This is a genomic window from Pseudomethylobacillus aquaticus, assembly GCF_003730115.1.
GTDB classification, from domain to species: domain Bacteria; phylum Pseudomonadota; class Gammaproteobacteria; order Burkholderiales; family Methylophilaceae; genus Pseudomethylobacillus; species Pseudomethylobacillus aquaticus.
Map to the genome: position 1 here is coordinate 168,434 of NZ_RJVP01000004.1, position 55,602 is coordinate 224,035.

The 55,602-nt window shown below is 59.0% G+C and carries 59 protein-coding genes (1 of these 59 running past the window's edge); 36 read left to right on the forward strand and 23 right to left on the reverse strand.

The genetic code is table 11. From position 1 onward, the window contains the following. Window positions 1-170: the 3' portion of a thiosulfate oxidation carrier complex protein SoxZ gene (gene soxZ / locus ED236_RS08865; protein ID WP_123237613.1), read on the forward strand. It extends 148 nt beyond the left edge of the window; the window shows 170 of its 318 coding nt (coding positions 149-318); the start codon falls outside the window, past its left edge; it ends in the stop codon at window positions 168-170. A 20-nt stretch (window positions 171-190) separates the two neighbouring features. Here soxZ and ED236_RS08870 read toward each other — a convergent pair whose 3' ends face one another. From ED236_RS08870 to ED236_RS08880, 3 genes are read right to left on the reverse strand one after another with little or no spacing between them, the layout of a single operon-like run. Then, entirely contained in the window at window positions 191-1,849 is a 1,659-nt protein-coding gene (locus ED236_RS08870; protein WP_123237614.1) for an NAD(P)/FAD-dependent oxidoreductase, read from the reverse strand. 9 nt (window positions 1,850-1,858) lie between these two features. After that, window positions 1,859-2,482 carry an HdaA/DnaA family protein gene (locus tag ED236_RS08875; RefSeq protein WP_123237615.1) on the reverse strand — a complete coding sequence of 208 codons (624 nt, stop codon included), beginning with the start codon at window positions 2,480-2,482 and terminating at the stop codon, window positions 1,859-1,861. A 34-nt stretch (window positions 2,483-2,516) separates the two neighbouring features. Next, window positions 2,517-3,602, reverse strand: a complete 1,086-nt coding sequence (locus ED236_RS08880; protein ID WP_123237616.1) for an AI-2E family transporter — start codon at window positions 3,600-3,602, stop codon at window positions 2,517-2,519. A gap of 83 nt (window positions 3,603-3,685) precedes the next feature. Here ED236_RS08880 and purM point away from each other — a divergent pair, with 83 nt between their 5' ends. The 5 genes from purM (at window position 3,686) to ED236_RS08905 (ending at window position 8,776) form a co-directional block, all read left to right on the forward strand. Beyond that, complete coding sequence (purM, locus tag ED236_RS08885; RefSeq protein ID WP_193726086.1) at window positions 3,686-4,747, forward strand: phosphoribosylformylglycinamidine cyclo-ligase; 1,062 nt, start codon at window positions 3,686-3,688, stop codon at window positions 4,745-4,747. A gap of 98 nt (window positions 4,748-4,845) precedes the next feature. Further along, window positions 4,846-5,538 carry a DUF3108 domain-containing protein gene (locus tag ED236_RS08890; RefSeq protein WP_193726087.1) on the forward strand — a complete coding sequence of 231 codons (693 nt, stop codon included), beginning with the start codon at window positions 4,846-4,848 and terminating at the stop codon, window positions 5,536-5,538. Between the two features lie 56 nt (window positions 5,539-5,594). Then, complete coding sequence (locus ED236_RS08895) at window positions 5,595-6,953, forward strand: RsmB/NOP family class I SAM-dependent RNA methyltransferase (protein ID WP_240032092.1); 1,359 nt, start codon at window positions 5,595-5,597, stop codon at window positions 6,951-6,953. Further along, on the forward strand, window positions 6,950-8,179 hold the full coding sequence (locus ED236_RS08900; RefSeq protein WP_123237618.1) for a dicarboxylate/amino acid:cation symporter: 1,230 nt from the start codon (window positions 6,950-6,952) through the stop codon (window positions 8,177-8,179). The genes ED236_RS08895 and ED236_RS08900 overlap by 4 nt, the downstream gene beginning before the upstream one ends. Before the next feature lie 48 nt (window positions 8,180-8,227). Next, window positions 8,228-8,776: a PepSY domain-containing protein gene (locus tag ED236_RS08905; protein WP_240032100.1), complete on the forward strand. Its 549-nt coding sequence runs from the start codon at window positions 8,228-8,230 to the stop codon at window positions 8,774-8,776. Window positions 8,777-8,784: 8 nt separating this feature from the next. On the opposite strand, the gene ED236_RS08910 is transcribed toward ED236_RS08905, so the two are convergent. Genes ED236_RS08910 through ampD form a run of 3 tightly spaced genes read right to left on the reverse strand, consistent with a single transcriptional unit; the run spans window position 8,785 to window position 13,677 of the window. After that, window positions 8,785-11,919 (reverse strand): efflux RND transporter permease subunit, encoded by a 3,135-nt coding sequence (locus ED236_RS08910; protein WP_123237620.1) that lies wholly within the window; start codon window positions 11,917-11,919, stop codon window positions 8,785-8,787. Continuing rightward, window positions 11,916-13,070 (reverse strand): efflux RND transporter periplasmic adaptor subunit, encoded by a 1,155-nt coding sequence (locus ED236_RS08915; protein WP_123237621.1) that lies wholly within the window; start codon window positions 13,068-13,070, stop codon window positions 11,916-11,918. The genes ED236_RS08910 and ED236_RS08915 overlap by 4 nt, the downstream gene beginning before the upstream one ends. A 43-nt stretch (window positions 13,071-13,113) precedes the next feature. Beyond that, window positions 13,114-13,677, reverse strand: a complete 564-nt coding sequence (gene ampD / locus ED236_RS08920) for a 1,6-anhydro-N-acetylmuramyl-L-alanine amidase AmpD (RefSeq protein ID WP_420820418.1) — start codon at window positions 13,675-13,677, stop codon at window positions 13,114-13,116. Window positions 13,678-13,728: 51 nt separating this feature from the next. On the opposite strand from ampD, the gene ED236_RS08925 reads away from it, so the two are divergent. Next, the gene (locus ED236_RS08925; RefSeq protein ID WP_123237622.1) at window positions 13,729-14,730 is read left to right on the forward strand and encodes a sodium:calcium antiporter; all 1,002 of its coding nucleotides are present in this window, start codon (window positions 13,729-13,731) and stop codon (window positions 14,728-14,730) included. A 203-nt stretch (window positions 14,731-14,933) separates the two neighbouring features. On the opposite strand, the gene ED236_RS08930 is transcribed toward ED236_RS08925, so the two are convergent. The 3 genes from ED236_RS08930 to ED236_RS08940 are packed head-to-tail and all read right to left on the reverse strand — an operon-like array spanning window position 14,934 to window position 18,118. Continuing rightward, entirely contained in the window at window positions 14,934-16,301 is a 1,368-nt protein-coding gene (locus ED236_RS08930) for a sigma-54-dependent transcriptional regulator (protein WP_123237623.1), read from the reverse strand. A gap of 1 nt (window position 16,302) precedes the next feature. After that, window positions 16,303-17,916, reverse strand: coding sequence for a sensor histidine kinase (locus tag ED236_RS08935; protein ID WP_123237624.1), 1,614 nt, complete (start codon window positions 17,914-17,916; stop codon window positions 16,303-16,305). Beyond that, window positions 17,906-18,118 (reverse strand): PP0621 family protein, encoded by a 213-nt coding sequence (locus ED236_RS08940; protein WP_123237625.1) that lies wholly within the window; start codon window positions 18,116-18,118, stop codon window positions 17,906-17,908. Before ED236_RS08940 ends, ED236_RS08935 begins: the two co-directional genes overlap by 11 nt. 175 nt (window positions 18,119-18,293) lie before the next feature. Between ED236_RS08940 and ED236_RS08945 the strand changes: the two genes are divergently transcribed. From ED236_RS08945 to ED236_RS08960, 4 genes are read left to right on the forward strand one after another with little or no spacing between them, the layout of a single operon-like run. Beyond that, a complete protein-coding gene (locus ED236_RS08945) occupies window positions 18,294-18,896 on the forward strand; it encodes an RNA polymerase sigma factor (protein WP_123237626.1) in 603 nt (200 codons plus the stop codon). After that, window positions 18,893-19,315: a DUF3619 family protein gene (locus ED236_RS08950; protein ID WP_240032093.1), complete on the forward strand. Its 423-nt coding sequence runs from the start codon at window positions 18,893-18,895 to the stop codon at window positions 19,313-19,315. Before ED236_RS08945 ends, ED236_RS08950 begins: the two co-directional genes overlap by 4 nt. Continuing rightward, window positions 19,288-19,725: a DUF3106 domain-containing protein gene (locus tag ED236_RS08955; RefSeq protein ID WP_123237628.1), complete on the forward strand. Its 438-nt coding sequence runs from the start codon at window positions 19,288-19,290 to the stop codon at window positions 19,723-19,725. The genes ED236_RS08950 and ED236_RS08955 overlap by 28 nt, the downstream gene beginning before the upstream one ends. Further along, window positions 19,725-20,156 carry an RDD family protein gene (locus ED236_RS08960; RefSeq protein ID WP_240032095.1) on the forward strand — a complete coding sequence of 144 codons (432 nt, stop codon included), beginning with the start codon at window positions 19,725-19,727 and terminating at the stop codon, window positions 20,154-20,156. Before ED236_RS08955 ends, ED236_RS08960 begins: the two co-directional genes overlap by 1 nt. Window positions 20,157-20,192: 36 nt before the next feature. Here ED236_RS08960 and lptG read toward each other — a convergent pair whose 3' ends face one another. Then, window positions 20,193-21,263, reverse strand: a complete 1,071-nt coding sequence (gene lptG / locus ED236_RS08965) for an LPS export ABC transporter permease LptG (protein ID WP_123237629.1) — start codon at window positions 21,261-21,263, stop codon at window positions 20,193-20,195. Then, window positions 21,260-22,348, reverse strand: coding sequence for an LPS export ABC transporter permease LptF (gene lptF / locus ED236_RS08970; RefSeq protein WP_123237630.1), 1,089 nt, complete (start codon window positions 22,346-22,348; stop codon window positions 21,260-21,262). The genes lptG and lptF overlap by 4 nt, the downstream gene beginning before the upstream one ends. Window positions 22,349-22,447: 99 nt before the next feature. Here lptF and ED236_RS08975 point away from each other — a divergent pair, with 99 nt between their 5' ends. The 3 genes from ED236_RS08975 to ED236_RS08985 are packed head-to-tail and all read left to right on the forward strand — an operon-like array spanning window position 22,448 to window position 24,720. Next, window positions 22,448-23,944 carry a leucyl aminopeptidase gene (locus ED236_RS08975; RefSeq protein ID WP_123237631.1) on the forward strand — a complete coding sequence of 499 codons (1,497 nt, stop codon included), beginning with the start codon at window positions 22,448-22,450 and terminating at the stop codon, window positions 23,942-23,944. Between the two features lie 33 nt (window positions 23,945-23,977). After that, window positions 23,978-24,415, forward strand: coding sequence for a DNA polymerase III subunit chi (locus ED236_RS08980; RefSeq protein ID WP_338053165.1), 438 nt, complete (start codon window positions 23,978-23,980; stop codon window positions 24,413-24,415). Further along, window positions 24,415-24,720, forward strand: a complete 306-nt coding sequence (locus ED236_RS08985) for a hypothetical protein (protein ID WP_123237633.1) — start codon at window positions 24,415-24,417, stop codon at window positions 24,718-24,720. Before ED236_RS08980 ends, ED236_RS08985 begins: the two co-directional genes overlap by 1 nt. Here ED236_RS08985 and gcvH read toward each other — a convergent pair. Beyond that, the gene (gene gcvH, locus ED236_RS08990; RefSeq protein WP_123237634.1) at window positions 24,699-25,076 is read right to left on the reverse strand and encodes a glycine cleavage system protein GcvH; all 378 of its coding nucleotides are present in this window, start codon (window positions 25,074-25,076) and stop codon (window positions 24,699-24,701) included. The two genes, ED236_RS08985 and gcvH, sit on opposite strands and share 22 nt — an antisense overlap. A gap of 200 nt (window positions 25,077-25,276) precedes the next feature. Here gcvH and pbpG point away from each other — a divergent pair, with 200 nt between their 5' ends. Next, entirely contained in the window at window positions 25,277-26,254 is a 978-nt protein-coding gene (gene pbpG, locus ED236_RS08995; protein ID WP_420820419.1) for a D-alanyl-D-alanine endopeptidase, read from the forward strand. A gap of 142 nt (window positions 26,255-26,396) precedes the next feature. Here the strand turns inward: pbpG and topA are convergent, their stop codons facing one another. From topA to ED236_RS09010, 3 genes are all read right to left on the reverse strand, one after another. Then, window positions 26,397-29,021 (reverse strand): type I DNA topoisomerase, encoded by a 2,625-nt coding sequence (topA, locus tag ED236_RS09000; RefSeq protein ID WP_123237635.1) that lies wholly within the window; start codon window positions 29,019-29,021, stop codon window positions 26,397-26,399. Window positions 29,022-29,186: 165 nt separating this feature from the next. Further along, a complete protein-coding gene (ttcA, locus tag ED236_RS09005) occupies window positions 29,187-30,173 on the reverse strand; it encodes a tRNA 2-thiocytidine(32) synthetase TtcA (RefSeq protein ID WP_123237636.1) in 987 nt (328 codons plus the stop codon). A gap of 34 nt (window positions 30,174-30,207) precedes the next feature. Next, complete coding sequence (locus ED236_RS09010) at window positions 30,208-30,948, reverse strand: pteridine reductase (RefSeq protein ID WP_123237637.1); 741 nt, start codon at window positions 30,946-30,948, stop codon at window positions 30,208-30,210. Window positions 30,949-31,013: 65 nt separating this feature from the next. On the opposite strand from ED236_RS09010, the gene ED236_RS09015 reads away from it, so the two are divergent. After that, window positions 31,014-32,156 carry a class I SAM-dependent methyltransferase gene (locus ED236_RS09015; protein WP_123237638.1) on the forward strand — a complete coding sequence of 381 codons (1,143 nt, stop codon included), beginning with the start codon at window positions 31,014-31,016 and terminating at the stop codon, window positions 32,154-32,156. 29 nt (window positions 32,157-32,185) lie between these two features. Further along, window positions 32,186-32,911 carry a tRNA (guanosine(46)-N7)-methyltransferase TrmB gene (gene trmB / locus ED236_RS09020; protein WP_123237639.1) on the forward strand — a complete coding sequence of 242 codons (726 nt, stop codon included), beginning with the start codon at window positions 32,186-32,188 and terminating at the stop codon, window positions 32,909-32,911. On the opposite strand, the gene yihA is transcribed toward trmB, so the two are convergent. Then, on the reverse strand, window positions 32,870-33,508 hold the full coding sequence (yihA, locus tag ED236_RS09025) for a ribosome biogenesis GTP-binding protein YihA/YsxC (protein WP_123237705.1): 639 nt from the start codon (window positions 33,506-33,508) through the stop codon (window positions 32,870-32,872). The two genes, trmB and yihA, sit on opposite strands and share 42 nt — an antisense overlap. A gap of 118 nt (window positions 33,509-33,626) precedes the next feature. Here yihA and ED236_RS09030 point away from each other — a divergent pair, with 118 nt between their 5' ends. From ED236_RS09030 to ED236_RS09045, 4 genes are all read left to right on the forward strand, one after another. Beyond that, complete coding sequence (locus ED236_RS09030) at window positions 33,627-34,244, forward strand: c-type cytochrome (RefSeq protein WP_171001779.1); 618 nt, start codon at window positions 33,627-33,629, stop codon at window positions 34,242-34,244. 250 nt (window positions 34,245-34,494) lie between these two features. Then, window positions 34,495-36,423, forward strand: a complete 1,929-nt coding sequence (locus ED236_RS09035) for a cytochrome c biogenesis protein ResB (RefSeq protein WP_123237641.1) — start codon at window positions 34,495-34,497, stop codon at window positions 36,421-36,423. Window positions 36,424-36,433: 10 nt separating this feature from the next. Further along, window positions 36,434-37,576, forward strand: a complete 1,143-nt coding sequence (gene ccsB / locus ED236_RS09040) for a c-type cytochrome biogenesis protein CcsB (RefSeq protein ID WP_123237706.1) — start codon at window positions 36,434-36,436, stop codon at window positions 37,574-37,576. Window positions 37,577-37,788: 212 nt separating this feature from the next. Next, window positions 37,789-39,141, forward strand: coding sequence for a sugar transferase (locus ED236_RS09045; RefSeq protein WP_123237642.1), 1,353 nt, complete (start codon window positions 37,789-37,791; stop codon window positions 39,139-39,141). Window positions 39,142-39,302: 161 nt separating this feature from the next. On the opposite strand, the gene efp is transcribed toward ED236_RS09045, so the two are convergent. The 7 genes from efp to greB all read right to left on the reverse strand — a co-directional run bounded on the left by efp (window position 39,303) and on the right by greB (window position 43,553). Next, window positions 39,303-39,860, reverse strand: a complete 558-nt coding sequence (gene efp, locus ED236_RS09050) for an elongation factor P (RefSeq protein ID WP_123237643.1) — start codon at window positions 39,858-39,860, stop codon at window positions 39,303-39,305. 61 nt (window positions 39,861-39,921) lie between these two features. Further along, window positions 39,922-41,016, reverse strand: a complete 1,095-nt coding sequence (gene earP, locus ED236_RS09055; protein WP_123237644.1) for an elongation factor P maturation arginine rhamnosyltransferase EarP — start codon at window positions 41,014-41,016, stop codon at window positions 39,922-39,924. 2 nt (window positions 41,017-41,018) lie between these two features. Further along, window positions 41,019-41,450, reverse strand: coding sequence for a hypothetical protein (locus ED236_RS09060; protein WP_123237645.1), 432 nt, complete (start codon window positions 41,448-41,450; stop codon window positions 41,019-41,021). Then, a complete protein-coding gene (locus ED236_RS09065; RefSeq protein WP_123237646.1) occupies window positions 41,447-41,773 on the reverse strand; it encodes a heavy-metal-associated domain-containing protein in 327 nt (108 codons plus the stop codon). The genes ED236_RS09060 and ED236_RS09065 overlap by 4 nt, the downstream gene beginning before the upstream one ends. 29 nt (window positions 41,774-41,802) lie before the next feature. Beyond that, a complete protein-coding gene (locus ED236_RS09070; protein WP_123237647.1) occupies window positions 41,803-42,486 on the reverse strand; it encodes a hypothetical protein in 684 nt (227 codons plus the stop codon). Window positions 42,487-42,522: 36 nt separating this feature from the next. Continuing rightward, window positions 42,523-42,966, reverse strand: coding sequence for a hypothetical protein (locus ED236_RS12390; RefSeq protein ID WP_148042276.1), 444 nt, complete (start codon window positions 42,964-42,966; stop codon window positions 42,523-42,525). Between the two features lie 71 nt (window positions 42,967-43,037). Further along, on the reverse strand, window positions 43,038-43,553 hold the full coding sequence (greB, locus tag ED236_RS09085; protein ID WP_123237650.1) for a transcription elongation factor GreB: 516 nt from the start codon (window positions 43,551-43,553) through the stop codon (window positions 43,038-43,040). Window positions 43,554-43,909: 356 nt separating this feature from the next. On the opposite strand from greB, the gene ED236_RS09090 reads away from it, so the two are divergent. The 15 genes from ED236_RS09090 to hxlA all read left to right on the forward strand — a co-directional run bounded on the left by ED236_RS09090 (window position 43,910) and on the right by hxlA (window position 55,256). Then, window positions 43,910-44,557 carry a prepilin-type N-terminal cleavage/methylation domain-containing protein gene (locus tag ED236_RS09090; RefSeq protein WP_123237651.1) on the forward strand — a complete coding sequence of 216 codons (648 nt, stop codon included), beginning with the start codon at window positions 43,910-43,912 and terminating at the stop codon, window positions 44,555-44,557. A gap of 145 nt (window positions 44,558-44,702) precedes the next feature. Continuing rightward, window positions 44,703-45,509 (forward strand): ABC transporter ATP-binding protein, encoded by an 807-nt coding sequence (locus ED236_RS09095; protein WP_123237652.1) that lies wholly within the window; start codon window positions 44,703-44,705, stop codon window positions 45,507-45,509. Next, window positions 45,502-46,305, forward strand: coding sequence for a lipid asymmetry maintenance ABC transporter permease subunit MlaE (gene mlaE, locus ED236_RS09100; protein WP_123237653.1), 804 nt, complete (start codon window positions 45,502-45,504; stop codon window positions 46,303-46,305). Before ED236_RS09095 ends, mlaE begins: the two co-directional genes overlap by 8 nt. Before the next feature lie 24 nt (window positions 46,306-46,329). After that, window positions 46,330-46,809, forward strand: a complete 480-nt coding sequence (gene mlaD, locus ED236_RS09105; protein WP_123237654.1) for an outer membrane lipid asymmetry maintenance protein MlaD — start codon at window positions 46,330-46,332, stop codon at window positions 46,807-46,809. Window positions 46,810-46,827: 18 nt separating this feature from the next. Next, entirely contained in the window at window positions 46,828-47,442 is a 615-nt protein-coding gene (locus tag ED236_RS09110) for an MlaC/ttg2D family ABC transporter substrate-binding protein (RefSeq protein ID WP_123237707.1), read from the forward strand. A 19-nt stretch (window positions 47,443-47,461) separates the two neighbouring features. Continuing rightward, window positions 47,462-47,767, forward strand: coding sequence for an STAS domain-containing protein (locus ED236_RS09115; RefSeq protein WP_240032096.1), 306 nt, complete (start codon window positions 47,462-47,464; stop codon window positions 47,765-47,767). Between the two features lie 30 nt (window positions 47,768-47,797). Continuing rightward, entirely contained in the window at window positions 47,798-48,697 is a 900-nt protein-coding gene (locus ED236_RS09120) for an ABC transporter ATP-binding protein (protein ID WP_123237655.1), read from the forward strand. Beyond that, window positions 48,694-49,467 carry an ABC transporter permease gene (locus ED236_RS09125; RefSeq protein WP_123237656.1) on the forward strand — a complete coding sequence of 258 codons (774 nt, stop codon included), beginning with the start codon at window positions 48,694-48,696 and terminating at the stop codon, window positions 49,465-49,467. The genes ED236_RS09120 and ED236_RS09125 overlap by 4 nt, the downstream gene beginning before the upstream one ends. Before the next feature lies 1 nt (window position 49,468). Beyond that, window positions 49,469-49,723, forward strand: a complete 255-nt coding sequence (locus ED236_RS09130) for a BolA family protein (RefSeq protein WP_123237657.1) — start codon at window positions 49,469-49,471, stop codon at window positions 49,721-49,723. A gap of 37 nt (window positions 49,724-49,760) precedes the next feature. Continuing rightward, the gene (gene grxD, locus ED236_RS09135) at window positions 49,761-50,078 is read left to right on the forward strand and encodes a Grx4 family monothiol glutaredoxin (RefSeq protein ID WP_123237658.1); all 318 of its coding nucleotides are present in this window, start codon (window positions 49,761-49,763) and stop codon (window positions 50,076-50,078) included. 15 nt (window positions 50,079-50,093) lie between these two features. Beyond that, window positions 50,094-51,362, forward strand: coding sequence for a UDP-N-acetylglucosamine 1-carboxyvinyltransferase (gene murA, locus ED236_RS09140; protein WP_123237659.1), 1,269 nt, complete (start codon window positions 50,094-50,096; stop codon window positions 51,360-51,362). Between the two features lie 49 nt (window positions 51,363-51,411). Next, window positions 51,412-52,053, forward strand: coding sequence for an ATP phosphoribosyltransferase (hisG, locus tag ED236_RS09145; protein ID WP_123237660.1), 642 nt, complete (start codon window positions 51,412-51,414; stop codon window positions 52,051-52,053). Window positions 52,054-52,069: 16 nt separating this feature from the next. Continuing rightward, window positions 52,070-53,386: a histidinol dehydrogenase gene (gene hisD / locus ED236_RS09150; RefSeq protein WP_123237661.1), complete on the forward strand. Its 1,317-nt coding sequence runs from the start codon at window positions 52,070-52,072 to the stop codon at window positions 53,384-53,386. Next, window positions 53,383-54,447, forward strand: a complete 1,065-nt coding sequence (gene hisC, locus ED236_RS09155) for a histidinol-phosphate transaminase (protein WP_123237662.1) — start codon at window positions 53,383-53,385, stop codon at window positions 54,445-54,447. The genes hisD and hisC overlap by 4 nt, the downstream gene beginning before the upstream one ends. A gap of 131 nt (window positions 54,448-54,578) precedes the next feature. Next, entirely contained in the window at window positions 54,579-55,256 is a 678-nt protein-coding gene (gene hxlA / locus ED236_RS09160) for a 3-hexulose-6-phosphate synthase (protein WP_123237663.1), read from the forward strand. The last annotated feature ends 346 nt before the right edge of the window (window positions 55,257-55,602 follow it).

A 55,602-nucleotide genomic window follows, 5' to 3' on the forward strand; every position in this document is an offset into this window, starting at 1 on the left:
GTCTGAATGGCAAGCCCGTGCTGGAAGCGCAGTGGGGTACCGGCATTTCCAAGAACCCGTACCTGACGTTTCATCTGCGCGGTGCCAAGGTGGGCGACCTGATCAAGGTGGTCTGGCACGACAACAAAGGCCAGACCGGCAATGGCGAGGCTAGCGTGAGCGCGGGCTGACCTGGCCTTGCAGGGTTTTCTCAGGGCTTCAGTGTCAGCGGCGTGCCGCTGAGGCTGAGCGCCACGGCTTCCGCGATACGGATGCCATCCACGGCGGCTGACAGGATGCCGCCCGCATAGCCCGCGCCTTCTCCAGCCGGGAACAAGCCCTTGGTGTTCAGGCTTTGCAGGTCGTCGTCGTTACGCTTGATGCGGATCGGTGACGAGGTGCGCGTTTCCACGCCAGTGAGCAGGCCGTCCGGCAGGTCAAAGCCCTTGATCTGGCGCGCGAACGCTGGCAGGGCTTCACGGATGGCGCTGATGGCGAACTCCGGAAGCGAAGTGGCCAGGTCGGTCAGGTGCACCCCCGGTGTATAGGAAGGCTGTACGCTGCCAAAGGCGGTGGAAGGCCGGGCGGCGATGAAGTCGCCGATCAGCTGGCCGGGGGCCTGGTAATTGCGGCCGCCCAGTTCATAAGCGCGCGATTCCCACTGCCGCTGATAGGCGATGCCCGCCAGCGGGTGACCAGGATAATCCTGTTCCGGCGTGATACCGACCACGATGCCGGCGTTGGCATTGCGTTCATTGCGTGAATACTGGCTCATGCCGTTGGTGACCACCCGTTCCGGCTCCGAGGCCGCCGCTACCACCGTGCCGCCCGGGCACATGCAGAAGCTGTATACCGAACGGCCATTGCTGGCATGGTGCACCAGCTTGTAATCTGCCGCGCCCAGCACCGGGTGCTGGGCGAACGGGCCGTGCCGACTGGCATCGATCAGCGATTGCGGGTGTTCGATGCGGAAACCGACCGAAAACGGTTTGGCTTCCACGTAGATGCCGCGTTTATGGATCATCTCGAAGGTGTCGCGTGCACTGTGGCCCACAGCCAGCACCAGATGCTGGGTGGGGATGCGTTCGCCAGTGGCCAGCACCACCGCCTGCACCTGACCCTTGCCATGCTGCTGCTCGATCTCGATGTCATCCACGCGGCTGCCAAAACGGATCTCGCCGCCCAGCGCGATGATGGTTTCGCGCATCCTTTCTATCATGCCCACCAGACGGAAGGTGCCGATATGCGGTTTGCTGACGTAGAGGATCTCTTCCGGCGCACCGGCCTTGACGAACTCCTGCAGCACCTTGCGGCCGTAATGCTTGGGGTCCTTGATCTGGCTGTACAGCTTGCCGTCGGAAAAGGTGCCGGCGCCGCCTTCACCGAACTGCACATTGGATTCCGGATTCAGCACGCTTTTGCGCCACAGGCCCCAGGTGTCCTTGGTGCGTTCACGCACGGCTTTGCCGCGTTCCAGCACCAGCGGCTTGAAGCCGGACTGGGCCAGCACCAGCGCCGTGAACAGACCGGCCGGGCCGAAGCCGATGATGACCGGGCGTGCCTGTGTGCTGTCGGCAGCAGCCTGTGCCACGAACTTGTAGCTGGTGTCTGGCGTGAGGTTGACGTGTGCGTCCTTGCTGAATCTGGCCAGGATGCGCTTTTCGTCACGCACGGCGATGTCCACCGTATAGATGAGCAGGATGGCATGCGATTTACGTGCGTCCACGCCGCGCCGGAAGATGCTGAAGCCGAGCAGTTCATCCGGCGGGATAGCCAGCTTTTTGAGGATGGCCGCTTCGATCTCGGCATGGCTGGCCCCATCGGGGTTGGCGTGCGTCAGCGGCAGTTTGATTTCGGTCAGTCTTAACATCAGGGTTCGTTATACATTCAATGGAAATTGCAGCAGCTTGCGCAGCAGCGGCACGGTAACAGGCTTTTGTTCGGTCAGCGACCATTCGTCCAGGGCATCCAGCGTGGCCATCAGCGTAGGCAGGTCACGGCGCAGATGGCGCAGGCAGTAATCGACGACCTCATCGGGCAGGCGCATGCCACGCGCTTGTGCATGCGACTTCAAGGCCAGTGCCTTTTCTGCATCGCTGAGTGGTTGCAGCTGGTAGACCAGGCCCCAGGCCAGCCGTGTGGCGAGGTCGTCACGCAGGCCCATCTGGGTGGGCGCGGCCGTGCCACAGGCGATCAGCAGGCCACCGTTTTCGCGTTGCTGGTTGTACTGGTCGAACAGCCGGATCTGTGCGGCCTCATCCAGCCTGTGTACATCATCGGCACATACCAGATGCAGGCCCAAGGCTAGCGCGCGGCTGGCGCAGGCCTGCAGCAGGTGCGATTTTCCGCTGCCGCTGTCGCCCCACAGATAGACCGCATGCACGGCGCTGCCACCTGCCAGCACGTGTTGCAGGCTGTGCAGCACCTCGCTGTTACGACCGGCGACGAAATTCTCCAGCGTGGGCGGTGAGGCCGGCTGGATATCCAGCAATAATTGTTTCATGGGAAAACGGCTAGGTTATCGAAGTCCAAGCCGATCAAGGCTGTTTAAGGTAAGTGTCGCTGGCCAGATAACTATGCTTGGCATGACGCAGACCCACGGCGATGGCGGCGCTGACTGGCAAGGCCAGCAGGATGCCACTGAAGCCGAACAACTCGCCACCGGCCAGCAGCGCAAAGATCACCGCCACCGGGTGCAGGCCGATGCGGTCACCGACCAGCCAGGGCGTGAGCAGCATGCCTTCCAGCAGTTGAGCCAAGCCAAACACCAGTAACACCGGGATCACCTCGGCCAGGCTGGAGAACTGCAGAGCAGCTGCCAGCACGGCCAGCGACAGGCCGATGGCTACACCCAGATAAGGCACAAACCCGAGCAGGCCGGCGATCAGCGCCACCGGCAAGGCCAGTTCCAGCCCGACTGCCCATAGGGCAATGGCATAGAACAGGCTCATCATCACCATCACCGACAGCTGCCCGCGCAGGAATTCAGCCAGCACCAGATCGATCTCGTGGGCGATGATGTTGGTCTTGCCCACCCAGCGGCGCGGCAGCAGGTGGGCGATGCGGCCGATCAGGCCGTGCCAGTCGCGCAGCAGATAGAACAGCACCACAGGCACCAGGGCCAGGTTGACCAGCCAGCCGATGATGGCCATGCCATGTGTGCTGACGGTGGCCAGCACCTTGCCGACCACGCCACTGGCGCTTTGCCAGTGCTTGGTCAGGATCTCCTGGATCTGCGCCACATTGATGTCGAGCGCGACGCCGAAATACTGCATCAGCAAGGGCTCCAGCCGGTCACGTGCTGCACTGATGTAGTTGGGCAGGCGCTGTATCACTACCAGCAGTTCGCGTTGCAGCAGGGGTACGATGACCAGCACCAGCAGGATCAGCACGCCGACCAGCAATAGCAGCACCAGCAGGGTGGCAGTGGTGCGTCCCAGGCCGCGGGTGCCCAGCCGCAAGTGGCTCAGTCTATCCACCAGCGGGTTGCAGATATACGCCAAAATGGCCGCTACCAGGAAGGGCGCCATCACCGGCAGCAGCAGGTACATCAGCAGCATAAATGCGGCTGTGAGCACGATGATGCGGTAATCGGGCAACAGGTTTTCTCGTTTGCTGGTCATATCGGGTAAAATTATGCCTTTAATCAAGACTTTTATCTTGATGTATTTTTCTCGAACTATTAATTGTGAAAGCGAGAGCGCAGTTGAATTCTAATCATTCGGGCGGCGATGCGGCAAAAACTTCCATCAGCTATCGCGATGCAGGTGTCGATATGGAGGCCGGTGACGCACTGGTGGAGCGCATCAAGCCGTTCGCCAAGCGCACCATGCGCCCTGAAGTCATGGGCGGTATCGGCGGTTTCGGCTCCCTGTTCGAAGTCCCCAAGAAGTACAAGAACCCGGTGCTGGTCTCCGGTACCGACGGTGTGGGCACCAAGCTCAAGCTGGCCTTCCAGCTCGACAAGCACGATACGGTCGGCGTCGACCTGGTGGCCATGAGTGTCAACGACATTCTGGTGCAGGGTGCCGAACCGCTGTTCTTCCTCGACTACTTCGCCTGCGGCAAGCTGGAAGTGGACACGGCAGCGGATGTCATCAAGGGCATCGCGGCGGGTTGTGAGCAGGCCGGTTGTGCGCTGGTGGGCGGTGAGACCGCCGAGATGCCGGGCATGTACCCGGCCGGTGAGTATGATCTGGCGGGGTTTGCCGTGGGCGCGGTGGACCGTGACGCCATCATCGACGGCAGCACCATCGCGGCGGGGGACGTGGTGCTGGGCCTCGCCTCCAGTGGCGCGCATTCCAACGGCTATTCGCTGATCCGCAAGCTGATCGAGACATCCGGCATCGATTTCAATGCCGATTTCAATGGGCGTCCATTCCGCGATGTGGTGATGGCGCCGACGCGTATCTACGTCAAACCGCTGCTCAAGCTGATGCAGGCCTTGCCGGTCAAGGGCATGGCCCATATCACCGGCGGTGGCATCACCGAGAACGTGCCGCGTGTGCTGCCAGCCGGCCTGACCGCCGAAGTCCAGCGTGACGCCTGGACTTTGCCACCGCTGTTCCAGTGGCTACAGGCGCAAGGCAACGTGACCAATGACGAGATGTACCGCACCTTCAATTGCGGCATCGGCATGGTGGTGATCGTGGCGGCCGAACAGGCCGACGCGGCACAAGCGCTGCTGACCGCGGAAGGCGAGCAGGTATATCGCCTGGGCCATATCCGCGCCCAGGCCGCAGGTGAAGCCCCTACCGTGGTGGTCTGAAACACGAGCAGCCCGCCCATGGATGCCAACCGATCGCCGTTGCAAACGTTATTGCTTAGTCGTTCACGTTTGTTGATCAAAAACCAGGAGATGTCGTGTTGAAAACGCTATCAGGAATCATCGCTTTACTGTTGTGGCTGAGCCAGCCCGCGCTGGCGGCACCCAAGCAGGTCGAGCTGGTCTACGAAGCGACACGCAATGGGCAGGCGTTCGCCACGGTCACCGAGACCTACCGCGAGGATAAAGGCCGTTACCAGATCGAATCAGTGACCAAGGGCCTGGGCGTGTATGCGCTGATGGGTAAGCGCGTGCTTCGCAGCGAAGGTGAAGTCACCACGGCCGGGCTGAAGCCCAGCCATTTTGAGTTGCACCAGGGTGACAGCGCGTCACGCTCGCTGAGCGCCGATTTTGACTGGGCAGCCAGCACGCTCAACATGAAGGTGAAGGGCAAGCCCAGAACGGCAGCGCTGCAACAGGGTGCGCAGGATCTGGCCAGCTTCAGCTACCAGTTCATGTTCGCGCCGCCCGTGACCACGCTCAATCTGCCCGTCACCACCGGCAAAAAACTCAAGGAATACCATTACAAAGTGAATGCGCGTGATGTCGCGCTCAAGCTCGCCGCCGGGCAGTTCAGCACCGTGCATCTGGTGGAAGCCAACCCGGAGCCTGATGATGACACCAAGGAGTTCTGGCTGGCGAGCGATCAGCAGCATCTGCCGGTACGCATCCGTCTGCGCGACGAAAAAGGCGTGACCATCGAGCAAAACCTGACCAGCATCAACATCCGTTGACGGCGGTCCCCGCGCTGGCCCGTATCCCGGGCCGGCGTGTCATTTAGAAAGCAAGCATGCAATCCATTTCTTCCAACCTGTTGCGACTGGCCGCTGTGGCGCTGGTCGATGTACTGGGCAACAGAGGCCCGGCGGATGTCAAACTCAGCTGGTTCTTCAAACAGAACCGCGAACTGGGCACCAAGGACCGCGCGTTTGTGGCCGAATCCGTCTACGGCGTGTTGCGCCGCAAGGCCCTGCTCAGTCATCTGGCCGAGGGTGAAGACCCACGCAAGTTGCTGCTGGCCTGGTTGTTGCGTGTGCAAGGCCATAGCCTGCGCGAGCTGGACGGTGCACTCAACAAACAGCAGCTGGAATGGGCACATGCCATCAAGGCGGTGAGCACCGATGCCTTGCCGCCTGCCGTGCAGGCCGATCTGCCGGAGTGGTTGTGGCAGTGGCTGTCCGCACAATACGGCGAGGCCGAAGCGCTGATCATCGCACGCAGCATGCATCAGCCTGCGCCGCTGGACCTGCGCGTCAACCTCATCAAGGCCACGCGTGAAGAGGTGCAGGCCAAGCTGGCCAGCGAGAAGACCGAGATCGCGCCCACGCCGTATTCGCCGCAAGGCCTGCGCATGACGCAGAAGATGAACATCAGCCGTCACCCCTGGTTCATGGAAGGCAAATTCGAGGTGCAGGACGAGGGCAGCCAGTTGCTGGCGCAGCTGGTCGCGCCACGCCGTGGCCAGATGGTGGCGGATTTCTGTGCTGGGGCGGGCGGCAAAAGCCTGGCGCTGGGTGCCATCATGCGTAATTCGGGTCGCATCTATGCCTTTGATGTCTCCGAGAAGCGGCTGCTCAATCTGGGCCAGCGTTTGAAGCGCTCCGGCCTGTCCAATCTGCACAGTCAGCTCATCACTAGCGAGAACGATCCCAAGTTGAAGCGCCTGGATGGCAAGTTCGACCGTGTGTTGGTGGACGCCCCATGTAGCGGTCTGGGTACCCTGCGCCGCAACCCGGACCTCAAATGGCGCATGACGGAACAGGATCTGACCGAGCTGGTTGCCAAGCAGGCGGGCATCCTGGCGCGCGCGGCCAGACTGGTCAAACCGGGAGGTCGCCTGGTCTACGCCACCTGCAGCTTGCTGCAGCAAGAGAATGAACAACAGGCGCAGGCTTTCCTGAGCGCGCATCCGCAGTTCGTGCTGGTGCCTGCCGGGCCCTTGCTGGCCCAGCAGCAGGTTGTACTGGATACCGGCGATTTCCTGCAACTGCTGCCGCACAAGCACCAGACCGATGGTTTCTTCGCTGCCGTGTTTGAAAAAGCAGTCCCGGTCGGCGCGCCTGCGGCAGCTGCAGATGAGGTGGAAGCAGACAAGCTTGTCGCGGAAGCTGAAGTCACGGACAAGGCCGAAGCGGACGCACAGCCATGAAGTTGCCGTCGCTGAACCAGCAGATCCTTATCGCCGCCCTACTCGGTCTGATAGTGGGTTGGCTGGTCAGCGGCTTCGATGCAGCCAGCAAGCAGACGGTGTTCTATGCCACCGACATCGTCGGCGGGGTGTTCATCGACTTGCTCAAGATGGTGCTGATTCCGCTGGTGTTCAGCTCTATCGTGGTCGGGGTGGCCAATCTGCAGGCACACGGCAGTGTCAACCGCGTCTGGAGGACCACACTGGTGTTCTTCTTCATCACCATGACCATCGCCATCGGCATGGCTTTGCTGGCCAGCAATCTGGTGCGGCCGGGCGCGGGGCTGAGCCTGGCCATGTTCCAGGCATCCACCAGCAGCTTTGCCGCGCAGCAGATGACGCTGCCGCAATTCATCGCGCACTTCCTGCATGGCCTGTTCATGAACCCGTTCCGCGCCTTTGCCGAGGGCAATGTGCTGGCCGTGGTGATCTTTGCCTTGTTCATGGGCATCGCGCTGGTGCTGGGTGGTGAGCGGTATCGCAATATCCTGCAGCTCATGCAGGAGTTCCTGGAGCTGATCCTGCGCATCGTAGGCTGGATCATGTACCTGGCGCCGTTCGGCATTCTCGCCCTGCTGATCAAGCTGGTGGCGACGCAGGATCTGGCCATGCTGGGCAGCATGGGCAAGTTCGTCGCGCTGGTGACCAGCATCACGCTGCTGCACGGGGTGGTGGTGCTGCCGCTCATCATGTACCTGGTCACCGGCAAAACACCCTGGTGGTTCTGGCGTGGCGCGCGCGAAGCGCTGGTCACGGCCTTCGCCACTAGTTCCAGTTCGGCTACCTTGCCGATCACGCTGCGCTGCGCCGAGCAGCATCTGCATGTACGTCGCGAGATCGGCGGTTTTGTGATCCCCCTGGGAGCCACCATCAATATGGACGGCACTGCCTTGTATGAAGCGGCAGCGGCCTTGTTCATCGCCAATCTGGTCGGCATCGAACTCAATCTGGTGCAGCAGCTCATCGTGATGCTGATGTCCATGGTGGCGGCGATAGGCGCACCCGGTATCCCCAGCGCAGGCATGGTCACCATGGTGATGGTGCTGCAATCGGTGGGTTTGCCGGCCGAAGCCATCGCCATCCTGTTGCCTATAGACCGGCTGCTGGATACCTTGCGCACGGCCGTCAATGTCGAAGGCGATCTGGTAGGCAGTGTGGTGGTGCAGGAGTGGGTGGATCGACGTTGATGTTTCTGAAAGTGATTGTTTTTATGAATGGAGTTAATTTTGGATAGAGTGTTTTTGGTCAAGCTGCACTTGCTGCTGGCCACCTTTATTTTACCGGTTGCATTGATGTTCTTTGTGACCGGTGGTTTTTACACCTGGGGTATCAAAGGCAGTTACGACAGCCAGCATTTTGACATCGCGCTGCAGCAGCCGCTGAGCAGTGACAAGGACGCGCTGGTGGCGCTGGCCAGTCAGGAGCTGGCAAGTCGCGGGATCGAACTGCCTAGTGGCAGCGCCGGGGTGCGCAAAGTGGGCACCTCGTTCCAGCTGGAATGGAGTGGTGCCGCGCGCGATGTGAGCCTGTCACCTACTGAAGATCCGGCTCTGGCCAGGCTGGAAGTCAAAGACACCCGCTGGTATCGGCATCTGGTGCAGCTGCACAAGGCCAAGGGCGGTACACCGTTCAAGGTGTATGCCGCCGTGATGGCCACCGCCTTGCTGCTGTTGCTGGTCAGCGGTTTCATCATGGCCTGGCAGATGCCTAAATACCGTCGCATGACCGTGCGTGCCACGCTGGCCGGCATCGTCAGCTTTGTGGTGCTGCTCAGCCTGAGCTAGCCTTTGAGCTAGCCTCTGAGGGAGGTCAGGCGCAGGCGGCGCTGGTGCAGCCTGTCCTGGCCATGTGCCGTCAGCGAGTACACGGCAGGGACCACCACCAGCGTCAACAGCGTGGAGGAGATCATGCCGCCTATCACCGCGATGGCGAGCGGCCCGTTGGTCTCTGAACCCGCCCCCAGCCCCAGTGCGGCGGGCAGCAGCGCCAGAATGATGGTCAGCGAGGTCATCAGTACCGGGCGCAGCCGGATCGGGCAGGCGCTGCGCAACGCCTCATCTATCGGTGTCCCCTGTGCACGCAGCTGATTGGTCAGGTCCACCAGCAGGATGGAGTTCTTGGCCACCAGCCCGATCAGCAGCACCAGCCCTATCATCGAGAAGATATTCAGCGAATTGCCGGTCAGCCATAGCGCCAGCACGCCACCGATGATGGCCAGTGGTTGCGCCAGCATGATGATCAATGGCTGCAGGAAGGAGTTGAACTGGCTGGCCAGCACCATGTACAGCAATACCAGCGCCAGTGCGAACACAAACGCCATGTTGGCGACGGTCTTGCCCAGTTCCTCGGCCTGGCCGGTCAGGCGTACGCTGTAGCCGGCGGGCAGCATCTCGGCAGCTGTACTCTTGACCACATTGATAGCTTCACCCAGCGGCATGGTCGGTGACGCGTACAGGTTGGCCGCGTATTGCAGGTCGAAGCGCCCGATCACGGCGGCGCCCAGTTCCTGTTTGAAACTGGCCAGACTGTCCAGCCGCACCAGCTCATCAGTGCCGCTACGCAGGTAGATCCTGCTCAGGTCTGCGGCCTGTTGCAGGCTGCCGTCCTTGGCCTTGAGGCGGATATCGTAACGCTGGCCGTCGCCCGGTTCGTCATTGAACTTGGCGATGTCGATGCCGCCGGTATACATGCTGAGCGCCGTGGCGATATCGCTGGCCGAGATGCCCAGACTGGCCGCACGCTGCCGGTCTATCTTCATGACCAGTTGCGGCAGATCCAGCTCGATATCCAGATCCACCTTGCCTATGCCGGGCGTGGTGGTCAGTTTCTGTTGCAGTGCCTTGGCCAGGCGGCCCACTTCCTGCAGCTTAGGCCCGGCCAGGTTGAACTGCAGCTTTTCCGGGCGTTGTCCGCCCACGATGGCCACCGGTGCCGGGAAGGCCCGCACGCCGGGGATCTGGTCGAACTCTTCCTTGAGCTTCTGGATGAGTTGCTGCTGGCTCATGCTGCGTTCATGGCGCTCCTTGAGGCGGATATTGGCATTGCCTTTGTTGACCTGCCCCTGCAGGCCAAAGCCTATGGTGGTGAAGTAGCTGGCGATCTGGTCGTCATACTTGGCCAGCACCTGCTCGATGAGCTGCAAGCGGCTATCCGTGTATTCCAGGCTGGAGCCGAGTGGCGTCTTGAACGAGACCACGAAGCGGCCTTCATCGGCCTCGGGGACGAATTCCTTCTGCACCTTGGCGAACAGCAGGCCGCTGCTCAGCACCACGATCACGGTGAGTGCCACCACTTTCCAGCGATGCGCGAGGGCGTAGCCCAGCAGGCTGGCGTAACGGCGGTCCATGCGCTGAAAGCCGCGCTCCAGCACATGGTACAGGCGGCCATGCTGGTGGCTGACCTTGAGGTAGCGCGAGCACAGCATGGGCGTCAGCGTCAGCGACACCATCAGCGAGACCAGCACGCCAAAGGTCACCACCACAGCGAAGGATTTGAAGAACTGGCCGATGATGCCGTCCATGAAGATCACCGGCGCAAAGATGCACACCAGTGACAAGGTGGCGGCGATCACCGCAAACGCTACTTCACGGCTGCCGTTGATGGCGGCATGGACGGGGTCCGCAGGCGCATGGCTGCCTGTATCACTATCACCGGCTGGTGCCGGAACCAGGTGTTCACCCTTGCCCTCCATGTGCCGGAAGATGTTCTCCAGCACCACGATGGCATCGTCCACCACCACGCCGATCAGCAGTAGCAGGGCCAGCAGGGTCATGGTGTTGAAGGTGAACCCGGCGAAATACATCACCGCCACTGCGCCCAGCAGCGATACCGGGATGGCGGTGGCGATGATCAGCGTGGAACGTACCGAGCGCAGGAACAACCACACGATGAGCGCGGCCAGCAGGGTGCCTTCGATCAGGTGCTCCTGCAAGGACTTGACCAGATCCTTGATGTAGAGCGCGTCGTTGGTGGACACATCGATGTGCAGCCCGGGCGGCAGCGATGGCCGGATCTCTTCGTCCAGACGGCGTTCCACTTCCGCGATGATGGCGACGGTGTTGGCATTGGCGACCTTGACGATGCCCAGGCCGACCGTAGGCTCACCACGGAAACGCGCCAGCTGGCGGAAGTCGGCAAGATCATCTTCCAGCTCGGCCACCTGTTCCAGCTTGATCGGCGCACCATCGCGGTAGCTCACCACCATCTGCGCCAGATCGCTCAGCTTGTGGAACTCCAGGTCCAGCTTCATGAGTTTTTCGGTATTGCTGCCTACCAGAAAACCGCCGGATAGCTGGACATGCTGCTGCTTGAAGGCTTCGATCAGGTCGGTGGCGGTGAGGTTGTAGGCGGCCATGCGCTCCGGCAGCAGGTTGACGCGTATGGTGCGATCACGACGGCCGCCCAGGCGCACTTCGCCTATGCCGTTGATGGTCTCCAGTTTTTTCTTAAGGATGTTATAGCCATACAGATTGAGCTGTTGCGTGGTGCGGTCGCCGCGCAACGCCAGCCACATGATGGGCTGTGCATTGGTCTCCACCTTTTGCACCACGGGCGGGTCGATATCGGCGGGCAGCCGCCGCAGCACCTGATTCACCTTGGACTGCACCTCGTTGTAGGCCACGTCGATGTCTTTGCTGAGGCTGAAGGTCATGGTAATGACCGACACGCCGGGCGAAGAAGTGGACTGGATATGCTCGATGCCGGGCGTGGTGTTGACGGCGGTCTCGATGATGCTGGTGATGCTGGCGTCCACGATGTCCGGGTTGGCGCCCTGCAAGGTGGTGCTGATGGAGATGATGGGGAATTCGATATACGGGAAGCGGTCCACGCCTATGCGTTGATAGCTGATGATGCCGAACAGCACCAGCAGGCCGGACACCATCCAGGCCAGCACGTGGCGCTTGATCGAGAGCTCAGGCAGGGTCATGGTGCGGTCGCCGCCTGGCTGGGCTTCTGGATGTTCACCTCGGCACCGTCGGTCAGAAAGCCCGCGCCATCGGCGGCCACCAGCTCACCCGCCACCACGCCTTGCAGCACTTCCACGCGGCCTTCCTGGCGCAGACCGGTCTTGAGGATGCGCTGTACCGCTTTATTGTTGTCGATGACATAGGCGACTTCACCGGCCGGGCGCAACACCAGGCTTTGCTCCGGGATCACCACCGCTGCGTCACGCTTGCTGAGCACTACGGTGCCTTCCACGCTGGCACCGGGTTGCCAGCCGGGCTGACCCACTACATCCGCGGTGACATCCACCGCGCGGTTACCAGCCCCGATCAAGGGTTTGAGTGCCCGCACGGTACTGGTCAGCGGTTCGGCGGCAGTAGGGGTGGTGAGCCGTACGGTCATGCCCGGCTGCAGCTTGCCTGCCACCGACTCCGGGAACGGCAGATGCACGCGCAGCTTCTGCGTGCCGATGATCTGCAGGATGGGGTCACCGATCTTGACGTAATCGCCGCTGGCGACGATCTGCTTCTCCACGATGCCATCTGCCGGGGCCAGTACCTGGGTCTTGCTGCCGGTATTGCGTACCCCGGCCAGACGGCTGCGTGCCGCATCCAGTTGCTGTTGCAGCGCGCTGCGCTGCGTGCTCACATCATCCAGCGCGGTCTGTGACAGAAAGTTCTTTTCCACCAGGCGCTGGTTACGCTCCACCATGCGTTGCTGGTTGGCGAGCAGGGTTTCCAGGCGGTTGACTTCGCTTTCGGCCTCACGCTGCATAAAGCCGTAGTCGGTGGGGTCCAGCAACGCGATGACCTGCCCCTTCCTGACGGCCTGGCCGGGATTCACCAGCACCTTGACCACGCGCGCGGCGATCTCGGCTGCCACCGTGGGGTCGACCAGACCTTCGATACTGCCTACGGCCTGTTCCCGCACCTCCAGATCGACAGTTTCAGCGCGGGCAACCGTGATCAGCGTGACGTTGGCGGCTTTTACGGCAGGGGCTTCCGGTTTGTCGCAGGCGGCCAGCGCCAGGCTGCCGAGCACCAAGGCAGCGAGTCGCAATAAAACCAGACGAAAGAAAACCAGACGCAAACAGAATGGCGCAGCGAGCCGCAGGGATAGGGGTGGGCGCTTCATGGATGTACGTTCTCTATACGGTCAATGTCAGCCTGGGCTGGGGTTAGTGGGCAATGGCAATGAGGTCGGTGGCAGCGCTCAGCCGTGACCAGTCAAAATACGGCCCCGGGTCGGTCTTGCGTCCCGGCGCGATGTCGCTGTGTCCGACCACTGCCGCGATGGGGTATCGTTGCCGCAAGCCGCCAAGCAACAGATTGAGCGTCTCATATTGCGGCGCCATGAATGGCTCGTCGTCCGAGCCTTCCAGCTCGATTCCGACCGAGAAATCGTTGCAGCGTTCCCGCTGCTGCCAGCTTGACACACCGGCATGCCAGGCGCGCTGTTCGCAGGGCACGAACTGGATCAGTTCGCCATCGCGGCGGATGAAGAAGTGTGCCGATACCCGCAACTGATGGATGCTCGCGTAATAGGGGTGCGCGTCCTTGTCCAGCCGGTTGGTGAACAGTTGCAGCACGCCATCGCCGCCATATTGCCCCGGCGGCAGGCTGATGTTGTGGATCACCACCAGGCTGATATCGATTGCCTCAGGGCGCTGGTCCTGGTTGGGCGTATGCAGCTGGCGGGCAGCGGAAACAAGCCCGTGTGCGTCGATCTCTATCATGCGCATGGACGGCTTATCCGGTAAAATTTGGCATCTTCCTTCAATGAGTTGATCCCCATGGTGTTCCTGCAGCTGTTCCTGATGTTGATCCTGATTCTAATCGCAGCGCAGGTGTTTACCAATGCACTGGAACATCTGGGTGAAAAACTCAAGATCTCTGAAGGCGTGACCGGCTCTCTGTTCGCAGCGGTGGGTACTGCCTTGCCGGAGACCTCCATCCCCTTGCTGGCGCTGCTGGCCGGTACGCAAAACATGGCCACCAACCATGAGATCGGCGTGGGCGCGATCCTGGGGGCACCATTGATGCTGGCCACCTTGTCCATTTCGCTGATGGCCTTCGCCGTCTGGTTGCGCCGTGGCAGCCAGGGCCATTTCCACCCGGAAAAGCATGGCCTGATCCGTGACCTGAATTTCTTCATCATGGCCTTCGTGCTGGCCAGCGTGGCCATGTATGTGCCGCACGAGAATGCGGTGGTGCGTGCCGCCCTGAGTTTTGGCATGGTACTGATCTACTTCATCTACATCATGCTGACCATACGCGCGTCCAAGGCGCTGGTGCAGGATGGTCATGGCACCGAGGCGGACGAGGAGATGTACCTGAATCGTCTGGGCCTGCCGGACAACATGGTGGTCATCGTGCTGCAACTGGTGCTGGGGCTGGTGTTGCTGGTGGCGGGCGCCAAAGGTTTCATCCATGGCGTGGAAGCCGCTGCAGCGCTGATCGGCATCTCCACGCTGCTGTTGTCACTGCTGATCATCCCGATCGCCACCGAGCTGCCCGAAAAGGTCAACAGCATCCTGTGGATACGCAAGGGCAAGGATACGCTGGCTTTCGGCAACATCACCGGTGCCATGGTGTTTCAAGGCACGCTGTTGCCCGCTATCGGCATCATGCTCACGCCCTGGGAGCCGCGCGTGGAAGTGCTGGCCGGGGTCATCGTCACGCTGCTGGCGGCGATCTGGCTGCGCGCCATGATCGCGCGTGGTCAGCTGCGCATCTGGCACCTGTGGGTGAATGGCGGCATGTATCTGGCGTATCTCGCCATCGTGCTCGGTTGAGTTGCTTCAGCAAGCTTCCAGCGTTGCTGAGTGAGCTTGTCATCGTCGCCGTTCCCGCGCAGGCGGCAACTCAGGCAAGCGGATTGGCCGTGCTATGGAGTTCGCAACTAGCTGCACAGCCTGTCACTGTGAGGAAGGCAGCCAAGCACGCAATCTACCGCCGGTTTGGTTTGTCTGGATGACTGTTGTTCCCAACTTCGGCCCTAGGCTTCGTCTTCTTCGATCTCTTCTTCACCCGGCTTGCTCATGCCTAGCCGTCCGAGACGATAGCGCAGCGTGCGGAAGCTCACCCCCAGCAGCTTGGCAGCCGCAGTCTTGTTCTGATTGGTCTTGCTGAGCGCATCCTGGATCAGGCGACGCTCTATCTCGTCCAGATAATCTGGCAAGCCCATCTTGCCTACATCGAGCGCCGGGCCGGCGGGCAGGTTGCCGGTCTGCAGCAGCAGGTCCTGGGCGCTGATGCTGTTGCCATCACACAAGGCCAAGGCACGTTCCAGCACATTCTCCAGCTCGCGTACATTGCCCGGGAAGCGGTGCTCGCTGAGGGCGCGCAGTGCCGAGGCTGACAAGACCGGAGTGGCGCAGCCCTGCGTCTTGCAGAGTTTTTCCAGCAGGTAGTTGGCCAGTATCGGAATGTCGTTGGGCATGTCGCGCAGCGGCGGCAGCTTCAGTTCGATCACGTTCAGGCGGTAGTACAAGTCCTGTCGGAACTGGCCGTTCTCCATCATCAAGGCCAGGTTGCGGTGCGTGGCGCTGATGATGCGCACATCCACGGATTCTTCCTGAGTGTCGCCCACCATGCGCACCTTCTTTTCCTGAATCGCGCGCAGCAGCTTGACCTGCATGGCCAGCGGCAGGTCGGCCACCTCGTCCAGGAACAGCGTGCCTCCGTTGGCTGCGTGGAACATGCCTTCCTTGTCCTGATGGGCGCCCGTGAACGAGCCCTTTTTGTGGCCGAAGAACTCGCTCTCCATGAGCGCTTCCGGGATGGCGCCGCAGTTGACCCCGATGAAGCGGCCTTCGCGGCGCGAGCTGTTGAGGTGGATCAGGCGTGCGGCCAGCTCTTTGCCACTGCCGGACTCGCCGCTGATGTAAACCGGTGCCTGGCTGCGTGCCAGTTTGCTGATCATGGTGCGCACCTGCTGGATGGGCGCGGACTCGCCTATCATGTCGGCGGTACTGCTGGTTGGCGCCGCCGGCAGCGAAAGCCGCAGTGCGGATTGCACCAGCGGGCGCAGTTGCTTGAGCGAGATCGGCTTGCTCAGGTAGTCGAAAGCACCGGCTTTGAGTGCCGATACGGCATTGTCTGCGCTGCCATACGCGGTGATCACCGCCACCGGCAGCCCGGTATGGTGCTGGCTGATGTGTTGTACCAGATCCAGTCCAGTGCCATCCGGCAGGCGCATGTCGGTCAGGCACAAGGCATAGCTGCGCTGTGACAGCAGGTGCATGGCTTCGCTGACATTGCTGGCGCTGTCGGTTGCTATGTCCATGCGTTCCAGCGTCAGTACCAGCAGTTCGCGTATATCGGTTTCGTCGTCGACGATCAGGCAGCGCAGCGGTGACGTCATATCAGGCAGGTCCCTTCTTGATGAGCAGTACAAAGCGGCTGCCTACAGTTAACGGTTCGTAGTGGATGCTGGCATCGTTGGCTTCACACAGCTCGCGCGTGATGTAGAGCCCGAGGCCGGTACCGCTGGCCGCCGTAGTGAAGAACGGTTCGAACAGATGGCTGCGTATCTCTTCCTGCACACCACTGCCGTTGTCGCTGACTTCGATGCGGATCGCGTCGTTGGTGGCCGCCACTTCAGCTGTCAGGGTCAGCACCGGGTAGTCCGGGTTAGCGTGACGCCAGCCGTTGCGGCACAGGTTCCACAGGATCTGATCCAGATGGCCACGATCGAACAGGATCACCTCGGCGGCAGCTTGCAGTTTGAACTGCGCAGCGGGGATGTTCTCCACCTGACAGAACTGGGCATGGAACTCTTGCAGGAACTCATCCAGTTTGATCAGCTCTCGCTGGGTACGGTCACGCCGGTTGAGTTGCAGCACGTCCTGTACCATCTGCTCCATGCGCTCCACGTTGTCGGCGATGATCTGCAGCAGGCGGCGGTTGCCGGTGTCTTGCACATCTTCCTGCAGCAACTGATTGGCGTGGCTGATGGAGCTCAACGGGTTGCGTATCTCATGTGCGATGCTGGCCGTCAGACGCCCCAGCGCGGCCAGTTTGAGTTGTTGCGCATGGGTCTGCATCTGGCTCCAGTCTTCCAGGAAGATGACTGCGCCGTGCAGGCGGTCCGGCCCGATCGGTAGCATGCGCAACTGCAACTCGCGCCCGCTGTTGTTGAGCTTCAGGGTGTTGCCGGGCAGGTTGCTGCTGGGCGTGGTTTCTGCCGGCTGGTAGATCCAGGTACGCAGCAGGTTGGCGATCTGAGGTGCGCAGTCGTTGAGTGAGCGATCTTTCCATGGGTGCCGGTCCATGCCGAGCAGGCCCTGCGCTGGCAGGTTGTAGTGACGCACCACGAAATTCTGGTCAACGATGACCACGCCGTCCTGCATCTCCTGCGTGATCAGTTCGTTCAACTGGCCAAGGTTGGCAAGATCCAGTCCGCGTTGCGAAGCCAGCGCCTCGCTCTGCAGGGCACGGCGGGCAAAGCTATGGGCCAGCCAGGCGGTGGCAAAGCAGCTGAAACCCAACAACATGATGTGCGAGAACATGTCGTGGTCCTGCTTCCAGGTGAGCAGTTGCAGCGACTGTTCCAGCATCAGTGCTACCATGGCGTAGGCGGCGTACACCAGTGCCAGCCGTCCCTGACTCATCACGCTCGCTCCAGCGATGGTGATCACCAGCAGCAGTCCCAGGCCGCTCTTGAGGCCACCGCTGGCGTACATCAGGGCTACGATCAGGCAGATATCGGCCAGCGTTTGCAACGTGACCTGGCGATTGAACTGAGGTTTGCGCAGCCAGGTGAATACGGCGGCCACGATGCTAACTCCCAGGTAAGCATAGGCCAGCTGCATCGCCAGCGGCTGGTTGAAATTGCTCCACCAGCTTTCCAGTCGGCTATAGGACAGGATGAAAATACCGGCAATCACAAAACGGTATAGATTGAACAGCACCATGGAGCGCCAGTAAGTGCTGGCAGGCGCAAAATGGAAATCGGTTGGTGCCGTGTTATTGGTCATGGTCTGGCAGGTGTGCGCGGCTGCAATAATGGATACCGGCCTGTTGCAGGCTTTCGGATTCCGGGATGTGGGTGCCACAGTGGGCACATTGCACCATGCGCTCAGCTTGGGCGGGGGCGGGTGGCTGGATACTGTGGTGATAACCGCGCACGATACGGTACAGCAGCCATATCGCGAAGGCGATGATGATGAGTTTGAACATGTAGTAAGTCCCAGGCCGTTTTCAAGCCGCTGTTATGCTGGCGGCTGATTCGAGGCAGATGCGATTGATTGTAGCGAAAGCGGCCACGGTCACAAAATTTAACCTGCTATACTCTGTCCATGCTTGTTTGCATGCAATTGATCTTATCCCAATGTCGACAATCTGGCCGTAAGGTATGGCAACTTCTCAGGAACTAGCGGACTTTCTCGCCCAGGTCGAGCGCCGTGCTTTCAAGCAGACGGCCTATGCCGTACGCGATGATCATGCCGCGCTGGATATCGTACAGGATGCGATGCTCAAGCTGGCAGAAAACTACGCGCAGCGTCCGGTCACCGAGTTCCCCATGCTGTTCCAGCGCATCCTGCAGAACACCATGCGCGATTTCTGGCGTCGCCAGAAGGTCCGCAGCTTCTGGACCACACTGATGTCATCATTCACTGGTAAACAGGATGATGATGAAGAACACGACCTGCTCGAGACGCTGGAAGTCGAACAGCCCGGCAACAACCCCGAACGGCAGCTTGAACGTAGCCAGACGATTGCTATAATCGAACAGGCATTACAAAAATTGCCGCACCGTCAACGCCAAGCCTTTGTGCTGCGTTACTGGGAGGAGTTGGATGTTGCCGAAACGGCAGCGGCCATGGGATGTTCCGAGGGCAGTGTGAAAACGCATTGCTCGCGTGCCGTTCACAGCCTGGCCGCTGCATTGCAACATCATGGCCTTAGCACCAGTAGCAACGCCGTGACTCGCTCCAACGTGGAGGCGACGCGATGACAACCGATACCACAATTCAGGATACTGTTCACAACACCATGGACCAGCAGCAGCAAGCCAAACAGATCGTCAGCATGCTTGAAGAAGCCTCTGACGCGCTGGATACGCGCGTGCTAGCGCGGCTGCGTGAAGCGCGTTATCGTGCGCTTGCACAAGCTGCGCAGCCAGCGCTGGCTGTGCCCGACTGGCAGATGCTGAAGCAGCATGCAGGACAATTCCTGCATCTGCATCAACGTGCCGTGATGTCAGCTGCCATGCTGGGGGGCTCGGCGCTGCTGGTATTCGCATTGACACAACAATTCGCCGGGCAAGAAATCACCGGACAAGGCGATGCATTCCTGCTGGCTTCAGAGTTACCGCCAGAGGCTTATCTGGATAGGGGATTTGATACATGGTTAAAGCGTACTGCGCAGCAATAGCGCTGTTCCTGGCCGTGGTGCTGTTGCCAGCTGCATACGCGGCCGCTGACCCGCAATGGAGTCAGTTGAATGAAAGCCAGCGCAAGGTGCTGAGCCCGCTGGCTGCCGAATGGGATACCTTGCGTCCCTGGCAGCGTGAAAAGATGCTGGATATCGCGCGCGACTATCCCAAGATGAACAGTGCCCAGCAGGACAGGGTACAAAAACGTCTGACCGACTGGAGCCGCATGACCCCGTTCGAACGCGACAATGCGCGTAAAAAATATCAGCAGTTCCAGTCGTTGCCGCCAGAAAAGCAGGAAGCCTTGCGCAAGAAATGGCGTGAGTACCAGAACCTGCCTGAATCCAAACGCGAAACCCTGCGCCAGCAACATCCCGAGTTCGACGACGTCGAACATCTCGCTGACTAGTGTCCGAGCTCCAGACCGCGCCGCCGGTGCTGCGGCGTATCGGCTGCCTGATCTATGATGCCCTGCTGCTGCTGGCACTCTGGTTAATCGCCACGTTGTTGTATCTTTTGCTCGCTGGTAGCGAACTGACGGCAGTGCAGCGTCATGGCATGCAGCTGTATCTGTGGCTGATCTCGGCGGTGTATTTTGTCTGGTGCTGGCGTCATGGCGGGCAGACGCTGGCCATGCAGACCTGGCGCATGCGCTTGGTCAACCGGGATGGTCAGGCCATCCGCTATGGTCAGGCGATATCACGTTATGGCTGGGCCACGCTGAGCATCGCCACACTGGGTTTCGGGTATCTGTGGGCTTTCTGGGACAAGGACGGACAATATCTGCATGACAGGTTGAGTGGCTGTTATCTGGTCACGCATACAACCAAGCCTGGTTAGGCCTCGATCTTTCCAGAAGCCAGCCGGGCTGGCCGTTCAGCGTCGCTCCACGTAAATCAGCAGACTCAAACCTATCATCAGGAACAACAGGGTAGGGAATATGGCACTGAACAGTGGCGACCAGTCATTGAGCAGGCCCAGGTGCACAAATACCCGGTTCAGCACCTGATATACCACGCCTATCATCACGCCACCCAGGATCTTGGCACTGGTGCCCGTGGCACGCTGGTGCAGGAAACCGAACGGCAGTGCCAGTATCACCATCACCACACAGGCCAGCGGGTAGATCATTTTGGCCCACAAAGCCACTTCATAACGCGCGGTCTTTTGCTTGTTGCTGGAAAGGTGCTGGATATAGGTATACAGATTCCAGGCCGACATCTTTTCCGGGACCACCAGCAACACGTTCAACAATTCCGGCCGTATCAGTGAACCCCAGTTGAAAGAAGGGTAGAAGTCGGAGCGCACTTTGTCTTCAGAGAAGGTGGTTTTCGACACATCATGCAGATCCCAGCTTTCGCCATCAAAACGGCCGCTACGCGCATTGGTGATGGTGTTGAGGCGAAATTTGTCATCAAACGCAAAGATGTGGATATTCTGCAGACCAGCATCGGTTTTGACATCCTCCACATTCACGAAGCTGTTGCCGTCCTTGACCCATAGACCGGAACGGAACTCCTGGGCCACCACGGAATCGGTGGCCTTGATACGGGTGCGTTGTGCGGCTTTTTCGCTGAGCGGCGTGACCAGTTCCCCCACCACAAAGGTGAGTACCACGAACACCAGGCCAACGCGGATCAGGATCCACGCCACACTGGCGATGGACACTCCGCTGACACGCAGCACGATCAGTTCGGAGTGGCGAGCCAGCTGCCCCAGCGCATACATGGTACCGACCAGTACCGCCACTGGCACGACTTGGTAGACATGGCCGGGCGCGCTGAGCAGCACGAACAGCAACACCTGATCCAGGCTGTAGTTGCCCTTGCCCAGACTTTCCAGTTCCTGGATCAGGTCAAAGAACGAGAACAGCGCGATCAGCGCCACGATGAGCAGTGCGATGCTGGCGGTCAGCTCGCGCGTGAGATAGCGGCTTAGCAGCTTCATTTGCCCCACCATCTTGGCAACAAGGGCAACTGGAAGATGCGCCGGTAGAACATGTAAACGGTCAGGCTCAGGAACAGCAGATGCACTGGCCACAAGCCCACCATAGGACTGATCTTGTCCTGACTCAGCCAGGCCTGCATGATGCTGAGCAGATTGTTGTAGATGACGTAGATCATCAATGCCAGCATCATGTTGGCAGAGCGGCCGGAACGTGGGTCAACGAAGCTCAGCGGAATGGCCATCAACACTAGCACGAAAGCCGAGATGGGCAGCGCCAGGCGCCACTGTATCTCGGCGACGTTCTTGGCGTCATGCTCTTCCTGCAGCAGATCCATGGTGGATTTTGCCTGCGTATTGGGTGGTTTCTGTTTCACCTCACCGGCTTCGATGCGAATGGCATAGCGCTCGAATTCGGTCATGGTGAATTCCGGTGTATCCGGTTTGCCTTCGTAGCGACGGCCCTGCTGCATCACCAGAAAGTTGTCGCCGTTCTCGGCGGTCTCACGATGGCCGCGGCTGGCGACGATGATGCCGATACGCTGATGCTGTACCGACTGCACGAAGATGTTCTTGACCACATTGCCCAGCTCGTCAAAGCTTTCCACGAAGAATACCCGGTCCGCCTGGCGCGATTCCTTGAATACACCGGGGGTGATCGTGGCCAGTTCGTCGCGGCTCTTGAGCTGGTTGCTGAAGTCCGCGCCTTTCATGGTGGCCCAGGGGGTGACGAACATGCTGAGCAGGGCGATCACCGCCACCACCGGAGCAGCGAAGCGCAGCACCGGGCTGATCCAGCTGGCGATGCCCTGGCCGGAGGTGAACCACACCACCATCTCGCTATCGCGATGCCAGCGTGACAGGGTCAACAACACGGCCAGGAACAAAGTCAGCGATAACATCATGGGCAGGAACTTCAGCATGCTGAAGCCTAACAAAGTGTTGATCGCATCGCTGGCCAGGCTACCTTTGGCAGCAATGCCGATGTAATAGGCGACGCGTTGTGCGATGACCACACCGAACAGCACCAGGAACGCCCCGATGGCGGTGGTGACGAGCTCGTGCAGCAGTGAACGTTTGAACAGCATGTGATGAAGGCAGGTAATATCCGCTATCCGCAACACGCCTATAGACTTGGCCGTGAAACGCGAGATAATTAAAGTAATTCGTTTGAGAGGAAAGACAGCATGGAATTTAGCATAAAAAGCGGTAATCCGCAGAAGCAGCGCAGTGAATGTCTGATTCTGGGGGTGTATGAAGCACGCAAACTGACCGCGTCAGCCAAGCTGGTGGACGAGGCCAGCGACGGCTATCTGACCACGCTGCTCAAACGGGGCGACATCGAAGGCAAGCTGGCCAGCACATTATTGCTGCAGCAGGTGCCGGGCATCGCCGCAGAGCGTGTACTGCTGGTGGGTCTGGGCAAAGAGCGTGACCTGACCGAAGCTGGTTACCGCAAGGCCGTGCAGGCGTCCATCAAGGCGCTTGCCAGTACGCCGGCACGCAATGTCTACAGCTGTCTGGCGGAAGTGGCTATCAAAAAGCAGGATCTGGACTGGAAGGTGGCGCAACTGGTGGAAGCCGCGCAGGACAGCAGCTACCGCTACATCAGCCCGGTCGGCAAACCCAAGAGCACGGATAAAGGCGTCACTCATCTGGTGATCCATGCCGCTGGCGCTGGTGCAGGCAAGCTCGCTGAAGCCGGTCTCAAGCAAGGCCTGGCGGTCGCCGCGGGTGTCAGCCTGACCAAGGATCTGGGCAATCTGCCGCCCAACATCTGCACGCCCACCTACCTGGCTGAACAAGCCATCGCCATGGCCAAGCACTACGGCATGGAGGTGGAGGTACTGGAGCGTGCCGACATGGAAAAGCTGGGTATGGGTTCTTTCCTGGGCGTGGCCCAGGGCAGTGTGCAACCACCCAAGCTGATCGTGTTACAGCATAAAAAAGGCAAAAAGAGCCAGAAACCGGTGGTGCTGGTGGGCAAAGGCATCACCTTCGATACCGGCGGCATCTCGCTCAAGCCGGGTGCCGAGATGGACGAGATGAAGTACGACATGTGCGGTGCCGCCAGCGTGCTGGGCACCTTCAAGACCTTGGGCGAGCTGGATCTGGCCATCAACGCGGTCGGTATCATCCCCACCTGCGAGAACATGCCGGATGCAGACGCCATTCGCCCCGGTGACGTGCTGACCAGCATGTCCGGCCAGACCATCGAAGTGCTCAATACGGATGCCGAAGGCCGCCTGATCCTGTGTGATGCGCTGACCTATGCCGAGCGCTTCGAGCCTGCCGCTGTGGTGGACATCGCCACACTGACCGGAGCGTGTGTGATCGCGCTGGGTCATCACGCCACCGGCCTGTTCAGCAACAAGGACGCACTGGCCAAGGAGCTGCTGCAAGCCGGTGAAGCGGCGCTGGACCGTGCCTGGCACATGCCGCTGTGGGACGATTACCAGCCCCAGCTGGACAGCAATTTCGCTGACATGGCCAATATCGGCGGCCGCGCGGGTGGCAGCATCACCGCCGCCTGCTTCCTGGCGCGTTATGCCAAGAAGTATGACTGGGCACATCTGGACATTGCTGGCACCGCCTGGAAATCCGGCAAGGAAAAGGGCGGCACCGGCCGTCCGGTGCCCATGCTGACCAACTTCCTCAAGCGTCGTGCGGACAAGTCTGCCTGAGTGCATGCGGCGAGCTGAACACAGCATGGCGGAATGGCAATGACGCGCATCGAGTTCTTCTTCAACGTCAGTGACAAGCTGCAGCATGCGCTGCAGCTGTCCGCCAAGGCGCTGGGAAAGCGGCGCAAGCTGCTCATCTATGCGCAGAGCGCCGCGGAGGCGCAGCGTTTCCAGCATCTGCTGTGGACGCAGGACGCAGTTTCTTTCCATGCCAACTGCAGCTCGGACGATGCCCTCGCAGCGGAAACCCCGCTGGTGGTCATGTGGCAGGAAGGTGCGTTGCCGCATGACGATATCCTGGTCAATCTGCAAGCAGAGCAGCCGCTGTGGTTCAGCCGCTTCACGCGCCTGATCGAGATCGTCGGGGTGGATGAAGCCGACAAAGCGGCAGCACGTCAGCGCTACCGCTTTTACCGTGACCGTGGTTATGAGATCCGCAGTTTCGATGCCAACGGTGGGGCGCTGGTCTGATGGCACTGGAGTCGGAAGACGACCTGACCCGCGTGCTGCGCCAGGTGCAGGCATTGAAACAGCACGAAGCCACTGACCAGGATGTACCGGTGCTGGACCAGCCCTATCAAGGCGTACCGCCAGCCTTGCCGGTGATGACGCCAGAGCTGGCCGCCGGTATGTTGATGAGCCTGCAGCCTGCGTTGCAGCTCATGGTCAAGGAAATGGTGCGTCAGGCTGTGCTGGAAGCGCAGTCCGCCACACCTGTGCTTGCTAGCTCGTCACAGACTCAAACTGGGGATACTCAACCCAGCAGCGAGCGATAGCCCTCGGCGCTCAGCAAGCGGCTGAGATCACCGGCATCTGCGGGTTTGAATTTGAAGATCCAGGCCTTGTAACAATCATCGTTGATCTGTTCCGGGTAATCGCCCAGGCTGCTGTTCACGGCGGTGACCGTGCCGTTCAGCGGCGCATGCAGGTCCGAGCCGGTTTTGACCGATTCCACCAGGCCGCATGGCGTTCCAGCCTGTAGTGGGGCGCCTGGTTTGGGCGCGTCCACGAACACGATGTCCCCTAGCAGGTCTTGCGCATAATCGCTGATGCCTGCCAGCCATTCACCGTCCGCACTGGGCGAGACCCACAAATGTTCGTTGCTGTAATACAAAGTGTCAGGTATTTTCATGCTTGCCTGTGCTGAGCTTAAATATTGATTTGAGAATGTTGAATCGACGAATTCATTTTCGCACAGGCGAAATCACCTCGCTAGCGTCGCTTGTTCTGCAGTTCATAAATAGTTTAAAAAAATGCGGCATCTAGATGACATTGTTGAATATTTTAGATAGTATCGCTTTACCAGATTTGGGGTGAGCCAGGGGTTAGACCATGATGATCAAGCAATATCAGGTAATTGGGCTGGCGCTTGCCTTGCTGTTATCCCCGATGGCGATGGCGCAAAAGCACACAAAACAACAAACAGCGCATGCTCGCCCGGCTAGCAAGCCAGTGCCGCGTGCGCTGGATGTCGATCCAATTAAAACCGAGCTCACAGCAGATGGTCAGCCGAATCTGGCATCCGCCAAAGCCATGATCGTACGCCAGTCCACGGGCGAGACCCTGTACGCGAAGAATGCCAATGCACCCACTCCTATCGCGTCCTTGACCAAGCTGATGACGGCTATGGTGGTGCTGGATGCCGGCTTGCCCATGGACGATGTGATCCGCATCAACGATGCCGATATCGACACCCTCAAGGGTACAGGTTCACGTTTGCGGCTTGGTACTGAGCTATCCCGCCGCGAACTGCTGGAGATCGCGCTGGTGGCCTCCGAGAACCGTGCCGCATCCGCGCTGGGGCGTAGCTATCCGGGCGGTGCTGATGCATTCATCCGTGCCATGAACACCAAGGCCAAGCTGTTGGGTATGATGGACACGCGCTTCGCTGACGCCACCGGCCTGAATACCGGTAATATTTCCACCGCAGAAGACCTGGTCAAGCTGGTCAATGCGGCCTATCAGTATCACGACATCCGCGCGGTTAGTACTCTGGCTACCAGCGATGTGCCGGTGCGCGGTCTGCGCGATCCCTTGCACTACATGAACACCAATGCGCTGGTGCGCAAGGGCGAATGGGTGATCGGCTTGTCCAAGACTGGCTACATCAAGGAAGCTGGCCGCTGTCTGGTGATGCAGGCCGAGATCTCGGGCGAACCCTTGATCATCGTGTTGCTGGATTCACAAGGCAAGAACTCGCGCCTGGGCGATGCGCAGCGCATCCGCAAATGGCTGGAGCAGGGCAATCTGCTCACGGCAGGGCTAGCCAAGCCGCGTCTGCATTTGAGCGAGTTCAACAGCCAGCATTGAGCCCAGTGTCCTGCAGTACCTATGCCACAAATAAAAACGCCAGCATACGCTGGCGTTTTTGCTTCTGATCGCTCGCCAGGCTGAACGGCCGCTGTGCCTGAGGCAAGGCGCCAGTTTTGCTGCCTGTTTTGCTACTGGCTTTTTATGGCTCAGGTTTGGCAACGGTTTTTGTTGCCCTTGGTTTGCTGGTGGTGGCTTTTTTAGCCACCGGTTTTTTAGCAGGCGTGGCTTTTTCGGCAGGCGCTTTCTTGGCCGCAACGGTCTTTTTGGTCGTGGTTTTGCTGACTTTGGCCTTGCTTGCCGTCTTGCTGGCAGGTTTTTTGGCGCCACCGTCCTTTTCCACTTTGGCGGCTAACAGGGCCAGCGCGTCTTCAAAGGACAGTGATTCTGGTTCCTGTGATTTAGGCAGCGTGGCGCGCACTTTGCCATGCTGCACATAAGGACCATAACGGCCTGCGTAGATGGCGACAGGCGCTTCATCCGAGGGGTGTTTGCCCAGTTCGCGCAGCGGTGCCGGGCCGGAATTGGCTTGTGCCAGCAGTTCCACGGCGCGGTTGAGGTCGATCTCGAACACGCTGTCCGACTTGGGGATGGATTTGAACTTGCCATCGTGATTCACATACGGCCCGAAACGTCCCAGATTGGCGACGATCTTCTTGCCGGTCTCCGGGTGCTGACCCAGGTCGCGCGGCAAGGCGATGAGCTTTTGTGCCACGGCCAGATTCACATCGGCCAGCGCGATCTCCTTGGGGATGCTGACGCGTTTGGGTTTCTTCTTGGCATCCGCTTCCGGCAAGCCCAGTTGCAGATAGGGGCCATACGGGCCGTTGAGCAGCAGGATATCCTTGCCGGTTTCGGCATCGCTGCCGATCACGGTGGGTTCGCCAGCCGGGTTGCCCGTGTTCTCGTTGCGGATGTAGTCGCATTCCGGATAGCCGGTGCAGCCCACGAACATGCCATATTTACCGAGCCGCTTGCTCAGGGGCTTGCTGCACTTGGGGCAGTCTTCACCTGTCAGTTCGTGCGTCATGTCGGCCCGGTCGATATTGGCCTTGTCCTTCACCTGCTGATGGAAGCCTGCCCAGAAATCCTCCAGCACAGGGACCCAGTCGCGCTCGCCTTCGGCGATGTTGTCCAGTTCGTTTTCCAGATTGGCAGTGAAGTCATAATCCACATAGCGTGTGAAGTGCTCGGTCAGGAACTTGTTGACCACGCGGCCCACATCGGTGGGCGTGAAGCGTTTTTTATCCAGCAGGACGTACTCACGATCCTGCAAGGTGGAGATGATGCTGGCATACGTGGACGGCCTGCCGATGCCGTACTCTTCCAGCACCTTGACCAGGCTGGCTTCGGAATAGCGCGGTGGTGGTTCGGTAAAATGCTGCTCACCAAAGATCTTTTCCACATCCAGTACTTCGCCGGTTTCCAGATGCGGCAGTTTGGCTTCGGATTCTTCTTCCTCGTCGTCCACGCCTTCCATGTAAACCGCGATAAAACCCGGGAAGATCATGGTCTGGCCGCTGGCACGGAACAGATTGGCTTCCGAGCCCACGGCGAGGTCTACGCTGACAGCATCGAACTTGGCAGGCGCCATCTGACAGGCCAGGGCGCGCTTCCAGATCATTTCATACAGCTTGAACTGTTCGTCGCTGAGGAAGGCACGCATGCTGGCTGGGGTGCGCGAGATGTCGGTAGGGCGGATCGCTTCATGTGCTTCCTGGGCATTCTTGGCCTTGGTTTTGTACATGATGGGCGAACGCGGCAGGTAATCGCCTGCGAAGTTCTTTTTGATGTAATCGCGGATCTGCATCACCGCTTCGGCCGCGATGCTGAACGAGTCGGTACGCATATAGGTGATCAGGCCGACCGCACCGCCACCGATGTCGATACCTTCATACAGTTGCTGCGCCACGCGCATGGCGCGGCTGGTGGTGAAGCCCAGTTTGCGCACGGCTTCCTGTTGCAGCGTGGAGGTGGTGAACGGCGCGGCCGGGCTGCGGTTACGCTGTTTCTTTTCGACCCGGCTGACGGTGGCTTTGCCAGCACTGGCCAGCAGCAGGCGGCCGACGATGGTTTCCTGTTGTTCGCGCGTGGTGACGGTGAATTGTTCAACTTTTTCACCCTCCAGCTGGATCAGGCGCGCATCGAAATGATGCTGATGTTTGCGGCTGTCGAGATGGATGGTCCAGTATTCGCGGCTGACGAAGGCTTCGATCTCCAGCTCGCGTTCCACGATCAGGCGCAGCGCAGGGCTCTGTACACGGCCTGCGGACAAACCGCGGCGGATCTTCTTCCACAGCAGCGGCGACAGATTGAAACCCACCAGGTAATCCAGTGCGCGGCGTGCCTGTTGCGCATTGACCAGCGGCATGGAGATATCACGCGGGTTCTCGATGGCATGTTCCACCGCGCTCTTGGTGATCTCGTGGAACACCACGCGCTTGATCAGCTTGTTCTTGACCAGCTTCTTCTGGTTCAGGATCTCGGCGATATGCCAGGAGATGGCTTCCCCTTCGCGGTCCGGGTCGGTGGCGAGGTAGATGGCATCGGCCACCTTGACTGCTTTGGCGATCGCGTCCACATGCCGGGCGTTACGATCGATCACCTCGTACTGCATGGCAAAGTTCTGCTCGGGGTTGACCGCGCCGGTCTTGGGCACCAGGTCACGTACGTGACCATAGGACGCCAGTACCTCGAAGTCCTTGCCCAGATACTTCTTGAGGGTTTTGGCCTTGGAGGGCGATTCGACGATAAGCAGTTTGGACATTAAGTGGCGATTCAGGTGGGAGTCGGGCAGATGATAAGAGTAAACGCCAGCCAAGAGCAAGGAGACCGCATGGCCTGACGCTGTATGTTCAAGACAAATCAGGCTTTTTTAATGCATTCTGCCCTTGATCGCATGGTGTGCCGGGCATCGTGGCTCAGGCATGGCTCATGCCTGTACTGCTGGTAACTGGGTTTCGGGCATCAGGGTTTCAGGTGTGCGCGGGTCAGGCAAGTTGAGGTTCCAGATATTCTTGCGCACGAACTCGATGCGGTTGGCTTCGACATGCTCCAGCGTGAGTGCGCCATCTGCGGGTAGTTCCACGCCATCGAACAGCGTGTCTTCTGGGCGGGCGTGGCTGCTGCTCAGGCCTTTGAAATCGAACAGTGTGGTATCGGCCAGATGCGAAGGCTCCACGTTGGTCAGGGCACGGAAGATATTGTTCACACGGCCCGGTTGTTCGCGCTCCCAGGCATTCAGCATGTCCTTGACCTTCTGGCGTTGCAGATTCTCCTGTGAGCCGCACAGGTCGCACGGGATGATGGGGAACTGCATGCTGCGCGCATAGCTGGCGATGTCCTTTTCGGCGCAGTAGGCCAGCGGGCGTATCACCACATGGCGGCCATCATTGGTGCCCAGCTTGGGCGGCATGGCTTTCAGCTTGGCACCGAAGAACAGGTTGAGGAACAGGGTTTCGACGATGTCATCGCGGTGATGGCCGAGCGCGATTTTGGTGGCCCCCAGTTCGGTGGCGGTGCGGTAGATGATGCCGCGGCGCAGGCGCGAGCACAGCGAACACGTGGTTTTTCCTTCCGGGATCTTTTCCTTGACAATGGAATAGGTGTCCACCTCGACGATGCGGTATTCCACGCCCAGCTTTGCCAGATAGGCTGGCAGTACATCGGCCGGAAAGCCCGGCTGCTTCTGATCCAGGTTCATGGCGATCAGCTTGAAGTCGATGGGCGCGCGTTCCTGCAGCGCGAGCAGAATCATCAGCAGGGCATGCGAATCCTTGCCGCCGCTCATGCATACCAGCACGGTGTCGCCTTTTTCGATCATGTTGTAATCGCCGATGGCTTTGCCGGTGGCGCTGATCAGGCCGTTGCGCAGCTTGAGGAAGTTGCCGGAAACGTCGTCGGGATAATGCTGGGTCATGGTGGGTGCAGTATGAGTTGGGCCGCAGCGGCCGTTATAGGTTAAGAGAGCGGCCACCATCGACCGCGATGACCTGGCCGGTGATGAAGGGTGCGTCCTGGATCAGGAAACGCACCGCCTTGGCCACATCGTTGCCTTCGCCTATGCGCTTCAGCAGGGTTTGCGAGATGACGCGCTGGCGATACACCTCATCGAATTGCGGATTGTCTTCCGGCCACAGCACCGGGCCGGGCGCTACCGCGTTGACGCGCACTTCCGGTGCCAGTTCATGCGCCAGCGATTTGGTCAGCGTCATCAGGCCGGCCTTGGCTACACTGTAGACCACATAGCCCTTCTTGGGGCGCTCGACGTGCATGTCGGTGATGTTGACGATGCAGCCTTGCTGCTTCTTCAGTTCTGATGCGGCTGCCTGTGACAGGAACAATGGCGCTTTGAGGTTGGAGCCGACCAGGTCGGTCCAGTCCGGCTCGGTGATCTCGCCGATCTCGGTCGCATAATAGGTGGAGGCGTTATTGATGAGCACATCCAGCTTGCCGAAGCGGCTGACGGTCCCTTGGATCAGGGTGGGCAGCACTGCCAGATTGAGCAGGTCGCCCTGGATGATGGCCACCGAGTTGGGGCGTTGCAGATTCAGTTCTGCCTGCAGGGCACGTGCTTCGCCCACCGAGCTACGGTAATGGATCATCAGGTCGGCACCGCTGGCGTGCAGCAGGCGGCAGATCGCTGCACCTACGCGTCTGGCGCCGCCAGTAATCAGTACCACCTTGTTTTGCAATGCAGAGTTCACCGGGTTCCCATCAATACTGAAGATTCGATCAGTGGCGGCATTATAATCTGTCCATGAGTCGATTACCCATTCCAGATCAAGACGCTCGCCAGGCGAGTCAGCAACTTGCGCAGCACATCACACAACAGATCCGTGCAGCTGGCGGCTGGATGCCATTTTCCGATTACATGCACGCGGCGCTGTATACGGCTGGCCTCGGTTATTACAGCGGCGGGGCGCAAAAGTTCGGGGCTGATGGTGATTTCGTCACCGCGCCTGAGATCTCGCCATTGTTCGCGCAGAGCCTGGCCGATCAGCTGGCGGAGGTGTTGCGCGAAACCGGTGGGGACGTGCTGGAGCTGGGTGCGGGCCGTGGTCGCCTTGCCGCGCAGTTGTTGCTGGCGCTGGAGGCATTGCAATGCCTGCCTGTGCGGTATCTGATCCTTGAGGTCAGTGCCCAGTTGCGTGCCGAGCAGCAGGCCCACATCGCCCGCTTGCCTCAACACCTGGCGCAGCGTGTGCACTGGCTGGACGGCTTGCCCGAGGCGTTGGCCGGGGTAGTGATCGGCAACGAGGTGCTGGATGCCCTGCCAGTCGAGGTGCTGGAGCTGGGCGATACTGGCTGGAACACACTGGGTGTCGCCGAACAGGACGATGGGTTCATCTGGCAAGCCCGCCCTTTGCTGCAAACGCCTGCTGCCGTGCAGGGCATGGACCTGCCACCCGGCTACATCACCGAGCACTGTCCGGCGGCGAGCGCGCTGGTCTCCAGCCTGGCTGAGCGTCTTGCTGTCGGGCTGCTGCTGTTCATCGATTATGGGTTTGCACGCGCCGAGTATTACCACCCGCAGCGCAGGCAAGGCACCTTGATGTGCCATTACCGGCATCATGCACATGGCGACCCGTTCTTCTACCCCGGCCTGCAGGACATCACTGCACATGTGGATTTCAGCGCGGTAGCGGAAGCGGCTGCGCCTACACTGGATCTGCTGGGTTATGCCGGGCAGGCACAGTTCCTTATCAATTGCGGCATCACCGAGCATCTGGCCGCTGTTTCTGCGGCAGATGCTGGGCAGTATCTGCCGCTGGCGGCGGCAGCGCAGAAGCTGTTGTCGCCAGCCGAGATGGGCGAGTTATTCAAAGTGATCGCGCTCGGGCGTGGCATACAAGCCCCGCTGCGCGGTTTTCGGCGTGGCGATCGTAGCCACACGCTATAATCTGCGCTTTTTTTCAAGGACGGTGGGTCATGCAAGATCCGGCAAATGAGCTTCCGACACAGGCTGAACCAGCCGAAGATGCGCTGAAACGGCGGCCTATCCGCAGTTATGTGCTGCGTCAGGGGCGCTTGACCGAGGCGCAGCAGCGTGCGCTGGAGACCGGCATGCCGGCGTATGGCATCGAGTATGCACCTGTGCCACTGGACCTGGCGCAGTTGTTCGGGCGCGCCGACAGCAGCAAGATCGTCGAGATCGGCTTCGGTATGGGGGATGCCACGGCGCAGATCGCGGCGCATCTGCCGGATGTCGATTTTATCGGCATCGAAGTGCACACGCCGGGGGTGGGCAGCCTGCTCAAGCAGATCGAACAGCGTGGTCTGGGCAATCTGCGCGTGATCCAGCATGACGCGGTGGAGGTGCTGCAACACATGGTGCCGGATGCCAGCCTGGATGGCGTGCATATCTTCTTCCCGGACCCATGGCACAAGAAACGTCACCATAAGCGCCGTTTGATCCAGGCAGGTTTTGTGAGCCTGTTATGCCAGAAGCTGAAAGTGGGTGCTTACCTGCATGTGGCCACCGACTGGCAGGAATATGCAGAATGGGTGCTGGAGGTGTTGACCGCCGAGCCACTGCTGCAAAACACGGCCGCTGACTACGCGCCCAAGCCGGAGTACCGGCCGCTGACCAAGTTCGAGCAGCGTGGCATCAACCTAGGCCACGGTGTCTGGGACCTGGTGTTCAGGCGACTCTGATGCTGGCGGGTACAGCCATTGGCTGATGATGGTCTCGGCTTCTTCCACGCCCTGTTTCTTAAGGCTGGAAAATAGCTGTACCGTGCAATTTCCCCAGCCCTGCGTCACTTCCTTGCGCACGGACTGCAATACCAGCATGGCGGCACTGCGTGACAGCTTGTCGGACTTGCTGAGCAGGATGTGCACCGGGCGTCCGGATGGACAGAACCAGTCCAGCATTTGCCGGTCTAGAGGCGTGAGTGGATGACGGATGTCCATCACCAGCACCAGACCGCACAGGCAGTCGCGCTGACTGAGATAGCTGGACAGCGTCATCTGCCAGTGCCTGCGCATGGCTTCCGGCACTTTGGCATAGCCGTAACCGGGCAGGTCTACCAGAAAGCGCTCGTCACCGAGCGCGAAGAAGTTGATCAGTTGGGTGCGACCAGGTTGTTTGCTGACGTAAGCCAGGCGATTGTGGTTGGCCAGGGTGTTGAGTGCGCTGGACTTTCCCGCATTGGAGCGGCCAGCGAAAGCGACTTCGATGCCGGTCTGCGCTGGCAGGTCGCTCAGCTTGTGCGCAGAGATGAAGAAAGTCGCGTTTTGAAACAAGGGCATGAAAGGCTCGATGGCGTGTGGCGGAGAGAACAAAAATGCTATCACGAGATAGCGATTTTCGATAAAATGTTTGGATTTTCAGATAACCGTATCTAAGTATAGCGTTGAGGAGTGAAGCATGGGGTTACGTAACAAAATGCTGTTTGCAGCCGGTGCACTAGGTGCCTTGCTGGCAGTAACGACGGCTCAGGCGGCTGGTGATGCCAGCAAGGCCGCAGCAGCAGCGCAGGTCTGCGCAGCATGCCATGGTGCGGATGGTAACAGCATGATCCCCATGTACCCCAAGCTGGCTGGACAGCACCCGGAATACATCAATAAACAGTTGCAGAACTTCAAGTCCGGTGATCGCAAGAACGCGATCATGGCCGGTATGGTGGCGACACTGACGCCTGAAGACATGGAAAACTTGGCGGCCTACTTCGCCACCCAAGCCCCCAAGGGTGGCACGGCCAAGAGCAATGGCCCGGGTTCCGTCGGTGAGAAGATCTACAAGGGCGGCATCCTCGGTATCGGTGTTCCTTCGTGTGCGTCCTGTCATGGACCGAGCGGCGCAGGCATCCCGACCCAGTTCCCGCGTCTGGCCGGTCAGCATGCGGATTACATCGTCGCCCAGTTGAAGACCTTCCGCACTGGCGAGCGCGCCAACGATGGTGCCAAAATGATGCGCATGATCGCTGGCAAGATGTCCGATCAGGACATGGCCGCTGTCGCCGATTACATCCAGGGCCTGCGCTAGTTTTTGGTTATTTGCCTTCAGGCAGCCAGATCGTAAACTGAGCATGGGGCACAAGCGTTAAGGGTGGCGTTGCCACCCTTAACTTTTGCAGCCACCTTGTCATCATGGGATTTTTCATCGCGAATCAAACTTTCTGTGCCGATGATGCTCAATCCACCAGTTGATCCTGTGCCCACCGCTAACGAGTGATCCCCTTATCTTGAAACCCGGACCTTCCAATTCCCGACAGCTGTACGAGCTGCTGAGCTCGATGCGCTTCGCAGTCAGCCTGCTGACGGTGCTGGGTGTCGCTTCCATCATCGGCACCGTGCTCAAGCAGAATGAGCCCTATGCCAACTACATCATCCAGTTCGGCCAGTTCTGGTTCGAGTTATTTAATCTGCTGGGCTTGTACGATGTCTACCATGCCTTGTGGTTCCTGCTGATCCTGCTGTTCCTGGTGATCTCCACCAGTCTGTGCATCTACCGTAACAGCCCGCAGATGCTGCGTGACTTGCGCAACTACCGCGAGAACGCGACGTCTGTTTCCCTGCGCAGTTTCAGTCACCAGGCCAGCTATACAACGACGGCCAGCGCGGAGGCCTTGCGCGCGCAGTTGCTGCAGTTCCTGACCTTGCGCGGCTTCCGCTACCGTATCCAGCCGCGTGACGGTGGTGAGCTCATCGCTGCCAAGGCGGGCAGCTATCAGCGCCTGGGCTATATCTTCACGCATGCCGCCATCGTAGTGATCTGTGTGGGCGGTTTGATGGACGGCAACCTGCCGTTCAAGGTGCAGGAGATGCTGGGCCATAAAAAGATCGAAACGCTGGATGTGCCAGCCTCGCAAGTGCCGCCAGAGAGCCGCATGGGCGTGGGTAACCTGTCGTTCCGCGCCAACATGACCCTGCCGGAAGGCAGCAGTGCGGACGTGGCTTTTCTGCGCGTCAAGGATGGTTATCTGGTGCAGGAGCTGCCGTTCCGCATCGCGCTCAAGGATTTCCGTATCGAGCATTACGCGACAGGTCAGCCCAAGTCATTCGAGAGTGACCTGGTGATCACCGATCCGGATCTTAAAGAACCACTCACACGTACCATCAGCGTCAACAAGCCGCTGATCTACAAAGGCATCGCCATCTATCAGTCCGACTTCCAGGACGGCGGCACCGGCCTCGATTTCGATATGTGGGATATTCTGGGTGCGGGCAACCGTAGCCTGCCGCTCAAGGGCACCATCTTCGATGAGGTCAAGTTGGGCGATGCTGAAGATAATCTCACCATCGAGTTCAACGATTTTCGCTTGTTCAACATCCTTAATCTGTCTGCAGACGGCAAAGGCAAATCGCACAACGTAGGTGCCAACGTGACCTTCAAGGTGCGCGATACCCAGGGCCAGGCACGTGAGTATGTGAACTATATGCAGCCTTTGCGTCTTAATGGCCGCGCCTATTTTGTTTCCGGCATGCGCAATACCCAGCGTGAGGAATTCAAATACCTGCGCCTGCCCGTGGATGAGGACATGAGCCTGCAAAGCTTCATGCGCCTGCGCAGCGTGATGTTCGACCAGGCGCAACATGCCGAGATCGCCGCACGCCTGTCGCGTGTGGCCATGCCGGGCGATGCCAGCGATGCAGATCTCAAGGCCAAGTTCGAGAGCAGTATCCAGCAGTTATTGCTGGCCTTCAGTCGTGGTGGCTATACCAAGATCGCCGAAGCCATCGAGCAGGCGGTGCCCGAGGCGGAGCGCGACAACGCTGCGCAGACTTACCTCAAGATCGTCAATGGCGCGGCGTTCGAGGCCTACAATCTGAGTCGTGAACGGGCTGGTCTGCCGGCGGCGGCTGGTGACGAGGAAACGCAACTGTTCCTGCAGGACGCCATGAACGCGATGAGCGATCTGTTCTTCTACGGCAGCCCGTTCTATCTGCAGCTGCAACAATTCCAGCAGCGCGAAGCCAGCGGACTGCAACTGACGCGCTCGCCCGGCAAGGCGCTGGTCTACACGGGCTCCTTGTTGCTGGTGCTGGGTATCTTTGCCATGATCTACATCCGTGAACGTCGTATCTGGCTGCTCGTCAAAGCCAATGAAGCCACCGGTGAACAACAGCTGCTGTTCACCATGTCCTCGAACCGCAAGAACCGGGACCTGGATCTGGAATTCGCCCAGTACCAGCAGCAACTGCAGCAGCAATTGACCTCTTAAGGGGATGACCATGAACACGCTCAGCTACGAACTGCCGCAACCTTTGCTCAAACGCCTGAACTGGCTGGACTGGCTGTATGCGCTGTTGCTCAACCTGGGGGCTGTATATGCGTTTATGCATTATTCCCAGTTCATGGACGCTTACGAGATCGGTTTCCTGTTCGGTGCCGGCCTGCTGTTCACCTGGCTGGGCTGGTGGTGGAAGCCGATGCGTGCCCTGGTCATCGGTGTCGGTGTGCTCAGTCTGGCCGCCATCGCTTTGTATGACGGGGACGCCGCGCGTGCCGGGCAGAGTTTCTTCCTCAAGTACCTGATCGCCAGCCAGTCTGCCGTGATGTGGATGAATGTGCTGTTCGTGCTGGCCATGCTGACCTACTGGCTCGGATTGTTCAGCCGTTCAGAGTTCACGGCTAAAGTGGCCTCCAGCCTGACTTGGGCTGCCGTGCTGATGGGCTACATCGGCCTGATGGTGCGCTGGTACGAGTCCTACCTGATCGCGCCGGATGTAGGCCATATCCCGGTCAGCAATCTGTACGAAGTGTTCATCCTGTTCTGCCTGATCACCGCACTGATGTACCTCTACTACGAGCAGCGCTATCAAACGCGCCAGCTGGGTGGCTTCGTGCTGGTGGTGGTCAATGCTGCCGTCGGGTTCATCCTCTGGTACACCTTTGACCGAGGGGCTCACGAGATCCAGCCGCTGGTGCCTGCGCTGCAATCTTACTGGATGAAGATCCATGTGCCGGCCAATTTCATCGGTTACGGCGCGTTCTCGCTGGCGGCCATGGTGGGCAGTGCCTACCTGCTGGCCAATCGCGGCATCCTGGCCTCGCGCCTGCCTGCACTCAGCATCCTGGATGATGTGATGTACAAGGCCATCGCCATCGGCTTTGCCTTCTTCACCATCGCGACCATCCTGGGGGCCTTGTGGGCGGCAGAAGCCTGGGGCGGCTACTGGTCCTGGGACCCTAAGGAGACCTGGGCCCTGATCGTGTGGCTGAACTATGCGGCCTGGTTGCACCTGCGTCTGGTCAAGGGCTTGCGCGGACCGGTGCTGGCCTGGTGGGCCGTGGTCGGCCTGCTGGTGACCACATTCGCGTTCCTGGGTGTGAACATGTTCCTGTCCGGCCTGCATTCCTACGGCGAGCTGTAAACAATCGACGCTGCGCCAGCGGCGTGAGAGCCTGGTTTTTACAGGCGAACACGCCGCAAAGATGACCACTTTATGCGCTTGCGTTGCAAAGCGCACATACATACTCTAGTATCAATCCAACAGTACTGAACCCAGCAGTGTCCCCCATGGAGAGGCGCTGTAACCTGCCCGTTGTTCGTGTTCATCGACCAACTTTTGAGTGAGCGGCCAAGATGAGTCTTTATTCCACACGCTTCAATCCGTTCGCGTTGCCTACGCGTACCATCGCGCAGTATTTGCTGGAGCCGCTGGTCTGGTTGCTGGTGTTATTCGTGATCAGTGCCTACACGGGGGCGAGCGCGGATGGTAGGCACGTCGCCCTGTTTCTGCTCACACTGTTATTGACCTTCCCGGGTTGCCGGCCGCACGGCAGCAGCGCCGGGTTCCTGGGTCAGGTGGTGGCGTCCACGCTGCGTATCGTGGTTCTGCTGTCGCTGGTGGGCTGCTTGACCTCCAGCCTGGATCTGCTAAGCCCATCTGCCTTGCTGCTCTGGTGGTTGCTGTCGCCTTTGCTGGTGTTCGTGCTGGGCCTGGGTCTGGAAGCCATGATGCGCAAGCACCCATCCAAAGCGCGCCGCGCCGTGCTGGTAGGTGGCACCAAACAGGCACAGAAATTCATCGACACGCTGGCAGCACAGCCTGAGCTGGCGGTCATGGTGCTGGGCTTCTTCGATGACCGGGAAGCACAACGTCTGGAAGTGCAGGATACTGGTGCGGTGCTGGGCAACCTGTCGCAGATCTCCGCATATTGCCAGCAGCATGGTGTAGACGATATCTACATCGCCCTGCCCATGATCGCCGAGCCACGCATCATCAAACTGCTGGACGAGTTGCGCGAGGTGCGTTCCAGCATCTATTTCCTGCCGGATGCCTTCATCCATGACCTGATGCAGACGCGCATCGATGTGCTGGGTGGCATGCCGCTGCTGGCCATGAGTCTCACTCCCATGCAAGGCTTGCAGGCGCTGATCAAGCGTGTCAGCGATAGCATGCTGGCAGCCGTGCTGCTGGTGCTCAGTCTGCCCGTGCTATTGCTACTGGCTGTGGTCATCAGGCTGGGTTCGCATGGTAGCGTGATCGTCTGTCACCGCATGCACCATCTGGATGGCCGTGCGCTGACGGTTTATCGACTGCGTACGCGCAATATAAGTACAGAAGAGATGATCCAGGCCCGCACACCCATCGGTGATTTCCTGACCTGCTCGGGGCTGGAGTGGCTGCCCGCCCTCTACAACGTGGTGCGCGGTGATATGGCGCTGGCCGGGCCGCGTCCGTATCCGGCTGAACAGCAGGAGCTGTACCACAAGCACTTGAAGACCTATCTGCTGCGTTACCCGGTGCGTTCCGGCATCTTCAGTTGGGCTGGCAGCAATGGCAGCGTAAGTGAGCCGGAAAAAAGTGAAGACATTGAGCGCCGTCTGGCCAGCGACATGGATTACCTGCGCAACTGGTCCTTGTGGCTGGATATGTGGATCGTGCTGCGCGGCTTGCTGCGTTTGCCACGCTCGCGTCACGATTGGCTGTGACCGACCTTGTGAACGGATCAAGCTTGCGCTGAGCCGTCAGCCGTGGATTCATCAATGTGGATTCAACAGCGGTAGCAATAAAAAAGGGGCCATCGGCCCCTTTTTGTTCCTCAGGCTACCGGCGATTCGCAAGTAGCCTGGTGAGTATCAGTTGGTGTGGATCACTTCACACGGTTCTTGTATTCCAGCGTACGCGTATCGATTTCGATCTTGTCGCCGATTTCGCAGAACAGCGGTACTGGCAGTTCGAAGCCGGTGTTGATGCGGGCGGCCTTCATGACCTTGCCGGAGGTGTCGCCCTTGACGGCAGGTTCGGTGTAGATGATCTCGCGTACCACGGAGTTCGGCAGCTCCACTGAAATAGGCTTGCCGTTGTAGAACACCACTTCACAGGGCATGGCGTCTTCCAGGAACTTCAGTGCATCTTCCATGGTTTCGGCTTCCACTTCGTACTGGTTGTACTCGGCGTCCATGAACACGTACATCGGGTCAGCGAAGTAGGAGTAGCTGACGTCCTTCTTTTCCAGCACGACAACTTCGAACTTGTCGTCTGCCTTGTAGACCGCTTCGCTCGGGGATTCGGTCAACAGGTTCTTGAACTTCATCTTGACCACGGAAGAGTTACGGCCAGACTTGCTGAATTCGGTTTTCAGCACGACCATTGGATCTTTGCCGACCATAAATACGTTGCCTACGCGGAGTTCCTGAGCTGTTTTCATCTGTTGTCCTGCGACTAAAAAAGGTTGAAAAGTGTGAAAAGTCGCGGATTATACCGCAGATTTATGAAAAATTCTCGCAGAAAATCACCAGCTTAGCGGCCAGATCCGGTAGTTCGGCCAGCTGCGCGCAGCGTTGTTTTGCCTGTGTTTGCAGAGACGGTAACTGGTCAACGACCGCTTGCCAGGCTTGTGTTTGCCAGGGTCCTGCCACCCAGGCCGCATGGAGTTGCTTTAGCACAGCGTCGGCCTGGTAGCGCTCGAGGAAAGCTTGCAGCTTGACCAGATGCAGCGCGTCTTGTTGCCGGTAAGGTTGCCAAACGAAGGGTTTTGCCGCCCATAGCGCACGTATCCAGCTGTCTTCACCACGCACAAAGTTGAGGTCACACGACCATAGCAACTGGTCGTAATCGTCCTGCGTCAGAAAAGGCAGGATGTCCAGCGTCAGCGCGCCCTGTTGTTGCCGCTCGCCTGCGCGTATGGCGGGCAGTCCGAAAAAGGCAGCGATCTGTGGCACGATGCTGCTCTCGGGTACCAGGCAATGCACGGCGCGTGGGCTGTCTGCCATGCTTTGCAGCAGCGCCGCAATGGGCGCATGCGGGTAGCAGAACAGCGAGACCCGTAATGCCGTGCGGCTGCGCATCCCGGCATTGACCTGACAGGCGTCGCGGCGTGTGAACAGGTCTTGCTCCCGCAGCAGGCCGCCGGTATCTGCATCGAAGCCGGGGAAGTAAAAGGTCTTGCGTAGTGGCCAGCGCGGGTGTGGTGAGGGCTGCAGATGGAATCCCTGAGTCCAGGCTTCTGCGGTCAGGTAATCCAGATTGATCCACACCGGTGCGGTGCTGCGCATGGCCATGGCGTGCAAGTAAGGGTCGGGCAGTTCACAAGCAAACGCTTCGATGACCACTTCCGCCGCCTCATCCACCACGAAAGCGGGTTGCCAGGCACGGACCGTGATACCGTCAATCTGCTGGTTTTCAGCATCGTCCCGCAGGCCGGGAATCAGCTTGGCCGCAACGGTGAGATCGTCCACCCACAGGCGCAGCTCGCGGCCGTGTTCATGGGCAAGCTGGCGTGCCAGACGCCAGCAGACGCCGATATCACCGTAATTGTCGATCACGCGACAGAAGATATCCCAGCGCTGCTGGCGAACTGACATGACTACTCCATTAACAGAGGGGCGATGAACGCGAACCAGATACCAACCAGCAGCATGGCCCAGGACAACAGGTAGATCCACCATGCCTGTCGTCGTGCTCGCGTACATGCAGCTGCCAGTGCCGGGTCTGCCGGGCACGGCGCCGATCTGGCCCGCCATTGTAGCAAGCCTGCGAGCAGCATCATGCTGCCAGCCAGCGAGAACAGCAGCAGCTTGTACTCACTGAGCCAGACCAGTTGTGGCACGCTGCTGATCAGCGAGGACAAGGCGGCCCCGGCCCCCAGCGTGACCAGCAAGGCTGGCAGCGCACAGCAGATCAGCGTGGAGCTGCTGGTCAGCAGCGTCAGCAGGCTGGCGCGCCGGTTCAGCTTGAGCAGGTCGGGGCCGCTGGCGGTTGTGCTGGCATCAGCCGCGCTGGGCTTGGCGCGGCTCATTTTGCCATCTCTGTGCGCAGGCTAGCCGCGCTCTGGTCTACCAGCTTGGCTTCGGCCACATCGTAACCTGCCTCTTTGATGATCTGCTTGAACTGCTCGATAGGCACGCTCTGGCCGTCTTTCAGTTCCAGCACCACGATGTGCTGTTTGAGATCGATGAATACGTCCTGTGCGGCTGGCAGGCTGCGCAGCTTTTTCTCTATGCCTTTGGCGCAGAAGGCGCACACCATGCCGTTGACTTCGGCCTTGATGCTGCTGGCTGCCATGGCGGCGTTGGAGAACAGGAACAGGCTAAACAAGCTGATCACAATGGTTTTTTTCATGATGAAATTCCTTGAATGGGTTTGAATGATCAAAACACGAACATCAGATTGACTCTGGGCATGCGGTCTTCCGGCGTGAACGGATTGGTCATGCCTACTTCCATAAAGTAGTTCTTGTTGATGAACCTGAGCGCGGGCGTCACCTGGAACGCGGGTGACATATTGCTCATGGTTCTGGCTTCCAGCACAAACCAGGGCTGCGTCTGGTCGAACCCGGTCTCGTAGAACGAGAAGCCGGCCTGCACCGAAGCGCTGTCGAAGTTCATGCCCGGGGCACGCACCATGCGCAGCTTGCCCAGCAAATACAAGCGTGTGGTTTCGTAGTCGAACTGCACGCTAGGGGTGTAGGCCAGACCGGACTGATCGTCGCCGTGCGATTCACCGATGCCACCTGTGAACCAGAAATTGGCCTGACCACCCTTGAAGTTCCAGCGTTTGAGCAGATTGGTATAGCTCAGCGCGGAGATGGTGCTGGTGCGATCGTTCTTGTCGCGCATGCGCATGAACTCCACGCCATAGGCCTGGCCGACTGTGGCCGAGTAGTTGGCCATCATTTCCTGATAATCCGGGCCGAACTCGCCCATCACCATGGTGCTGTCGGCAAAGCCCATCAGGGCCGCGGCCTGTGCCTGCGGGACGATGCTGAATGATGCCAATGCCGCGATTGCAATAAAACCGGGTGTCGCCGGAAAGGCGAGCAGATATTTCCACATAAAACCTCCTGAATATAAAAAGACGAGGGTAGGGTTTTATGCGTTGATGGGTGGTTTGATAGCGGGAGGGTGGTTAAGTGTAGTGAAGGTATCGGCACTGACCGCATGGCGGTCGGCCGGCATGGCAGCCAGGCGGGCGTCGAAGGCCTGAAGCTGGATCATGGACAGAGTGATCATGCACCAGCCACAGCTGGCGCACTGGTGCTGGACGCTCTGTTGCTCATCGCAACACGGCATCTCTGCAGGCTTGTCTGCCGTATGTTGGTGAGCTCCAGCCGCTTCCATCATGCTGCTGGTGGCCATGTCGTGGCAGGGCATGCCAGACGCTGGTGTAGTCTTTGCTTGGTCTGCGGACACCGACACCGCTGCCAGTGACTGCAACTGCATCGCGATGGCCATGGACGAAGCCGCGTTTGCCAGCAGGGGCAAACACAACATCAACAGCAGGGCGATCAGCTTGTTCATCGACGATATCATCATGGCAGTACGCTTATGAGTCAAGTTGGCAGGCTTGGTTCACGCGCCGCTTTTAGTTCACGCGCTGCTTATGCTCATGATGGCTCGCCTGTGCTGCCCTGATCCGGGTCATGATAGGCGATCTCGACGATCTCATAAGCTTCTACGCCGCCGGGCGACTGCACCTGCACCACATCACCGACCTGCTTGCCCAGCATGGCGCGCGCCAGTGGCGATACCCAGCTGATATAGCCTTTGGATGGCGCCAGCTCATCCTGCCCGACGATGCGGTAACGCAGCTCTGCCTCGCGGTCCAGCGCATACAGTGTGACCCAGGCGCCGAAGAACACCTTCTCCAGATGCTGCTGCTGGGCAGGGTCTACCACCACGGCATTGTCCATGCGCTTGATCAGGAAACGCATGCGTGAATCGATCTGGCGCAAACGTCGCTTGCCGTAGATGTAATCGCCATTCTCGCTGCGGTCACCGTTACTGGCTGCCCAGCTCACGGTGCGTACCACCTCCGGGCGCTCCACTTTGCGCAGCTGCTGGAATTCCTCTTCCAGTGCTGCAAAGCCCTGTGCCGTGATGTAATTTTTCTGATCTGCCATGACGGCTATGGTATCGCACTGTGCGCCACGGCTAAAAATCCAACCCTATCTATCATCGTCGTCTGCGTAAGGTCCCTAGCTTAAAAGGCTGCTGCAACAGCTTTTGTTTACTACCAATCCGTTTACTAGCGCCCACCTGTCTGGGCCTAAGTCCATCTTCTTTCTGGGGTGTGCCAAGCTGATCGAGTTGAACTAGTCCCTCCTTCGCCTTTTTTATCGTTCCATCCGCCTTCCTATGGGTCACCACTCACCGGGGTTTGACTGTCGCTTTTCACGAACATAACCTTTTGACATAAAACGTTTTTGTCGCGCTGTCTGGTATCCCGGGAACTTAACCTATCTTAGGAGGCACTATCATGAAACGAAACGCAGGCTTTACCTTGATCGAATTAGCCATCGTACTGGTGGTGGTTGGTTTATTGCTGGGCGGGGTGCTTAAAGGGCAGGAGTTGATCGGCAGTGCCAAGGTCAAGAGTCTTACTTCCGAATTGAAGAACCTGCAGACCTATATGTATACCTATCAGGATAAATTCCGCGCCTTGCCTGGCGATGACCGCAGTGCCGCCATTCATGTGGGAGGTACCAATGCTGCCGGCACCCAGAATGCCAGTATCGACGGTGTCTGGAACGGCGCCAGCCTGCCAGCTGCCAGCGAGACCGAGCTGTTCTGGCAGCATGTGCGCCTGGCTGGCCTTGCCAACGGCAGCACCAATATCAACACGGCAGGCTATTACCCCCGCAACACGGAAGGTGGCCGCATCGGCGTGCAGAGCAGTGCCACACTGGCGGTGTTGACCAACATGCCAGCCGGGCATGCAGGCTGCATGGACGGTTTGTCCAGCAAGCTGGTGACGCAGATGGATATTCTGCTGGACGATGGCGAGACCTCTAGCGGCAGCTTGCGCGCCTACGACACCGCAGTGCTGACGGCGCGCGATGGCGATTCTACGGCCAGCATCAATGCGGCACCTGCGGCGAGCTACGCGGTGTGCCTTGCTTTCTAGCAAGTTCTGATTTCGGGTCAGGGCAGGTTTCTGCCGTGAAAAATGCAACATCAGCCTGGCATGCCAGGCTTTTGTACAAGTGAGCACGACACAGGCAGCCAAATTGCATTAAAATTACGGCCTTAATGAAACGAAACCACATCCTGTGACCGACAACATCGTCGAAATCGACAATCTTTCCTTTGGCTACAAGGGCCGACAGCTGCACAAAGGCATCAATATGGTCTTTCCACGCGGCAAGGTGGTGGCCATCATGGGCGGCAGTGGCAGCGGTAAGACCACCTTGTTGCGTCTGATCGGTGGGCAACTCAAGCCTACGCGTGGTGAAGTGCGTGTGGGTGGCAAAGTGGTACATCACCAGGACAGGGACGGTCTGCACACGCTGCGTCGCAAGATGGGCATGTTGTTCCAGTTCGGGGCGCTGTTCACCGACCTTTCCGTTTACGAGAACGTGGCGTTCCCGATGCGTGAGCATACCGACCTGCCCGAGACCATGATCCGCGATCTGGTGATGATGAAGCTGAATGCAGTTGGTTTGCGCGGTGCGGCACAACTGATGCCGACCGAATTGTCTGGAGGTATGGCACGTCGTGTGGCGCTGGCCCGTGCAGTCGCGCTGGACCCCTCCATCATCATGTACGACGAGCCGTTCGCTGGTCTGGACCCGATCTCCATGGGGGTGGTGTGTAACCTGATCCGCAGTCTAAACGATGCACTGGGTGCGACCTCCATCGTGGTCACACATGATGTGCATGAGACGTTCTCATTCGTGGATTATGTTTATTTTGTCGGCAACGGCGTGGTGGTGGCGGAGGGTACCCCTGACGAGTTGCGTCATTCCGATCTGCCGTTCGTGCATCAGTTTGTGCATGGCGAAGCGGATGGCCCGGTGCCGTTCCATTATCCGGCGCCCGACTATGCGGCCGAGATGCTGAGAGGTCATAATGTTTAGTGGTTTGCTGACCAAGGTCGCCAAGGTGTTGCGTGGTGTCGGCCACAAGCTGGTGGACCAGTTGTGGCGTTTTGGGGGCGCAGTGCGCTTTTCCGGCTATGTATTGCTGTATTCAGGCGAGAGTTTCCGCCGTTTGCATCTGACCATTCGTGAGATCTACTTCACCGGTGTGATGTCGTTGATCATCATTCTGGTGTCTGCCTTCTTTGTCGGCATGGTGCTGGCCCTGCAAGGCTATAACACGCTGCAGAAATACGGCTCGTCTGAAGCCATCGGCGTGCTGGTGGCCTTGTCACTGGTGCGCGAACTGGGTCCGGTGGTCACGGCCTTGCTGTTTGCCGGCCGTGCCGGCACGGCCATCACTGCTGAGATCGGCCTGATGAAAGCCACCGAGCAGTTGTCAGCGATGGAGATGATGGCTGTCAGCCCGATCGCACGTGTGGTTGCGCCGCGTTTCTGGGCGGGCGTGATCTCTATGCCCTTGCTGGCGGCACTGTTCTCGATGGTAGGCGTGCTGGGCGGCTATCTGGTCGCAGTGCCACTGATCGGTGTGGACAACGGCGCGTTCTGGTCGCAGATGCAGGCCAACGTGGATTTCCGTGAAGATATTGTCAATGGTGTCATCAAAAGCGTCGTGTTCGGCGTTGCTTGTACCATGATCGCGTTATTTGAAGGATTCGATGCACCACCCACCGCTGAAGGGGTGAGCCGCGCCACAACAAGAACGGTGGTTAATTCTTCGCTGGCGGTGCTGGCGCTGGATTTCATCATGACCTCATTCATGATCAACCCGTAAACGACAGATCGCTTTGGAGAAAAAATGGAACGTACAACAATAGACCTGTGGGTAGGCATCTTTGCCGCAGCAGGTATGGCGGCGATACTGGGTCTGGCCATGAAGGTCGGCAACCTGACCTCCAGCAGTGTGGGTGAAACCTACACCGTGACGGCAGCCTTTGAAAACATCGGCGGGCTGAAAGCGCGCGCACCCGTCAAAAGTGCGGGTGTGGTAGTGGGCCGTGTGGATGGCATACGTTTCGATAGTAAGACGTTCGAGGCTGTGGTCACCCTCAAGCTGGACAAGCGTTACCCGTTCCCTACCGATACCGAGGCCAACATTTATACTGCAGGTTTGTTGGGTGAGCAGTATGTGGGCCTTGAAATCGCAGGTCTGGAAGATTCAAACCTGAAGGAAGGCGACAAGATCAAGCGTACCCAGGACGCCGTAGTGCTGGAAAAAATGATCAGCCAGTTCCTGTACAGCAAGGCTGCTGAAACTCCGACTGATGAAAGCAAATAAGGAAACACAATGAACCGCATGACCAAACTGGCTACGGCCCTGAGCATTACCTCGCTGCTGATGTTCGCTGTTCCTGCGCTAGCGGAAGTGGCGCCGGATGAGTTGGTGAAAACCACAGCGCAGGAAGTGCTGGACATCGTCAAAAAAGATAAGGACATCCAGGCGGGCGACCAGAAGAAGATCTTTGCACTGGCAGAAGAAAAGATCCTGCCCAACTTCAACTTTGACCGTGTGTCGCGCATGGTGCTGGGCAAGAATTGGCGCAGCGCCACCCCTGAGCAGCAACAGGCCTTCCAGCGTGAGTTCCGTAGTCTGATGCTGCGTACTTACGCGACTGCCCTGTCCAAGTACCGTAATCAGACCATCGATTTCAAGCCGACTCGTGTACAGCCCGGCGACACCGAAGTCACGGTCAAGACCTTGATCGTGCAGCCTGGCGGTCAGCCGATCGCGGTCGATTACAGCCTGGAAAAACAGACAGACGCCTGGAAGGTCTATGACATCACCATCGAAGGCGTGAGCCTGGTGACCAACTATCGCAGCCAGTTCGGCAATGAAGTGCGTCAGGCCGGTATCGATGGCCTGATCCAGAAGCTGGCTGACAAAAACAAGCAGGCCAACGCCTCGAAATAAGCTGATCAGGGAATCTGTGGTGGCACAACTTAGCAAACAGCAGGGCCAGGTGGTGGTGGTGGGTGACATGACCATGACCAACACGCAGTCGCTGCTATCCGAGTGGACGGCATTGTCTGTGGACGTGCCGTCTGCTGTCGATCTTGCTGGCGTAACTGACGTGGATACCAGCACTATCAGCCTGATGTTCGAATGGCTACGTCAGTCACGTGCACGTGACTGTCAGCTGCACTTCCTTAATCTGCCTCACAATCTGACCAGCCTGGCCACGCTGTATGGCGTGCTTGATCTGATCCCCACCGGCCCAGCCGTCGCTGGCCATTGAAGATGGGGGCATTCGCCCCATGTTACCCCTATGACCCCGGCGATCAAGATCGAACAAGTACACAAGCATTTTGGTACATTGCATGCATTGAAAGGTGTCGATCTGACCATAGCCCAGGGCGAGTTCTTTGCCCTGCTGGGGCCGAATGGTGCTGGTAAATCCACACTGATCAGCCTGCTCGCTGGCTTGCAACAGCCGACCAGTGGCCATCTGTCGGTGATGGGTTTCGACGTGCAGCGTGACTACCAGCAGGCGCGTCGTAGTCTGGGTGTGGTGCCGCAAGAACTGGTGTTCGACCCCTTTTTCAATGTGCGCGAGATGTTGCGTTTCCAGGCTGGTTACTTTGGTCTGGGTCGCAGTAATGACGTGTGGGTGGACGAGGTGATCGAGGCGCTCGGCCTCACTGATAAAGCCCACACCAATATGCGTCGCCTGTCCGGCGGCATGAAACGCCGTGCGCTGATCGCGCAGGCGCTGGCGCACAAGCCGCCAGTGATTGTGCTGGATGAACCCACCGCCGGTGTGGATGTGGAATTGCGCCAGACCATGTGGGCGTTCATCCAGCGCCTGAACCGTGAAGGCCATACCATCATTCTGACTACGCATTACCTGGAAGAGGCCGAGACCTTGTGCTCGCGCGTGGCCATGCTCAAGCAGGGCGAGATCATCGCACTGGACAGCACCGCGAATCTGCTCAACCGCTTCCCGGGCAAAAAACTCAGGTTGAAGCTGAACGGCAGTCTGCCGCTGGCTCTGCAGCCTTTGCTGCGCCAGCAGGAAGGGGAGTATGTGGTGCTGAATCTCAGCGAAGTCACGCAGATCGATACGGTGTTGCTTGAATTGCGCCAGGCCGGCGTCAGCCTGCAGGATCTGCAGCTGATCGAGTCGGATCTGGAAGACGTGTTCGTCGATCTGGTGGGCCGCGTATGAGTCCGCAAGTACATCCCTGGTTCGGTGCCTGGACGCTGTTCCGCAAGGAGTTGCTGCGCTTCTGGCGCGTGAGTTTCCAGACTGTGGCCGCGCCGGTGATGACGGCCTTGCTGTATCTGCTGGTGTTCTCGCACGTCCTGGAAGGGCGTGTGCAGGTGCACGGCGTGAGCTATACCGCGTTCATGATCCCGGGGCTGATCATGATGTCCCTGCTGCAGAACGCGTTCGCCAACAGTTCATCCAGCCTGATCCAGTCCAAGGTGATGGGCAATCTGGTGTTCGTGCTGCTGACGCCTATCACCTACCTGCAATTCTTCCTGGCCTTCCTGGCAGCGGCTATACTGCGCGGGCTGGTCGTCGGGTCCGTGATCTACCTGGTCGCTATCCTGTTCGTGGACCTGCCGCTGGTCTATCCGGGCTGGGTGCTGGTGTTCGCCTTGCTGGGCAGCGGTCTGTTGGGGGCATTCGGCATCATCGCCAGTATCTGGGCCGAGAAGTTCGACCAGATCGCGGCATTCCAGAATTTTGTGATCATGCCGCTGTCCTTTCTGTCCGGCGTGTTCTATTCCATCCATTCCCTGCCGACCTTCTGGCAGCAGGTGACGCATCTCAACCCGTTCTTCTACATGATAGACGGCTTCCGTTATGGCTTCATCGGCAGTGGTGATGTTTCGCCCTGGCTGAGTCTGGCCATTGTTTCGGCGAGCTTTTTCGTCCTATCATGGCTGACCTTGAGATTGCTCAAATCCGGCTACAAATTAAGGAGCTGACATGCTGAGTGCGAGCGACGTACGCGATTACATTTTACAAGGCTTGGCCTGCGACCACGTGCAGGTGCTGGGCGATGATGGTACCCATTTCGAGGCCGTCATCGTCAGCCCGGCGTTTGTCGGCAAGAACATGGTGCAGCAGCATCAGCTGGTCTACAAGGCGCTGGGCGACCGCATGCGTCAGGAGATCCACGCACTGTCGATGCGCACCTTCACCCCGGAAGCCTGGGGCAAGCTGGATGTGCGTTCGGCATAACAATCAAGAATCAACGCAATTATCGAGAGGACCAAAGATGGATACGCAACAATTGATCAAGAACCAGGTGACCGCTAACCCGGTGGTGTTGTACATGAAGGGCAGCCCCAAGTTTCCGCAGTGCGGCTTCTCCAGCCTGGCAGTGCAGATCCTGCAGGCCTGTGGCGTGCAGAACCTGACCGCCATCGACGTGCTGCAGGACCCGGCCATCCGCGAAGGCATCAAGCAATACGCCAACTGGCCTACCATTCCGCAGCTTTATATCCACGGCGAATTCGTCGGTGGCGCGGACATCATGCGCAGCCTGTATGAATCCGGTGAGCTGCAGCAAATGTTGGAAAACCCGGTCGCCTGAGCCCGGAACTGAATCTTGGATAAACTGCAGATCGAAGGCGGTCAACCGCTGAACGGCGAAGTGCGCATCTCCGGCGCCAAGAATGCCGCATTGCCCATCCTGTGTGCGGCCTTGCTGACCGAGGCGCCCCTGCAACTCAGCGAAGTGCCGCATCTGCATGATGTGGCCACCATGCTCAAGCTGTTGTCGCACATGGGCGTGCAGGTGGAGCGTAGCGATACGCACCACGCCACCTTGCATGCGCAGCATATCGCGCATCAGGAAGCGCCGTATGACATGGTGAAAACCATGCGCGCCTCCATTCTGGTGCTGGGGCCGTTATTGGCCCGCTTCGGCAAGGCGCGGGTTTCATTGCCTGGTGGCTGCGCCATCGGCTCGCGCCCGGTCGATCTGCATATCAAGGGTTTGCAAGCCATGGGCGCTGATATCCATATCGCCCACGGCTATATCGAGGCACATTGCCAGCATTTGCCGGGCAAGCGCCTGCGTGGCGCGCGCATCCTCATGGAGATGGTCACCGTGACCGGTACCGAGAACCTCATGATGGCAGCGGCACTGGCAGATGGCACCACGGTGCTGGAAAATGCCGCACGCGAGCCTGAAGTGGTCGATCTGGCCGAGTGCCTGATCAAGATGGGCGCGCGCATCGAAGGGGCGGGCACCGATGTGATCACCATCCATGGTGTGGATGCTTTGCATGGCGCAGCGCATGCCATCGTATGTGACCGTATCGAAGCGGGCACCTACATGGTGGCCGCCGCCATGGCCGGTGGTGAAGTCACTTTGCGTAATGCGCGTGCCGATCTGCTGGAAGCCGTCATCGAGAAGTTGCGCGATGCGGGTGCGCAGGTGACGCATGCTGCTGACAGCATCACTGTGAAAAGTAACGGTGCCATGCAGTCGGTCAATTTGCGTACTGCACCGCATCCGGCATTCCCAACCGATATGCAGGCGCAGTTCATGGCGCTGAATACCGTGGCCAAGGGTGTTGCCAGCGTCACCGAGACCATTTTCGAGAACCGCTTCATGCATGTGCAGGAGCTGCAGCGCCTGGGCGCGCATATCGAAGTGGAAGGTCATACCGCCATCGTGCGTGGCGTACACTGTCTGGATGGCGCCACCGTGATGGCGACCGATCTGCGCGCTTCCGCCTGTCTGGTGCTGGCCGCGCTGGTGGCGCGTGGCGAGACCACCATCGAGCGCATCTACCATCTGGACCGTGGCTATGAACGGCTGGAAGAGAAATTGACGGCGCTGGGCGCCAGAATCAAACGTATCCACTAAGTGCTGCACGCAACAAAAAGCAGACAAAACGTAAACAACGAGTGCAACCATGATCACCATCGCCCTGTCGAAAGGCCGTATTTTTGAAGAGACCACGCCATTGCTGGCGGCGGCTGGCATTGTGGCGCTGGAGAATCCGGAGTCTTCCCGCAAGCTGATCCTGCCGACCAACTGTGATGATGTGCGGCTCATCATCGTGCGTGCCACTGACGTGCCTACCTATGTGCAGCATGGCGCGGCCGATATCGGCATTGCCGGCAAGGACGTGCTGGATGAGCATGGCGGAGCAGGGCTGTATCAGCCGCTGGACCTCAATATCGCACGTTGCAAGATGATGGTGGCAGTGCGCGAAGGCTTTGATTATCAGGGCTCGATCCGCCGTGGTGCACGCCTCAAAGTGGTGACCAAGTATGTGAAGACGGCGCGTGAGCACTTTGCCGCCAAGGGCATGCACGTAGACCTGATCAAGCTGTACGGTTCCATGGAGCTGGGGCCGCTGGTCGGGCTGGCAGACGCCATCGTCGATCTGGTCAGTACCGGTGGCACCTTGCGTGCCAATCATCTGCAGGCAGTAGAAGAAATCAGTGCCATCAGTTCCCGGCTGGTGGTCAATCAAGCCGCGTTCAAGCTCAAGCGCGAACGTCTGCAAAGCATCATGGATGCCTTTGCGCGCGCAGTTAATGCAGGGTGAAACAGAAAGTAGAAACATGAACGTCAAACGATTATCAACGGCCGATGCCAACTTCGATGCAGCGCTGAAAGCGCTGTTGGCTTTTGAGACCGCGCAGGATGACCGCATCGACCAGGTGGTGGCGGACATTCTGCGTGATGTGAAACAGCGCGGCGATGCCGCAGTGCTGGACTATACCCAGCGCTTCGATCGCCTGGCAGCAGCCAGCATGGACGCGCTGGAGCTGGGCCACGCGGAGCTGCAGGCAGCACTGGACAGCCTGCCAGCTGCACAGCGTGAAGCGCTGCAATCCGCTGCCGAACGTGTGCGCAGCTACCACGAGAAACAATTGATGTCGTCGTGGAGCTACACCGAAGCCGATGGCACCTTGCTGGGTCAGCAGGTCACGGCGCTGGACCGCGTGGGCCTGTACGTGCCGGGCGGAAAAGCCGCCTATCCTTCCTCGGTGCTCATGAACGCCATCCCAGCCAAGGTGGCCGGTGTCAAAGAGCTGATCATGGTGGTGCCCACGCCGGCTGGCGAGAAAAATGCCCTGGTGCTGGCCGCCGCCGCGATCTGTGGGGTGGACCGCGTGTTCTGCATAGGCGGCGCGCAAGCCGTGGGCGCGCTGGCCTATGGCACGCAAACCGTGCCACAGGTCGACAAGATCGTCGGCCCTGGTAACGCCTATGTGGCTGCCGCCAAGCGCCGTGTGTTCGGTGTGGTCGGTATCGACATGGTGGCGGGGCCATCCGAGATCCTGGTGATCTCCGATGGCTTAAGCAACCCGGATTGGGTCGCCATGGACCTGTTCTCACAGGCGGAGCATGACGAGCTGGCACAATCCATCCTGCTGTCACCCAATGCCGAGTTCCTCGACCAGGTCGCAGCCAGCATGGCACGTCAGGTGGAAGAGATGCCGCGCAAGGACATTATTCGCACCTCCATCGAAAACCGTGGCGCGCTGATCCAGGTCAAGGACCTGGACGAAGCGGCCGACATCGCCAATTACATCGCGCCCGAACACTTGGAGCTGTCGATGGCAGACCCGCTGCCCTACAGCCAGAAGATCCGCCATGCTGGCGCCATCTTCATGGGGCGCGACACCTGCGAGGCACTGGGCGATTACTGTGCTGGCCCTAACCACGTGTTGCCCACCTCGCGTACCGCGCGTTTTTCGTCACCACTGGGTGTCTATGACTTCCAGAAGCGCTCCAGTCTGATCATGGTGTCGTCCGAAGGCGCCCAGACGCTGGGCAAAGTGGCGGCCACGCTGGCCTACGGTGAAGGTCTGCACGCGCACGCGCGCTCCGCAGAGTACCGTCTCAAGACCAAGCCTGAGGAGGCGTCGTGAGTCGCTACTGGAGTGATGTGGTGCACAGCCTGACCCCTTATGTGCCAGGGGAACAGCCCAAGCTAAGCAAGCTGATCAAGCTCAACACCAACGAAAACCCATACCCGCCCAGTGATGCGGTGCTGGAGGCCATGCGTGCTCAGGCCGCCTATAGCCTGCGCCTGTATCCAGACCCGAATTCGGATGCGCTGAAGACCGCCATTGCCGATTATCATGGCCTGATAACAGCGCAGGTGTTCGTGGGCAACGGCTCGGATGAAGTGCTGGCGCACGTGTTCCATGCCTTGCTCAAACACGATGAGCCGCTGCTGTTCCCGGACATCACCTACAGCTTTTACCCGGTTTACTGCGGCCTGTATGGTATCGAGTACCAAACCATAGCACTCACCGAAGACTTCCAGATCAGTGTCGATGACTATCTGCGCCCCAATGGCGGCATCATCTTCCCTAACCCGAATGCGCCCACCAGCTGCGCCTTGCCGCTCACCGAGATCGAGCGGCTGTTGCAGGCCAACCCGGATTCCGTGGTGGTGATCGATGAAGCGTATGTGGATTTCGGTTGCGAATCGGCCGTGCAGCTGGTCAACCGCTATCCTCAGTTGCTGGTGACGCACACCCTGTCCAAATCGCGCTCACTGGCGGGCTTGCGCGTCGGCTACGCGGTCGGCCATGCTGACCTGATCGAAGCGCTGGTAAGGGTCAAAGACAGCTTCAATTCCTATCCGCTGGACCGCTTCGCCCAGGCAGGTGCCATCGCCGCCATGCAGGACGAGGCCTGGTTCCAGCAGACCCGTCAGCGGGTGATCACCACGCGCGAGCAACTGGTCAGCGATCTGCAGGCGCTGGGCTTCGAAGCCTTGCCTTCTGCGGCCAATTTTATTTTTGTACGTCATCCGTCACATGATGGGGCCGCGCTGGCGCAACAGTTGCGTGAACGCAGCATCATCGTGCGACATTTCAAAAACCCCGCCCGTATCTCGGCGTTTTTACGCATTACCATCGGTACGGATGCCGAATGTAATGCGCTGGTGCATGCCTTACGCGAGTTAGTTACTAGCTAGGCCTTAATTCCCTCACATTTGTTGAATGATGGCGGCATATTGCAAGCCACTGTCATAACAAGATATAGTGTCGCATGACTGAAAAAGTCTGCGATAGAACACTATTTTCGTAAACCTGTGGAGGAAGCATCATGGCATTAACCCAAATGGCATTGGACTCATTGGACTTTGACGCAACGGTCGCTCTGGCGGCAAAAGTTGCGCCTCATGTCGACATTCTGGAAATCGGTACCCCATGCATCAAGCACAACGGTATTGATCTGCTGAAGACACTACGTGCCAAATTCCCAAATAACAAGATCCTGGTTGACCTGAAGACCATGGACGCTGGTTTCTACGAAGCCGAGCCATTCTACAAAGCTGGTGCTGACATTTGTACCGTTCTGGGTACCGCTGACCTGGGCACCATCAAGGGTGTGATCGATGTTGCCAACAAGTATGGCAAAGAAGCGCAAGTTGACCTGATCAACGTGACCGACAAAGCCACCCGCACTCAAGAAGCGGTCAAGCTGGGCGCACACATCATTGGCGTGCACACCGGTCTGGACCAACAAGCCGCTGGCGGCACCCCATTCACCGACCTGGCACTGATCGCCAGCCTGAACACCGGCGTGAAGATCTCGGTTGCTGGTGGTGTGAAGGCTGCAACCACTGCTCAAGTACGTGACGCTGGCGCGACCATCATCGTTGCTGGCGCTGCTATCTACGGTGCTGCTGACCCAGCTGCATCCGCTGCTGAAATCACCGCAATCGCTCATGGCACCACGGGTGGTGGTGTGTTCGGTTGGCTGAAGAAGCTGTTCAGCTAAACTGAACATTGATTCCAGCCTTGTTTGGCTGAATCTGAATCAGATGGAATAGAAAAGCCCTCGAATCATTTCGAGGGCTTTTTGTTAAATACGGATCAGTATTTAAACGAAGGGAAATCACTTTCTGACAAAATATATAGTAATCAAGCCGATAGAAGCCTTATAGCAAGCAATATGAATGCATATAATAGTTGTTTACTCTCTTTTAATGCACCATCTTACTGAAAAGTTAACCTTGTCTCTCAGGCGATCTGAAAAATAATGTTGGAGTCAGCACTGCTTCATTACTTTGGATTAGTGACTTTTAACTGCTACACAGATAACGCAGTAAAGCGCTGTTGAAACG

Excerpts from the sequence above, each read along its gene's own strand:
- ED236_RS08870 (WP_123237614.1), bottom strand. The coding sequence starts at position 1,849 with ATGTTAAGACTGACCGAAATCAAACTGCCGCTGACGCACGCCAACCCC.
- ED236_RS08875 (WP_123237615.1), bottom strand. The coding sequence starts at position 2,482 with ATGAAACAATTATTGCTGGATATCCAGCCGGCCTCACCGCCCACGCTG.
- ED236_RS08880 (WP_123237616.1), bottom strand. The coding sequence starts at position 3,602 with ATGACCAGCAAACGAGAAAACCTGTTGCCCGATTACCGCATCATCGTG.
- ED236_RS08895 (WP_240032092.1), top strand. The coding sequence starts at position 5,595 with ATGCAATCCATTTCTTCCAACCTGTTGCGACTGGCCGCTGTGGCGCTG.
- ED236_RS08900 (WP_123237618.1), top strand. The coding sequence starts at position 6,950 with ATGAAGTTGCCGTCGCTGAACCAGCAGATCCTTATCGCCGCCCTACTC.
- ED236_RS08910 (WP_123237620.1), bottom strand. The coding sequence starts at position 11,919 with ATGACCCTGCCTGAGCTCTCGATCAAGCGCCACGTGCTGGCCTGGATG.
- ED236_RS08915 (WP_123237621.1), bottom strand. The coding sequence starts at position 13,070 with ATGAAGCGCCCACCCCTATCCCTGCGGCTCGCTGCGCCATTCTGTTTG.
- ampD (WP_420820418.1), bottom strand. The coding sequence starts at position 13,677 with ATGCGCATGATAGAGATCGACGCACACGGGCTTGTTTCCGCTGCCCGC.
- ED236_RS08925 (WP_123237622.1), top strand. The coding sequence starts at position 13,729 with ATGGTGTTCCTGCAGCTGTTCCTGATGTTGATCCTGATTCTAATCGCA.
- ED236_RS08930 (WP_123237623.1), bottom strand. The coding sequence starts at position 16,301 with ATGACGTCACCGCTGCGCTGCCTGATCGTCGACGACGAAACCGATATA.
- ED236_RS08935 (WP_123237624.1), bottom strand. The coding sequence starts at position 17,916 with ATGACCAATAACACGGCACCAACCGATTTCCATTTTGCGCCTGCCAGC.
- ED236_RS08940 (WP_123237625.1), bottom strand. The coding sequence starts at position 18,118 with ATGTTCAAACTCATCATCATCGCCTTCGCGATATGGCTGCTGTACCGT.
- ED236_RS08945 (WP_123237626.1), top strand. The coding sequence starts at position 18,294 with ATGGCAACTTCTCAGGAACTAGCGGACTTTCTCGCCCAGGTCGAGCGC.
- ED236_RS08950 (WP_240032093.1), top strand. The coding sequence starts at position 18,893 with ATGACAACCGATACCACAATTCAGGATACTGTTCACAACACCATGGAC.
- ED236_RS08955 (WP_123237628.1), top strand. The coding sequence starts at position 19,288 with ATGGTTAAAGCGTACTGCGCAGCAATAGCGCTGTTCCTGGCCGTGGTG.
- lptG (WP_123237629.1), bottom strand. The coding sequence starts at position 21,263 with ATGAAGCTGCTAAGCCGCTATCTCACGCGCGAGCTGACCGCCAGCATC.
- lptF (WP_123237630.1), bottom strand. The coding sequence starts at position 22,348 with ATGCTGTTCAAACGTTCACTGCTGCACGAGCTCGTCACCACCGCCATC.
- ED236_RS08975 (WP_123237631.1), top strand. The coding sequence starts at position 22,448 with ATGGAATTTAGCATAAAAAGCGGTAATCCGCAGAAGCAGCGCAGTGAA.
- ED236_RS08980 (WP_338053165.1), top strand. The coding sequence starts at position 23,978 with ATGGCAATGACGCGCATCGAGTTCTTCTTCAACGTCAGTGACAAGCTG.
- ED236_RS08985 (WP_123237633.1), top strand. The coding sequence starts at position 24,415 with ATGGCACTGGAGTCGGAAGACGACCTGACCCGCGTGCTGCGCCAGGTG.
- gcvH (WP_123237634.1), bottom strand. The coding sequence starts at position 25,076 with ATGAAAATACCTGACACTTTGTATTACAGCAACGAACATTTGTGGGTC.
- pbpG (WP_420820419.1), top strand. The coding sequence starts at position 25,277 with ATGATGATCAAGCAATATCAGGTAATTGGGCTGGCGCTTGCCTTGCTG.
- topA (WP_123237635.1), bottom strand. The coding sequence starts at position 29,021 with ATGTCCAAACTGCTTATCGTCGAATCGCCCTCCAAGGCCAAAACCCTC.
- ttcA (WP_123237636.1), bottom strand. The coding sequence starts at position 30,173 with ATGACCCAGCATTATCCCGACGACGTTTCCGGCAACTTCCTCAAGCTG.
- ED236_RS09015 (WP_123237638.1), top strand. The coding sequence starts at position 31,014 with ATGAGTCGATTACCCATTCCAGATCAAGACGCTCGCCAGGCGAGTCAG.
- trmB (WP_123237639.1), top strand. The coding sequence starts at position 32,186 with ATGCAAGATCCGGCAAATGAGCTTCCGACACAGGCTGAACCAGCCGAA.
- yihA (WP_123237705.1), bottom strand. The coding sequence starts at position 33,508 with ATGCCCTTGTTTCAAAACGCGACTTTCTTCATCTCTGCGCACAAGCTG.
- ED236_RS09030 (WP_171001779.1), top strand. The coding sequence starts at position 33,627 with ATGGGGTTACGTAACAAAATGCTGTTTGCAGCCGGTGCACTAGGTGCC.
- ED236_RS09035 (WP_123237641.1), top strand. The coding sequence starts at position 34,495 with ATGCGCTTCGCAGTCAGCCTGCTGACGGTGCTGGGTGTCGCTTCCATC.
- ccsB (WP_123237706.1), top strand. The coding sequence starts at position 36,434 with ATGAACACGCTCAGCTACGAACTGCCGCAACCTTTGCTCAAACGCCTG.
- ED236_RS09045 (WP_123237642.1), top strand. The coding sequence starts at position 37,789 with ATGAGTCTTTATTCCACACGCTTCAATCCGTTCGCGTTGCCTACGCGT.
- efp (WP_123237643.1), bottom strand. The coding sequence starts at position 39,860 with ATGAAAACAGCTCAGGAACTCCGCGTAGGCAACGTATTTATGGTCGGC.
- earP (WP_123237644.1), bottom strand. The coding sequence starts at position 41,016 with ATGTCAGTTCGCCAGCAGCGCTGGGATATCTTCTGTCGCGTGATCGAC.
- ED236_RS09060 (WP_123237645.1), bottom strand. The coding sequence starts at position 41,450 with ATGAGCCGCGCCAAGCCCAGCGCGGCTGATGCCAGCACAACCGCCAGC.
- ED236_RS09065 (WP_123237646.1), bottom strand. The coding sequence starts at position 41,773 with ATGAAAAAAACCATTGTGATCAGCTTGTTTAGCCTGTTCCTGTTCTCC.
- ED236_RS09070 (WP_123237647.1), bottom strand. The coding sequence starts at position 42,486 with ATGTGGAAATATCTGCTCGCCTTTCCGGCGACACCCGGTTTTATTGCA.
- ED236_RS12390 (WP_148042276.1), bottom strand. The coding sequence starts at position 42,966 with ATGATGATATCGTCGATGAACAAGCTGATCGCCCTGCTGTTGATGTTG.
- greB (WP_123237650.1), bottom strand. The coding sequence starts at position 43,553 with ATGGCAGATCAGAAAAATTACATCACGGCACAGGGCTTTGCAGCACTG.
- ED236_RS09090 (WP_123237651.1), top strand. The coding sequence starts at position 43,910 with ATGAAACGAAACGCAGGCTTTACCTTGATCGAATTAGCCATCGTACTG.
- mlaE (WP_123237653.1), top strand. The coding sequence starts at position 45,502 with ATGTTTAGTGGTTTGCTGACCAAGGTCGCCAAGGTGTTGCGTGGTGTC.
- mlaD (WP_123237654.1), top strand. The coding sequence starts at position 46,330 with ATGGAACGTACAACAATAGACCTGTGGGTAGGCATCTTTGCCGCAGCA.
- ED236_RS09110 (WP_123237707.1), top strand. The coding sequence starts at position 46,828 with ATGACCAAACTGGCTACGGCCCTGAGCATTACCTCGCTGCTGATGTTC.
- ED236_RS09120 (WP_123237655.1), top strand. The coding sequence starts at position 47,798 with ATGACCCCGGCGATCAAGATCGAACAAGTACACAAGCATTTTGGTACA.
- ED236_RS09125 (WP_123237656.1), top strand. The coding sequence starts at position 48,694 with ATGAGTCCGCAAGTACATCCCTGGTTCGGTGCCTGGACGCTGTTCCGC.
- ED236_RS09130 (WP_123237657.1), top strand. The coding sequence starts at position 49,469 with ATGCTGAGTGCGAGCGACGTACGCGATTACATTTTACAAGGCTTGGCC.
- grxD (WP_123237658.1), top strand. The coding sequence starts at position 49,761 with ATGGATACGCAACAATTGATCAAGAACCAGGTGACCGCTAACCCGGTG.
- hisG (WP_123237660.1), top strand. The coding sequence starts at position 51,412 with ATGATCACCATCGCCCTGTCGAAAGGCCGTATTTTTGAAGAGACCACG.
- hisD (WP_123237661.1), top strand. The coding sequence starts at position 52,070 with ATGAACGTCAAACGATTATCAACGGCCGATGCCAACTTCGATGCAGCG.
- hxlA (WP_123237663.1), top strand. The coding sequence starts at position 54,579 with ATGGCATTAACCCAAATGGCATTGGACTCATTGGACTTTGACGCAACG.